51 protein-coding genes and 1 pseudogene (1 of these 52 only partly in view) are annotated in these 55,002 nt (G+C 73.8%); 27 read left to right on the top strand and 25 right to left on the bottom strand.

Annotated elements, in window-relative coordinates; translation table 11 throughout:
• The first annotated feature begins 290 nt into the window (after positions 1–290).
• On the top strand, positions 291–1,580 hold the full coding sequence (locus tag ACFWB8_RS00005) for a streptophobe family protein (RefSeq protein ID WP_385220013.1): 1,290 nt from the start codon (positions 291–293) through the stop codon (positions 1,578–1,580).
• Positions 1,581–1,616: 36 nt separating this feature from the next.
• Here the strand turns inward: ACFWB8_RS00005 and ACFWB8_RS00010 are convergent, their stop codons facing one another.
• Positions 1,617–1,991, bottom strand: a complete 375-nt coding sequence (locus tag ACFWB8_RS00010) for a DUF4180 domain-containing protein (protein ID WP_385220016.1) — start codon at positions 1,989–1,991, stop codon at positions 1,617–1,619.
• An 86-nt stretch (positions 1,992–2,077) separates the two neighbouring features.
• Between ACFWB8_RS00010 and ACFWB8_RS00015 the strand changes: the two genes are divergently transcribed.
• Positions 2,078–2,467 carry a hypothetical protein gene (locus ACFWB8_RS00015; RefSeq protein ID WP_385220018.1) on the top strand — a complete coding sequence of 130 codons (390 nt, stop codon included), beginning with the start codon at positions 2,078–2,080 and terminating at the stop codon, positions 2,465–2,467.
• 4 nt (positions 2,468–2,471) lie between these two features.
• On the opposite strand, the gene ACFWB8_RS00020 is transcribed toward ACFWB8_RS00015, so the two are convergent.
• Genes ACFWB8_RS00020 through ACFWB8_RS00030 form a run of 3 tightly spaced genes read right to left on the bottom strand, consistent with a single transcriptional unit; the run spans position 2,472 to position 6,514 of the window.
• Positions 2,472–3,455: a serine/threonine-protein kinase gene (locus tag ACFWB8_RS00020; RefSeq protein WP_385220021.1), complete on the bottom strand. Its 984-nt coding sequence runs from the start codon at positions 3,453–3,455 to the stop codon at positions 2,472–2,474.
• The gene (locus ACFWB8_RS00025) at positions 3,455–4,144 is read right to left on the bottom strand and encodes a hypothetical protein (RefSeq protein ID WP_385220024.1); all 690 of its coding nucleotides are present in this window, start codon (positions 4,142–4,144) and stop codon (positions 3,455–3,457) included. Before ACFWB8_RS00025 ends, ACFWB8_RS00020 begins: the two co-directional genes overlap by 1 nt.
• A 6-nt stretch (positions 4,145–4,150) precedes the next feature.
• A complete protein-coding gene (locus tag ACFWB8_RS00030) occupies positions 4,151–6,514 on the bottom strand; it encodes an FHA domain-containing protein (RefSeq protein WP_385220027.1) in 2,364 nt (787 codons plus the stop codon).
• A 162-nt stretch (positions 6,515–6,676) separates the two neighbouring features.
• On the opposite strand from ACFWB8_RS00030, the gene ACFWB8_RS00035 reads away from it, so the two are divergent.
• The 5 genes from ACFWB8_RS00035 to ACFWB8_RS00055 all read left to right on the top strand — a co-directional run bounded on the left by ACFWB8_RS00035 (position 6,677) and on the right by ACFWB8_RS00055 (position 11,866).
• Positions 6,677–7,759, top strand: a complete 1,083-nt coding sequence (locus ACFWB8_RS00035; RefSeq protein WP_385220030.1) for a cation diffusion facilitator family transporter — start codon at positions 6,677–6,679, stop codon at positions 7,757–7,759.
• A 58-nt stretch (positions 7,760–7,817) separates the two neighbouring features.
• The gene (locus ACFWB8_RS00040) at positions 7,818–8,306 is read left to right on the top strand and encodes an NUDIX domain-containing protein (protein ID WP_385220033.1); all 489 of its coding nucleotides are present in this window, start codon (positions 7,818–7,820) and stop codon (positions 8,304–8,306) included.
• Between the two features lie 47 nt (positions 8,307–8,353).
• Positions 8,354–9,610, top strand: a complete 1,257-nt coding sequence (locus ACFWB8_RS00045) for a Tm-1-like ATP-binding domain-containing protein (protein ID WP_385220036.1) — start codon at positions 8,354–8,356, stop codon at positions 9,608–9,610.
• 112 nt (positions 9,611–9,722) lie between these two features.
• Positions 9,723–11,291, top strand: coding sequence for a serine/threonine-protein kinase (locus ACFWB8_RS00050; protein WP_385220039.1), 1,569 nt, complete (start codon positions 9,723–9,725; stop codon positions 11,289–11,291).
• A complete protein-coding gene (locus tag ACFWB8_RS00055) occupies positions 11,288–11,866 on the top strand; it encodes a hypothetical protein (RefSeq protein WP_385220042.1) in 579 nt (192 codons plus the stop codon). The genes ACFWB8_RS00050 and ACFWB8_RS00055 overlap by 4 nt, the downstream gene beginning before the upstream one ends.
• A gap of 124 nt (positions 11,867–11,990) precedes the next feature.
• Here the strand turns inward: ACFWB8_RS00055 and ACFWB8_RS00060 are convergent, their stop codons facing one another.
• Positions 11,991–13,280 (bottom strand): ATP-binding protein, encoded by a 1,290-nt coding sequence (locus tag ACFWB8_RS00060; RefSeq protein ID WP_385220045.1) that lies wholly within the window; start codon positions 13,278–13,280, stop codon positions 11,991–11,993.
• Between the two features lie 160 nt (positions 13,281–13,440).
• On the opposite strand from ACFWB8_RS00060, the gene ACFWB8_RS00065 reads away from it, so the two are divergent.
• On the top strand, positions 13,441–14,910 hold the full coding sequence (locus ACFWB8_RS00065) for a hypothetical protein (RefSeq protein ID WP_385220048.1): 1,470 nt from the start codon (positions 13,441–13,443) through the stop codon (positions 14,908–14,910).
• A 120-nt stretch (positions 14,911–15,030) separates the two neighbouring features.
• A complete protein-coding gene (locus tag ACFWB8_RS00070) occupies positions 15,031–15,804 on the top strand; it encodes a trypsin-like serine peptidase (RefSeq protein ID WP_385220051.1) in 774 nt (257 codons plus the stop codon).
• A gap of 17 nt (positions 15,805–15,821) precedes the next feature.
• On the opposite strand, the gene ACFWB8_RS00075 is transcribed toward ACFWB8_RS00070, so the two are convergent.
• The 3 genes from ACFWB8_RS00075 to ACFWB8_RS00085 are packed head-to-tail and all read right to left on the bottom strand — an operon-like array spanning position 15,822 to position 18,562.
• The gene (locus tag ACFWB8_RS00075; protein ID WP_385220055.1) at positions 15,822–16,304 is read right to left on the bottom strand and encodes an NUDIX domain-containing protein; all 483 of its coding nucleotides are present in this window, start codon (positions 16,302–16,304) and stop codon (positions 15,822–15,824) included.
• Positions 16,305–16,335: 31 nt separating this feature from the next.
• A complete protein-coding gene (lnt, locus tag ACFWB8_RS00080; protein ID WP_385220057.1) occupies positions 16,336–17,994 on the bottom strand; it encodes an apolipoprotein N-acyltransferase in 1,659 nt (552 codons plus the stop codon).
• 52 nt (positions 17,995–18,046) lie between these two features.
• Positions 18,047–18,562 carry a hypothetical protein gene (locus ACFWB8_RS00085; RefSeq protein ID WP_385220060.1) on the bottom strand — a complete coding sequence of 172 codons (516 nt, stop codon included), beginning with the start codon at positions 18,560–18,562 and terminating at the stop codon, positions 18,047–18,049.
• 114 nt (positions 18,563–18,676) lie between these two features.
• Here ACFWB8_RS00085 and ACFWB8_RS00090 point away from each other — a divergent pair, with 114 nt between their 5' ends.
• Positions 18,677–19,150 (top strand): VOC family protein, encoded by a 474-nt coding sequence (locus tag ACFWB8_RS00090; RefSeq protein WP_385220063.1) that lies wholly within the window; start codon positions 18,677–18,679, stop codon positions 19,148–19,150.
• A gap of 94 nt (positions 19,151–19,244) precedes the next feature.
• Entirely contained in the window at positions 19,245–20,195 is a 951-nt protein-coding gene (locus ACFWB8_RS00095; protein WP_385220475.1) for an ADP-ribosylglycohydrolase family protein, read from the top strand.
• A gap of 37 nt (positions 20,196–20,232) precedes the next feature.
• Here ACFWB8_RS00095 and ACFWB8_RS00100 read toward each other — a convergent pair whose 3' ends face one another.
• The gene (locus ACFWB8_RS00100; RefSeq protein WP_385220066.1) at positions 20,233–21,027 is read right to left on the bottom strand and encodes a glutamate racemase; all 795 of its coding nucleotides are present in this window, start codon (positions 21,025–21,027) and stop codon (positions 20,233–20,235) included.
• Between the two features lie 249 nt (positions 21,028–21,276).
• Here ACFWB8_RS00100 and ACFWB8_RS00105 point away from each other — a divergent pair, with 249 nt between their 5' ends.
• From ACFWB8_RS00105 to ACFWB8_RS00125, 5 genes and pseudogenes are all read left to right on the top strand, one after another.
• Positions 21,277–22,449 carry a glycosyltransferase gene (locus tag ACFWB8_RS00105; protein ID WP_385220069.1) on the top strand — a complete coding sequence of 391 codons (1,173 nt, stop codon included), beginning with the start codon at positions 21,277–21,279 and terminating at the stop codon, positions 22,447–22,449.
• Positions 22,450–22,706: 257 nt separating this feature from the next.
• Complete coding sequence (locus tag ACFWB8_RS00110) at positions 22,707–23,222, top strand: DUF6643 family protein (RefSeq protein WP_385220072.1); 516 nt, start codon at positions 22,707–22,709, stop codon at positions 23,220–23,222.
• Positions 23,223–23,252: 30 nt separating this feature from the next.
• Positions 23,253–24,077, top strand: coding sequence for an MOSC domain-containing protein (locus ACFWB8_RS00115; protein ID WP_385220074.1), 825 nt, complete (start codon positions 23,253–23,255; stop codon positions 24,075–24,077).
• 283 nt (positions 24,078–24,360) lie between these two features.
• Positions 24,361–24,972 carry a hypothetical protein gene (locus tag ACFWB8_RS00120; RefSeq protein WP_385220077.1) on the top strand — a complete coding sequence of 204 codons (612 nt, stop codon included), beginning with the start codon at positions 24,361–24,363 and terminating at the stop codon, positions 24,970–24,972.
• A gap of 122 nt (positions 24,973–25,094) precedes the next feature.
• Positions 25,095–27,536: pseudogene (locus tag ACFWB8_RS00125) on the top strand (right-handed parallel beta-helix repeat-containing protein); the annotation flags it as partial.
• On the opposite strand, the gene ACFWB8_RS00130 reads toward ACFWB8_RS00125, so the two are convergent.
• The gene (locus ACFWB8_RS00130; RefSeq protein ID WP_385220080.1) at positions 27,499–29,847 is read right to left on the bottom strand and encodes a hypothetical protein; all 2,349 of its coding nucleotides are present in this window, start codon (positions 29,845–29,847) and stop codon (positions 27,499–27,501) included. The pseudogene ACFWB8_RS00125 and the gene ACFWB8_RS00130 sit on opposite strands and share 38 nt — an antisense overlap.
• Positions 29,848–30,085: 238 nt before the next feature.
• On the opposite strand from ACFWB8_RS00130, the gene ACFWB8_RS00135 reads away from it, so the two are divergent.
• Positions 30,086–30,580 carry an SRPBCC family protein gene (locus ACFWB8_RS00135; protein WP_385220083.1) on the top strand — a complete coding sequence of 165 codons (495 nt, stop codon included), beginning with the start codon at positions 30,086–30,088 and terminating at the stop codon, positions 30,578–30,580.
• 173 nt (positions 30,581–30,753) lie between these two features.
• Here the strand turns inward: ACFWB8_RS00135 and ACFWB8_RS00140 are convergent, their stop codons facing one another.
• Together ACFWB8_RS00140 and ACFWB8_RS00145 are read right to left on the bottom strand one after the other, a co-directional pair.
• On the bottom strand, positions 30,754–31,404 hold the full coding sequence (locus ACFWB8_RS00140) for a hypothetical protein (RefSeq protein ID WP_385220085.1): 651 nt from the start codon (positions 31,402–31,404) through the stop codon (positions 30,754–30,756).
• Positions 31,405–31,537: 133 nt separating this feature from the next.
• Entirely contained in the window at positions 31,538–32,665 is a 1,128-nt protein-coding gene (locus ACFWB8_RS00145; RefSeq protein WP_385220088.1) for a PLP-dependent cysteine synthase family protein, read from the bottom strand.
• A 207-nt stretch (positions 32,666–32,872) separates the two neighbouring features.
• Here ACFWB8_RS00145 and ACFWB8_RS00150 point away from each other — a divergent pair, with 207 nt between their 5' ends.
• On the top strand, positions 32,873–33,421 hold the full coding sequence (locus tag ACFWB8_RS00150; RefSeq protein ID WP_385220091.1) for an ATP-binding protein: 549 nt from the start codon (positions 32,873–32,875) through the stop codon (positions 33,419–33,421).
• A 104-nt stretch (positions 33,422–33,525) separates the two neighbouring features.
• On the opposite strand, the gene ACFWB8_RS00155 is transcribed toward ACFWB8_RS00150, so the two are convergent.
• Complete coding sequence (locus ACFWB8_RS00155) at positions 33,526–34,824, bottom strand: ROK family protein (protein WP_385220094.1); 1,299 nt, start codon at positions 34,822–34,824, stop codon at positions 33,526–33,528.
• A 43-nt stretch (positions 34,825–34,867) separates the two neighbouring features.
• Positions 34,868–35,563 (bottom strand): alpha-ketoglutarate-dependent dioxygenase AlkB family protein, encoded by a 696-nt coding sequence (locus tag ACFWB8_RS00160; RefSeq protein WP_385220097.1) that lies wholly within the window; start codon positions 35,561–35,563, stop codon positions 34,868–34,870.
• A gap of 37 nt (positions 35,564–35,600) precedes the next feature.
• Between ACFWB8_RS00160 and ACFWB8_RS00165 the strand changes: the two genes are divergently transcribed.
• Both ACFWB8_RS00165 and ACFWB8_RS00170 read left to right on the top strand, forming a co-directional pair.
• A complete protein-coding gene (locus tag ACFWB8_RS00165) occupies positions 35,601–36,359 on the top strand; it encodes a maleylpyruvate isomerase family mycothiol-dependent enzyme (protein WP_385220100.1) in 759 nt (252 codons plus the stop codon).
• Between the two features lie 100 nt (positions 36,360–36,459).
• Entirely contained in the window at positions 36,460–36,711 is a 252-nt protein-coding gene (locus tag ACFWB8_RS00170; protein WP_385220103.1) for a DUF6332 family protein, read from the top strand.
• A gap of 13 nt (positions 36,712–36,724) precedes the next feature.
• Here ACFWB8_RS00170 and ACFWB8_RS00175 read toward each other — a convergent pair whose 3' ends face one another.
• Positions 36,725–37,699, bottom strand: coding sequence for a spherulation-specific family 4 protein (locus tag ACFWB8_RS00175; RefSeq protein WP_385220106.1), 975 nt, complete (start codon positions 37,697–37,699; stop codon positions 36,725–36,727).
• Between the two features lie 646 nt (positions 37,700–38,345).
• Positions 38,346–39,047, bottom strand: a complete 702-nt coding sequence (locus ACFWB8_RS00180) for a TetR/AcrR family transcriptional regulator (RefSeq protein WP_385220109.1) — start codon at positions 39,045–39,047, stop codon at positions 38,346–38,348.
• A gap of 148 nt (positions 39,048–39,195) precedes the next feature.
• On the opposite strand from ACFWB8_RS00180, the gene ACFWB8_RS00185 reads away from it, so the two are divergent.
• Positions 39,196–39,657, top strand: coding sequence for a nitroreductase/quinone reductase family protein (locus ACFWB8_RS00185; protein WP_385220112.1), 462 nt, complete (start codon positions 39,196–39,198; stop codon positions 39,655–39,657).
• Between the two features lie 232 nt (positions 39,658–39,889).
• Here the strand turns inward: ACFWB8_RS00185 and ACFWB8_RS00190 are convergent, their stop codons facing one another.
• A complete protein-coding gene (locus tag ACFWB8_RS00190; protein WP_385220478.1) occupies positions 39,890–41,110 on the bottom strand; it encodes a geranylgeranyl reductase family protein in 1,221 nt (406 codons plus the stop codon).
• 245 nt (positions 41,111–41,355) lie between these two features.
• Here ACFWB8_RS00190 and ACFWB8_RS00195 point away from each other — a divergent pair, with 245 nt between their 5' ends.
• Both ACFWB8_RS00195 and ACFWB8_RS00200 read left to right on the top strand, forming a co-directional pair.
• Positions 41,356–42,720, top strand: a complete 1,365-nt coding sequence (locus tag ACFWB8_RS00195) for a dipeptidase (RefSeq protein WP_385220115.1) — start codon at positions 41,356–41,358, stop codon at positions 42,718–42,720.
• A 109-nt stretch (positions 42,721–42,829) separates the two neighbouring features.
• Complete coding sequence (locus ACFWB8_RS00200) at positions 42,830–43,522, top strand: MBL fold metallo-hydrolase (RefSeq protein WP_385220118.1); 693 nt, start codon at positions 42,830–42,832, stop codon at positions 43,520–43,522.
• Here the strand turns inward: ACFWB8_RS00200 and ACFWB8_RS00205 are convergent.
• Positions 43,519–44,574 (bottom strand): NUDIX domain-containing protein, encoded by a 1,056-nt coding sequence (locus ACFWB8_RS00205; RefSeq protein ID WP_385220120.1) that lies wholly within the window; start codon positions 44,572–44,574, stop codon positions 43,519–43,521. The genes ACFWB8_RS00200 and ACFWB8_RS00205 overlap by 4 nt on opposite strands.
• Positions 44,575–44,730: 156 nt before the next feature.
• On the opposite strand from ACFWB8_RS00205, the gene ACFWB8_RS00210 reads away from it, so the two are divergent.
• Both ACFWB8_RS00210 and ACFWB8_RS00215 read left to right on the top strand, forming a co-directional pair.
• Positions 44,731–45,771, top strand: coding sequence for a LacI family DNA-binding transcriptional regulator (locus tag ACFWB8_RS00210; protein WP_385220123.1), 1,041 nt, complete (start codon positions 44,731–44,733; stop codon positions 45,769–45,771).
• A 170-nt stretch (positions 45,772–45,941) separates the two neighbouring features.
• Positions 45,942–46,343 carry a WD40 repeat domain-containing protein gene (locus ACFWB8_RS00215; RefSeq protein WP_385220126.1) on the top strand — a complete coding sequence of 134 codons (402 nt, stop codon included), beginning with the start codon at positions 45,942–45,944 and terminating at the stop codon, positions 46,341–46,343.
• Between the two features lie 31 nt (positions 46,344–46,374).
• On the opposite strand, the gene ACFWB8_RS00220 is transcribed toward ACFWB8_RS00215, so the two are convergent.
• The 5 genes from ACFWB8_RS00220 to ACFWB8_RS00240 all read right to left on the bottom strand — a co-directional run bounded on the left by ACFWB8_RS00220 (position 46,375) and on the right by ACFWB8_RS00240 (position 50,882).
• Positions 46,375–47,673, bottom strand: coding sequence for a DUF6986 family protein (locus tag ACFWB8_RS00220; RefSeq protein ID WP_385220129.1), 1,299 nt, complete (start codon positions 47,671–47,673; stop codon positions 46,375–46,377).
• A 171-nt stretch (positions 47,674–47,844) separates the two neighbouring features.
• Positions 47,845–48,807 carry an electron transfer flavoprotein subunit alpha/FixB family protein gene (locus ACFWB8_RS00225; RefSeq protein WP_385220132.1) on the bottom strand — a complete coding sequence of 321 codons (963 nt, stop codon included), beginning with the start codon at positions 48,805–48,807 and terminating at the stop codon, positions 47,845–47,847.
• A 58-nt stretch (positions 48,808–48,865) separates the two neighbouring features.
• Positions 48,866–49,651 (bottom strand): electron transfer flavoprotein subunit beta/FixA family protein, encoded by a 786-nt coding sequence (locus ACFWB8_RS00230; protein WP_385220135.1) that lies wholly within the window; start codon positions 49,649–49,651, stop codon positions 48,866–48,868.
• A gap of 201 nt (positions 49,652–49,852) precedes the next feature.
• Positions 49,853–50,374: a flavin reductase family protein gene (locus ACFWB8_RS00235; RefSeq protein ID WP_385220138.1), complete on the bottom strand. Its 522-nt coding sequence runs from the start codon at positions 50,372–50,374 to the stop codon at positions 49,853–49,855.
• A 154-nt stretch (positions 50,375–50,528) separates the two neighbouring features.
• On the bottom strand, positions 50,529–50,882 hold the full coding sequence (locus ACFWB8_RS00240; protein ID WP_385220480.1) for a thioredoxin family protein: 354 nt from the start codon (positions 50,880–50,882) through the stop codon (positions 50,529–50,531).
• Between the two features lie 209 nt (positions 50,883–51,091).
• On the opposite strand from ACFWB8_RS00240, the gene ACFWB8_RS00245 reads away from it, so the two are divergent.
• Complete coding sequence (locus ACFWB8_RS00245) at positions 51,092–51,814, top strand: lysophospholipid acyltransferase family protein (RefSeq protein WP_385220140.1); 723 nt, start codon at positions 51,092–51,094, stop codon at positions 51,812–51,814.
• A gap of 62 nt (positions 51,815–51,876) precedes the next feature.
• Here ACFWB8_RS00245 and ACFWB8_RS00250 read toward each other — a convergent pair whose 3' ends face one another.
• The gene (locus tag ACFWB8_RS00250) at positions 51,877–53,112 is read right to left on the bottom strand and encodes an alginate lyase family protein (RefSeq protein ID WP_385220143.1); all 1,236 of its coding nucleotides are present in this window, start codon (positions 53,110–53,112) and stop codon (positions 51,877–51,879) included.
• Positions 53,113–53,285: 173 nt separating this feature from the next.
• On the opposite strand from ACFWB8_RS00250, the gene ACFWB8_RS00255 reads away from it, so the two are divergent.
• On the top strand, positions 53,286–54,536 hold the full coding sequence (locus ACFWB8_RS00255) for an MFS transporter (protein WP_385220146.1): 1,251 nt from the start codon (positions 53,286–53,288) through the stop codon (positions 54,534–54,536).
• Here ACFWB8_RS00255 and ACFWB8_RS00260 read toward each other — a convergent pair.
• On the bottom strand, positions 54,472–55,002 hold the 3' portion of the coding sequence (locus ACFWB8_RS00260) for a transglutaminase family protein (RefSeq protein ID WP_385220149.1). 75 nt of this gene lie beyond the right edge of the window; 531 of the gene's 606 nt are visible here — the last part of the coding sequence; its start codon lies beyond the right edge, outside the window — the gene reads right to left on this strand; the stop codon is at positions 54,472–54,474. The two genes, ACFWB8_RS00255 and ACFWB8_RS00260, sit on opposite strands and share 65 nt — an antisense overlap.

Here is a 55,002-nt window from a genome sequence, read left to right on the forward strand (position 1 = left end):
CCCCCGGCGGGGCGGGCGGAGGCGGCGGAGGCGGGGCAGGAGGCCCCTGCTGCCTCCCGGACAGCGGGCCGGAGGGCGGGCCCGTGGGACGCTCGGACGACGGCGGCGGCTGGCCGGACGGTTGCGTGGTCACAGGCGGGCTCTTCTTCCAGACGGAGGAGTTCCGGTCCCGGGTGGAGATCCGGAGATTCCGATGCCATTTGCACCGAAATCTCCGGATTCACTCCTGCCGACCATTGTGTGCGCCGTTCAGATGGTGCCCGCAAGCGGAGGGTGCCTACGGTTGCAGGGTGATCCGTACGCCCAGCACGTCCGGCAATGCGTCCGCCGCCGCAGGCTCCGCCAGGGCATGGCGTGACGCCCTCGTCGCGGTGGTCGCGGGCTTCGTGGTGATGGCCGTGGTCGCGGCCGCCGGGCTGGCCCTGGCGGGCGCGGGCGATCTGCCGGGCGGGGCCTTCCCCCATGTGGTGGCCGCGGTCGTCGTGATGGCGGTCGGCGGCTCGGTCGAGGTGACGGGCGGGGCCGGCTTCTTGGCGCAGGCCGATGCGAGCCTGTCCGTACTCCCCCTCTCCGTGAGCCTGGCGGGCGCGCTCACCGCCGGCTGGTGCTTCCTGCGCCCCCTGCACAACCGGGCCGTGGCCGGGCCGCGCGAACTGCTGTCCCGGGCGGGCCCGTTGGTCCTGCTGTGGCTGCTCGCACTGCTGGGCACCTCGCTCCTGGCCCGGCAGGACTTCTCCGTCTCCACCGGCGACTCCCCCGCCGGGGAGATCGCGGGGGAACTCGGTGAACTCCTCGACTCCGCCCCGAAGGTCGGGTTCAAGGCCGCGGTTCCCGCCACGCTCCTGTTCGGACTGCTGTGGATCCTGGGCGTGTTGCTGATCGCCCTGCTGATCTCGCGCCGCGCTCCGCTCCCGGCCGGGCTGATCCGCTTCCACTCGGCGGTGCGCCCGGCCGCGTTCGCCGTGGTCGCGCTGCTCCTCGCGTACGTCGCCATCGGCGTCGTGGCCGGTCTCGTGGTGGCGGCGACCCGGGGGCACGCGGCCCGCACCCTGGCGGTGGTCCTGCTCGGCCTGCCGAACCTCGCCTGGCTCGCCCTCACCCTGGGCATCGGCGGGGCCTGGGAGGGCCAGGTCGAGGGGCCGTTCGGGCTGCCGGTGCCGCAGCTGCTGGACCACGTGCTGCGCGGCTCCGACCTGTCCACGGTGGACGTGGGCTCGCTCGCGCGGCAGGACTCCCGGGCCTGGTGGCTCGTGGTGGTCGCGGCGGTCCTGCTGCTCGGCGCGGGCGTCCTCGCGGCCGTGCGCTCCCCGGCCGATGTGCGCCCCTGGCAGCACGCGCTCCACCTGGCGGTGGCGCTCGCCCTGGCCGCCCTGACGGTATGTCTGCTGGCCACGGTCCAGGCCGAGTTCGGCCTGTCCCTGCTGGGCATCGGCGACGTGGGCGGCCTCGGCGGCAAGGTCGAGCTCCGCCCCGTCCTGTGGCGCACCGTGGGCCTCGCCCTGCTCTGGGGCGCGGTGGCGGGCTTCCTGGGCGCCCTCCTGGCCCGCCCGCTGCGCCACCGCGGGCGGGTCGACCAGTAGACCTCGGGCAGTGGACCCGCGGGCCGCGGGCGGTCCTCAGTCCGTCAGCCGCGCCCGCAGCTCCTCGACGTCGGCGAGGAACCAGGTCTGCCGCCCGCGGTTGCACTCTCGGACGAAGTCGCGCAGCGCCGAACTGCTCTCCACGTGGCGGGAGACGTCCCCGAGGACGACGAGTCCCAGACGGTAGTTGGCGAACTTCTGGACGATGTCGCCGGCGACTCGGCTGCGCAGCCGGAAGAACGCGTCGTCGAACCGCTCGGCGGGGATGACGACCCACTCGGCGCCCTGGTAGCCGGCATCTCCGATCAGATCCAGGACGGCGCCCTCCCCGCGGATGGCCTCGCCTTCGGCGGCGCACATGAGGACGGGCACGTCGTTGATCGTCTGCAGGGTGCTCACGGGGATGCTCATGGGCACCGAGGTTAGCTGGGCCGTACGGGTGAACGAACGGATATCGGTTCATCGGGGGATCGTTTCCGCATGTCACGCTCGCCTCCGTGAACACGATCAAAGGCCTGTTCCGGCCGCTCCACGCCGTTGGCCTGCTTGCGGTCTCCGCGTTGGCCCTGACCCTCTCCACCGCCCTGCCCACCCAGGCGACGAGCACCGGCGCCCGGTACCTGGCCGGCGCCATGGGCCGGGCGGCCCCCGGCGCCGAAGCCGTGGCCGTCAGCCGGGTGTTCTGCCCGCGCGGCACGACCGTCCAGTCCGGCGGCTACTCCACCGCCCGCCCGGGCCGCGAGGCCGCGGGCGGGTTCAGACCCGTCGTCCTGGCCAGCCACCCCGTCTTCGACGACACGAACGGCCGTACGGGCTGGTACGTCTCCGCCTCGCACGCCGATGTGACGGCCCACGTGCTCTGCCGCCCCTCCGACACCGGCGACTGACCGCTCAGCCCCGGCGCCGGAACACCGGCATCGCCCACCCCGGTGGCGGGGGCGCCGGTCCGGGGTCCGGCCCCGGGCCGGCCGGCTGCCGTCCCTCCCCCGTCACGGCGGCCACCGCTGCCGCCCCCGCCCGTCGCAGCGCGTCGGTGAACTCCAGGCAGCTCGCCCACCGGTCATCCGGCGCCTTGGCCAACGCCTTCGCCAGCACCGCGTCCACCCCGGCCGGAAGTCCGTTCCGGCGCGAGCTCACCGGCGGCGGCGGGTCGTACTGGTGGGCCCAGAGCAGCGCCATGTCGTCGTCCCGCTGGAACGGCGGGCCGCCCGCGAGCGTCTCGTAGACCACGCACCCCAGGCTGTAGACGTCGCAGCGCCCGTCCACCGGTTTCCCGGAGATCTGCTCCGGCGCCACGTAGTCCAGGGTCCCCACGAACTGCCCGACGCTCGTGAATCCGGTCAGCGACAGCGACTTCTTCGTCAGCCCGAAGTCCGTGAGGTACACGTGCTCGGGGTGTTCGCTGTCCGTGCCCTCCGCGACGAGGATGTTGCCGGGCTTCACGTCCCGGTGCACCAGGTCGTGAGCGTGCGCCGCGTCCAGCGCCGAGGCCACCTGCCCGGCGATCCGCGCCGCCGTACCCACCGGGAGCGGCCCGGTACGGTCGAGCATGGCCCGCAGGTCCTGCCCGGCCACGTACCGCATGGCGATGTACAGCAGCCCGTCCGTCTCCCCCGCCTCGAAGACCGGCACGATGTGCGGGTGCTCGATGGCCGCCGCCACCTTCGACTCGTGCGCGAACCGCTGCCTGAAGGTGTCGTTGCGCGCCAGCTCGGGCGCCAGCAGCTTCAGCGCCACCGTCCGGTCCAGCCGCACGTCGTGCGCCCGGTAGACGGTTGCCATCCCGCCGCGCCCGATCTCGCTCTCCACCACGTACCCGGCGATCCGCCGCCCCCGGAGGTCGCCGGCGCGGCCGTCGAGCGGGTCCTCGGCCATCACGGCCCTCCGGTGCCGGTGCCGGTCCCGGTCCCGGGCTGATCCGCGATCCGCGTCGGCTCGTGCCGCCCGCCGGCGTCCGCCCCCGCACCGGCGCCTTGAGAATCACCGGAGTCACCGGAGCCCTGTACGTCGGCCACTGCCCCGGGAGCCACGTCCTGCGGCGGAGCCTCGGGCGCGGGCGGAGCACCCGGTCCGGCGACGACCGCGTACGCCGTCAGGCGGCTCCCGTCCGCGTACATCCACCGTCCCGCCGCCTCGTCGTAGAGCCACGCGGACTCCCCGTCGACGACGACCCCGGCGCGCAGTCCCCGGGTGACGCGCCGCAGGGTCTCGGCGTCCGCCCGGCCCGAGGCGAGGTCCCCCACCGCCCGCCGGTAGCGCTCCAGCGCCTCGGCGGTGTGGGTGAGCAGCGGCTGCGGGTCCTCGCTGCGCGAAAGGGGCCGGCCGCCGGTCGGTGGGGGCTGCGGTACGGCCACCAGCAGGCGGCCGTCCACCCAGGCGGACCAGCCGTTGGCGCACAGGACCTCCCCCCACTCCCCGCGCCGGGACAGCAGGCGCACGGGCAGGAAGGGGTCCAGGGGCGTGGTGGGCCGGGACAGGTCGGGTTCCTCCCAGGCAGGCAGCCCCTCCTGCGGCACGACATGGGTGGGGCGGAACTCCTCGCCGAGGCCGACCGTGCTGGTCATCGGTGCCTACTTCCGCATGATCGCGGGCTCGTGCCGCCGCAGCAGCCGCGCGACCAGCACCCCGAACAGCACGGACAGGACCACCAGCATCCCGAGGTTCAGCAGCCACACCCCGACGCTGTGCGCGAAGAGCGGGTCGTCGGTGAGTTCGCCGGGCACGATCGCGCCGAGGTCGATGGTGGCGGCCATCGCGCCGAGCGCCCACCGCGAGGGCACGAGCCAGGCCAGCTGTCCGATCACCGGCACCCCGTCGAGCTGGAGCAGCGCGCCGCAGAACACCACTTGGACGATGGCGAGCAGGACCAGCAGCGGCATCGTGACCTCCTCCTTGCGCACCAGGGCGGAGACGAGCAGGCCGAGCATCATGGCGGTGAACGACAACAGTGCGACGGCCAGGGTGATTTCGACCAGGGGCGGCAGCAGCACTCCCTTGCCGTCCGGGGCGCCCTGTTTCACGCCGAAGAGTCCGACGAGTGTCAGCACCACCGCCTGGGCCACGGTGATGGCGCCGAGCACCACCACCTTGGACATCAGGTAGGCGGACCTGGACAGCCCGACGGCGCGCTCGCGCTGGTAGATGGTGCGTTCCTTGACCAGTTCGCGCACCGCGTTGGCGGCGCCCGTCAGCACGCCGCCCACGCACAGGATGAGCAGGGCGTTGATCGCCGTCTCCCGGGTCAGGGTGCTGCCGGCGAGCGCGCGGGCCATCGCTCCCATCACGAACGGCAGCGCGATCATGATGGCGAGGAAGGTGCGGTCCGCGCCGAGCGCGGCCGCGTACCGCCGGATCAGGGTGGACAGCTGGGAGCCCCAGCTCTGCGCCTTCGGCGGCGCGGCGACGAAACCCGCGGCGGCGGAACCGGTGCCCCCGTCGGGCCGGGGCTGGCGGGCGGCGCCCGTGACGTAGCGGTGGTGCTGGGCCGAAGCCGCGTATTCCCCGTACCAGTCGCGTTCCCGCTGGTTCTCGAAGGCCTCGAAGGCCTCGGGCCACTGCGCGAAGCCGAAGAAGCCGAGGGTCTGCTCGGGCGGCCCGAAGTAGGCCGTGCGCCCGCCCGGGGCGAGGACCAGGAGCCGGTCGCAGACGTCCAGGCTGAGCACGCTGTGGGTGACGACGATGACGGTGCGGCCGTCGTCGGCGAGGCCGCGCAGCATGTGCATCACGGAGCGGTCCATCCCCGGGTCGAGCCCGGAGGTGGGCTCGTCGAGGAAGAGCAGCGACGGCTTGGTGAGCAGCTCCAGTGCGACGGAGACCCGCTTGCGCTGGCCGCCGGAGAGGCTGTGGATGGGCTGGTCGGCGCGCTGCTGGAGGCCGAGTTCCCCGATGACTTCGTCCACCCGGGCCTGGCGTTCGGCCTTGGCGGTGTCCTGCGGGAAGCGCAGCTCGGCGGCGTAGGTGAGGGCGCGGCGGACGGTGAGCTGCGCGTGCAGGATGTCGTCCTGCGGGACGAGCCCGATGCGGCTGCGCAGTTCGGCGTAGTCCCGGTACAGGTCGCGGCCGTCGTAGAGGACGGTGCCGTGGTCGGCGGGGCGCAGGCCGGTCAGGGCGCCGAGGAGGGTGGACTTGCCGGCGCCGCTGGGGCCGACGACGGCGAGCAGGCATTTGGCGCCGACGGGGAAGGAGACGTCGTCGAGGAGGGTCTTGCGGCCGTGGTCGACGGCGACGGTGAGGTCCTGGACGTCGAGCGAGACCTCGCCGGTGTCCACGTATTCCTGGAGCTGGTCCCCGACGAGGCAGAAGGCGCTGTGGCCGATGCCGACCATGTCGCCCTCGGCGACGCGGGCGGCGCCCTCGACGGGTGATCCGTTGAGGTAGGTGCCGTTGTGGCTGCCGAGGTCGGCGATCTCGTACGAGCCGTCGGCGCGGGAGCGCAGTTCGGCGTGGCGGCGGGAGACCACGAGGTCGTCGATGACGAGGTCGTTGTCGGCGGCGCGGCCGATCCGCAGGGCGGTGCGGGCGGGCAGCGGCCGGATGCTGGTCGGCTGGCGGAAGGTGCCGGTCATCGCCGGGTTGGCCACGGAGGAGAGGCGGGCGTCGGCCGGGGCGGGTGGCGGGGAGCTGACCAGCAGGGCGCGGGGGCCGTCGGCGACGCTGCCGAAGCGCAGTTCGCTGCCGAGTCCGACGGCCCATTCGTGAACGCGGTGGCCGTCGGCCCAGGTGCCGTTGGTGCTGTTCTCGTCCTCCAGCGTCCAGTGGTCGCCGTCGGGGCGCAGGACGGCGTGGTGCCAGGAGACGCGTGCGTCCTCCAGACAGATCTCGCAGAGGGGGTCCCGGCCGACGTGGTACGTCCGGGCCGGGCTCATCGCGGTGGAGCCCCCGTCGGTTTCCAGAACGAGCTCGGGCGCGGTCGGCACACCGTGTCGCTGGGACATGGTCAGATCTTCCCACGATCCGACCCACCCAGCAGTTGCCGGGCATAACCGCAGGTCAGAGCGGTGTTATAGGTAATGACAACGGTCCCCGTTGCAGCCTTTGCCCATCTCCGCGAGGTGCGCTTCACTTCACGCGTCAGATCCGAACAAATGAGGGACGCCATGAGTGCGCACGACCACGCGCCGCACGAGTACGACGACCCGGCACACGACCGAGGAGGCCCCGGCCGCGAGCGCGGACACGACCACGGCCACGGCGATCACGGCCACGGCGGCCACAGCCACGGTGTCGCCGCCGACGCCGACCGACGCTGGCTGGGGCTGGCCCTGGGCCTGATCGCCGGCTTCATGGCGATCGAGGTCGTCATCGGCGTGGTGGCGCAGTCCCTGGCGCTGATCTCGGACGCCGCGCACATGCTGACCGACGCCGTCTCGATCGTCCTGGCACTGATCGCGATGCGGCTCGCCGCCCGCCCGGCGCGCGGCGGTTTCACGTACGGCCTCAAGCGCGCCGAGATACTTTCCGCCCAGGCCAACGGTCTGACGCTGCTCCTGCTGGCGGCCTGGCTGGCGTACGAGGCGGTGCGACGGCTGTTCGACCCGCCGCCGGTGGAGGGCGGTCTGGTCCTGGTCACGGCGCTGGCGGGGATCGCCGTCAATATCGTCGCGGCCTGGTTCATCTCCAAGGCCAACCGGACCTCGCTCGCCGTCGAGGGCGCCTACCAGCACGTCCTCAACGACCTGTTCGCCTTCATCGGCACCGCCGTGGCCGGCCTGATCGTGCTCACCACCGGATTCCGGCAGGCCGACTCGATCGCCACCCTCGTGGTGGTCGCGCTGATGGTCAAGGCGGGCTACGGACTGGTCCGGGATTCCGGCCGGATCTTCCTGGAGGCTGCCCCGGCGCATGTGGACCCGGACGCCGTGGGCGACCGGCTCGTGGGGCATCCGCCCGTCACCGAAGTGCACGACCTGCACATCTGGACCATCACCTCCGGGCAGGCGGCGCTCTCCGCCCACGTGCTGGTGGCGCCGGAGGGCGACTGCCACGCGGTACGCCGCAACCTGGAGGGGCTGCTGGCCAAGGAGTACGGGATCACGCACACCACCCTCCAGGTGGACCACGCCCAGGACGCCCTGCTCACGGTCGGCCGCGCGGGGGAGATCACCGGCTCGCACGCGTCCGATCCGCACTGCGCGGACGCGCACGGCCCGGTGCACCGGCAGGGCCCGCACGAGCACTGAACCGTTTCGGCGCGCGGCGGGGTGCTGAGCCCCGCCCGCGCTGGGCATACATGTACCCATGACGCCGAAGCGCAGCGCCGGGCTGCTCCTGTTCCGCGAGGCCGGCCATGGAACGACGGGCGGCCCGGAGGACGTCGAGGTACTGCTCGGCCACATGGGCGGCCCGTTCTGGGAGCGGCGCGATGCGGGCGCCTGGTCGATCCCGAAGGGCGAGTACGGCCCGGAGGAGACCCCGCGCGACGCCGCGCGCCGGGAGTTCACCGAGGAGATCGGGCTGCCGCCGCCGGAGGGCCCGTACCTGCCGCTGGGCGAGGTACGGGTGCCGGGCGGGAAGCTGGTGACGGTCTGGGCGGTACGGGCGGACCTGGATCCGCAGTTGATGGTGCCCGGGACGTTCAGCATGGAGTGGCCCACGGGCTCGGGCCGCACGGAGGAGTTCCCGGAGCTGGACCGGGTGGGCTGGTTCACTCCCCCGGCGGCCAGGACCAAACTGGTGGTTTCCCAACTGCCCTTCCTGGAACGATTGTTGGGGCTTGTGCAGGGTTGACCCGACCTTTACTTGCCAACAAACCCCACTGCATGGACATTGCACGTATGACGAACGTCGTGCTGGTGGGAACCCTGGACACCAAGGGTGGGGAGTACGGCTGGTTGCGCGAGCGGCTGTCGCGCGCCGGCGTCGAAGTGGTGCTGGTCGACACGGGGATCATGGGCGAACCCCGAGTGACCGCCGATGTGCCGCGCGAAGCGGTGGCACGGGCGGCCGGAACCGAACTGTCGGAACTACGCGCGGCCGCCGACCGGGGCGCGGCCGTGACCACGATGGCCCAGGGCGCGGAAGCGACCCTCTTACGCCTGCACGCCGAGGGCCGGCTGCACGGAGTGCTCGCGATCGGCGGCAGCGGCGGCACCTCCATCGCCACCCGGGCGATGCGCGCGCTCCCGCTGGGCGTGCCGAAGCTGATGGTGTCCTCGATGGCGTCCGGGGACGTGGGCCCGTACGTCGGGTCGGCGGACATCACGATGATGTACAGCGTGGTGGACATCGCCGGGATCAACAGCGTCTCCGCCCCGATCATGGCGAACGCGGTCGAGGCCATCGCGGGCATGGCCAAGGGCTTCGAGCGGCTCTCCCTGGAGCTGCGCCGGCCGGCCCGGCTGGGCGCGGGCAGCCGTCCGCTGATCGCGGCGAGCATGGCGGGCGTGACCACGCCCGGCGTGGACGCGGCCCGCGAACGACTGACCGAACTCGGCTACGAGGTGCTGGTCTTCCACGTCAGCGGCAGCGGCGGGCGCACCCTGGAGAAACTGGCCGGCCAGGGGATCTTCGCCGGAGTCCTCGACCTCACCCTCAGCGAGCTGGCCGACGACCTGTGCGGCGGGATCCTCACCGCCGGCCCCGACCGGCTCAGCGCGGCCGGGCGGGCCGGGATACCGCAGGTGGTGAGCCTGGGCGCGCTGGACCTGGTGAAGTTCGGCCCGCTGGAGACCCTGCCCGAACGGGCCCGCTACCGGCGGGTCCGCGTCCACAACCCCTCGATCACGGTGATCCGTACGACCGAGGCCGAATGCGCGGAGCTGGGCCGCAGGGTCGCCGCCAAACTCCGTGCGGCCACCGGCCCCACGGAGGTGTGCGTCCCATTGCGCGGACTGTCCACGCTCGGCGCGCCGGGCGGCCCCTACCATGACCCCGGCGCGGACCGGGCCCTGTTCTCGGCGCTGCGCGACGGACTGCGGGGCAGCGCCGCCCGGCTCTACGACTACGACACCCACATCAACGACCCCGACTTCGGACGGGCGGCGGCCGACCGGCTGCACGCCATGATCGGCGCGGTATCGGCCGCCGCCTGAGACGCCCCCGTACGGCGGGAACCAGCCGTGGCGGATTCCGTGTCCCAGCAGGTGGCCGGTCACCGGACGACCGGCCGCGGGACACGGGTCGCCATGGCAGGGGGCGGGAACGATGAACAACGCGTGGACGGTCCCCGGTTACACCCACACCCGGGAGCTCGGTTCGGGCGGCAGCGGCCGCGTGGTCCTCGCCGTCCACGACGGCACGGGCACCGCGGTCGCCGTGAAGTACCTCAGCGACCGGATGCTCCAGGACCCCGCCTTCGTACGGGAGTTCCGGGCCGAGGCGCGACTGCTCGGTGGGCTGCGCTCCCCGTACGTGGTGGGCCTGTACGAGTACGTGGAGGCCCCCGGCGGCGCCGCGATCGTGATGGAACTGGTCGACGGGATATCCCTGCGGGCGCTGCTCAAGCAGTCCGGGCAGACCGCTCCGGAGGCCGCGCTGGTGCTCCTGAAGGGCTCCCTGCTCGGCCTCGCCGCGGCGCACCGGGAGGGCGTGGTCCACCGGGACTACAAGCCGGAGAACGTGCTGGTCGCGGCGGACGGCTCGTCGAAACTGGTGGACTTCGGCATCGCGGCGGGCCGCGGCACCACCCCTGGCGTGGCCGGAACGCCCGCGTACATGGCGCCGGAACAGTGGCAGGGCCGGCCGGCCTCCCCCGCGGCGGACGTGTACGCGGCGACGGCGACCTTCTTCGAGTGCCTGACCGGGCGCAAGCCCTACGACGGGGAGAACTTCGCGGAGCTCGCGGTCCAGCACATCGAGGCGCCCGTCCCGGAGACCGAGGCTCCCGAGCCCGTGCGCCCGCTGATCCGGCGGGGGCTCGCGAAGGCGCCGGAGCAGCGGCCGGAGAACGCGGACGCGTTCGTGGCGGAGCTGGAGCAGGTGGCGCTGGCCGCGTACGGGCCCCGGTGGGAGGAGCGCGGACAGCGCAAGCTGGCGGCGCTGGCCGCACTGCTGCCGCTGCTGTTCCCCTCGGCGGGGGCGCCCGCCGAGGGCACCACCGCGCTGGCCACGACCACGCTGGACAGCGGCTCCTCCGGCTGGAGCCCCGGGCGGCGGGGCTGGCTCGCGGCGGGCGTGTCGCTTGTCCTGGGCGCGGTGCTGGTGCTGACGACGGACGCGATCGGCGACACCCCGGGCGGGGCGTCGGCGCTGAGCGCGTTCGCGACGACGAGCCCCGCCCCGGGCTCGCCTCCCCGGCCACCGAGCCCGTCGGCGTCCCCGAGCCCTTCACCGTCACCGTCGCCGTCACCGTCACCGTCGCCGTCACCGTCGCCGTCGGTCACCCCCACGCCCACCCCCAAGCCGACGGTGAGCTGGTCTCCCACGGCCACGCCGACCCCCAGTGCGACGCCGACCGTCAAGGTCCTGGCGGTCGGTGTGAACCTCACCCAGTCGGCGCTGACCAGCGGCCAGGCAGCGGTCACCGTCAAGGCCACGGGATCCGGCACGGTGAAGGTCACCGTCCAGTGGTTCACGGGCGACGCCAAGAATCCGTTCGCGACGCCCGACGGCTCCGGGACCTACGAGTACACCGGCGCCGCGCTCCCCGCGATCCCGCACACCTTCAGCGGCGCGGGCTGCTTCTGGGGTGTCAGGGTCACCACCGCTCCGGCGGCCGGGGACGGTCCGGCTCAGGACAGCATGCAGGCCAAGCGGAGGTGCGTTCCCGCATGAGCGACGACGACTACAGCGCCACGGTCCTCGGCAGCCACTGGTTCAGCGGCCCCCCGCAGCCGGACGACGTGGTCCCCGACCGGGTCGAGGGGTCCGTGCTGCGGTTCGGGCCCGGGGTCACCGCGGCCATGCCCGCGCCGTTCCCGTTGACCGGCCCCGCCGCCCCGCGGCCCCGGCGGGGCGGCGGCCTGCGGCGGTACGCCCTCGCGGCGGCGGTCCTGCTCGCGGTGCTCGCGTACCTGGGCTGGCAGCGGTACGGGCCCTCGATCGGCGTCCGGGACGTGGCCGTGAGCACCGACCCCCGGGGCCCCTCCTGCGACGCGGCGGCCGACGTGGTGGCCGTCGTACGGACGAACGGGCGCCCGGGGGTCCTCACGTACCGCTGGGTGCGCAGCGACGGCACCCGGTCCGCGCAGCTCACCGAGCGGGTGCCGAGCGGGCAGCACGAGGCGCGGCTGCACCTGCTGTGGACCTTCCAGGGAACGGGCACCTACCCCGCCCGGGCGGAGCTCCAGCTGATCTCCCCCGAGCCCCGCACCGCGGCGGTGGAGTTCACGTACCGCTGCCGGCCGTAGCCGCGACCCGTCCTTCTTCCGGCCAGGGTGGCCGTGGCCGTCCGGCCGAAGCCCGCCGGCCCCTTGCGCGTCACGCTCCAGCCGGCGAACACCCCAACCGGAGCGTGGCCGTCCCGCACGGAGCTCAGAACCGCGCGTGCGCCGTGATGTCCGCCGCGAACTCGCCCGTCATCGCGGGAGTCACCGTCGGACGGCACTGCGCGACCGCCGCCAGGTAGTCCTCGGTCGTCGCACCCAGCTGCGCGGCCGCCGCGCCGCGCGCGCCCACCGCCTCCAGGTCCCGTTCGAAGGACACCTGCGCGGCGGTCCGCGCCGCGTGCTCGATGTCGGCGGGGGTGAACAGCTCGCTCGCCGCCACCAGCGCCGCTACGTCGACGTCCGCGCGGCCGGCCGTGTACCGCGCCCAGATCGCGGCGCGGGCGCCCGCGTCCGGGGTGCCGATCGGGATCAGGTAGTCGAAGCGGCCCGGCCGCAGGAAGGCCGGGTCCAGAGAGCGGATCGAGTTGGTGGCGCACACCAGCAGCCGCTCGTCGCCCTCCCGGAAGCCCGGAATCAGCTTGAGCAGCTCGTTGGTCACCCCGTGGATCCCGCCGGGCTGCGCGGGCTCGGTGCGCACGGGCGCGATCTCCTCGACCTCGTCGATGAAGACGAGCACCCGCTCCAGCTCGCCGATCCGGGCGAAGGCGCCGCGCAGCGCGGTGGACAGATTGCCCTGGTCGGCGAGGCGGGAGGGCAGCAGTTCCACGAAGGGCCAGCCGAGCCGGGAGGCGATGGCGCGGGCGAAGGTGGTCTTGCCGGTGCCGGGCGGGCCGAAGAGGGTGATGGCGCGCGGCGGGCGCACCCCGTGCGCGGCGGCCCGCTCGGGTTCGGCGAGCGGCAGCACCACGCGGCGCTCGATGAGGTCCTTCTCCTTCTCCATGCCGGCGACCTCGGTCCACAGGTCGTTCGGCAGGAAGCGGCCGCCGAGGTCGTCGAGGAGGCCCGCGGCCGGGCCGTGCAGCGGCTCGGTCTTCTCGAAGTAGGCGACGGCGGGCTGCCGCGTGTAGCCGGCGTTGAGCAGGCCCTCGCCGAGCAGGTCCTCCTCGGGCAGGACGTAGGCGATGCGGCCGACGCGGGCGGCGACGAGCCGCCGCTCCAGCTCGACGAGCAGGGCGCTGGCCAGGCCCCGGCCGCGCCAGCCGGCGGCGATGGCGATGCGCATCACCCAGGCCCGCTCCCCGGTGACGCAGGCGAGTGCCGCGCCGATCGGGACGCCTTGGTGGACGGCGACGACGCAGGGCTGCCGGTCCGTGAGGGCGCCGATGCACTCGGCGAGGGAGAAGACGGACTCCTGGCCGAGTTCGGCCGTGGTGTCGATCAGATGGACCACAGCGGCGAGATCGCTCTCGCGGTAGTCGTGGATGAGCCAGTTCACCGGGTACCGCCCCTCGTTCGTGCTCCTGTGGCGAGGCTAGGGGCGGGCGGGCCGGGCCATCACGCTCCGCGGCGCACAACAGCGTGTGCGCGATCCCGCCGTCGCGTCCATAGACTGGTGGCTTCCGCCCAAGCCCCCCACCGAGGATCCGCGCACCTTCATGCCTTCCGACATATCCCACATACCAGCCGGCCGGCGCCGCCACCTCGCATGGCTGGTTCCGGTCCTGTGGACCCTCGCCCTCGGTCTGTGGGGGCTCTCCCGGCAGGACAGCGTGTGGCGGGACGAGGCGGCCACCTGGCAGGTGGCCGGGCGGTCGGCGGGCGAGATCTGGCACATGCTCGGGAACGTCGATGCCGTGCACGGGCTGTACTACCTGCTGATGCACGTGCTCTTCGAGGTGTTCGGGGCGAGCACGACGACCCTGCGGCTGCCGTCCGTGCTGGCGGTCGCGGCCGCCGCGGCGTGTGCGGCGCTGATCGGGCGCCGGCTGGCGGGCTTCTGGGCGGGGCTCGGCGGCGGACTGGCACTGGGGCTGCTGCCGGCGGTGCAGTTCTACCTCCAGGAGGGCAGGCCGTACGCCCTGGTCGCGGCCGGGGCCGGGCTGTCGAGCCTGCTGCTGGTGTCGCTGCTGGAGAGCCGGCCCGGGCGGCGGACGTGGCCGCGCTGGACGGCGTACGGGATCACCGTGCTGGTGTGCGCCCTGCTGAACTGGCTGTCCCTGCTGGTGCTGCCCGCCCATGCGGCGACCCTGTGGTGGGCGCGGGCCGGGCGCGGTGTGTACGGGCGCTGGCTCCTCGCCTCGGGGGCGGCGGTCCTGGGGGCACTGCCGCTGATCCTGTTCAGCCGGGGCCAGTCCGACCAGGTGTCGTGGATACCGCCGCTGACCTGGCACATGCTGATCGGGCCGGGGATCCTGCTGGCGATCGGCGGGTTCGGCGCGTGGGCCGACCGGTGGAACCGGCCGCGTGGGCAGCGGCTGTCGGTGGCGGCCGTCGGGCTGCCGCTGCTGGCGGTTCCGCAGCTGGGCCTGATCGGGCTGTCCCTGGGGCAGCCGCTGTTCCTGGACCGGTACGTGCTGTTCAGCATGGTCGGTCTGGCGCTGCTGACCGGCGCCGCGCTGGGCGCCGCCGTAAGCGTCACCGCGCCCCGGTTCCCCCGGGTGGCGGGTCTGCTCGTGCCGGGCGTGGTCGGGGTCGCGGCGCTGGCCCTGCTGCCGGTGGAGCTGGGCAAGCGGGCCCCCGCCAGCCGGGTCGACGACGTGCTGGCAGTCGCCGGGGAAGTGACCCGGCTGAAGCAGGACGGGGACGCGGTGCTGTTCGTACCGGCGGCGCGGCGGGACACCGCGCTGGTGTCACCGCAGGCCTTCACGGGGCTGGCGGACATCGCGCTGGCCCGGACCCCGGTCGCCTCCGGCACGCTCAAGGGCGAGGAGGCGGAGCCGGCACGGATCCGGGCGGCGCTGCTCGCACAGCGGCGGGTGCTGCTGGTGACGGACTCGGCGAAGGTGGCCAAGCCGTCCGGGGCGGAGCGGGACAAGGCGAAGGCGGCGGTCCTCAAGGAGCACTTCCGGGTGGTGGCGGACCAGCAGGTCCGGGGCCGCCGGCTGACGGTGTACGAGCGCCGCTAGCGCGCGCCCCCGGGCGGTGGCGGGGCCCGGTCGGGGTCGCAGCGGTCCGCGCCGGGATTCACAGCGGATTCATATGGAATTTCGGGCTCCGGACATGGGTTCGCCGGGGAGGCTCGGTGCATGATCCAGCGCATCCTCCCCCGACCCGACCGCCGCTCCCGCGCTCGTGCCCGGCGGACGTCCCGGATCCTGGTCGCCCTGGCCGCGATGGCCGCGCTGCTCAGCGTGGACCTGCCCGACGCCCTGGCCGAACCGCCGCTCGGGGTCACCGCACGGGCCGTCCCCGACACGACCGCCGACCGGGTGGGCGCGCTCTTCGCGGCCGGGCTCGACGGCGGCCACTCCTGCACCGCCGCGGTGGTGCGCAGCGACGACCGCAATGTGATCGCGACCGCCGCGCACTGCCTGGTCGACCTGGACGGCACCGTCTTCGCGCCGGGCTACCGGGACGGCAAGACCCCGTACGGCGTCTGGCAGGTCACCGACGCGTACGTGGCCCCGGACTGGACGGACGGCGGGAACCCGGACGACGACATCGCCTTCGCGACGGTCGCCGAGGTGGACGGACGGCAGATCGAGGACGTCGTGGGCGGTTTCCCGGTGGCCGCCCAACAGCCGGCCGACGCCACGGTCACGATCATCGGCTACCCGAGCAGTGACGAGGTCCCGCTGCGCTGCGCCAACAGCACGACGCTGTTCTCCGAGACCCAGCGCCGGATCGAGTGCCCGGACCTCAGCGGCGGCACGAGCGGCAGCCCCTGGCTGGTCGACGGCGCCCTGGCGGGCGTCCTGGGCGGGTACGAAGGCGGCGGAACCGTCCCGGAGGTCTCCTACAGCGCGGTGATGGGCGACCAGGCGGTGGAGCTCTACCGGGAGGCGGCCGTCACCGACTGACCTGCCGGGACACCGGCCTAGGAGATTTCGGCGGGTACCTCGAACCAGGTCGGCTCGTCCCGCAGGGCCCGGTGGATGCGGTCCAGGGCGAACGGCTCCAGCGGCGGCAGGTCGTCCACCTCGAACCAGGCCACCTCCAGCGACTCGTGGTCGTTGGCCCGCGCCTCGCCGCCGGTGGCCCGGCAGCGGAAGGTGATGTCCTGGAACTGGCAGACGTCCCCGTTGGGGTAGGTGATCGGCTCCAGCATCTGCACGAGGACCACCCGCTCCGGCACGCACGTCACAGCGGTCTCCTCGTACACCTCGCGCACCGCCGTCTCGGCGGGCTGCTCCCCCGGCTCGGCGATGCCGCCGACGACGGACCACCGGCCGGTGTCGGACCGCCGGCCGAGCAGCACTCGGCCCAGGTCGTCGATGACGATGGCCGTGACGCCGGGCAGCAGGAGCAGCTGCTGCCCGGCGGTGGCCCGGAGCTCGCGGATGAAGTCAGGTGTGGTCATCCCTCGACCCTAAGCGGCGCCGCGACGCGTCTCAGCCGCGGCGGGCGCGGATCCGACGGGCGAGGACCAGGCCGAGTCCGCCGGCGGCGAGGGCCAGCAGCGCGTACTCCGGGAGCGGCCCGAACCGCGTCGCCGGGGTCTCGGTGGAGCGCAGCGGGATCTCGTCGACCAGTGCGTCGGCGGTGAACATCTCGGTCTGCTTGACGATCGTCCCGTCGGGGCGGATGACCGCGCTGACCCCGCTGGTGACCGGGACGAGGACGGTCCGGCCGTGCTCCACGGCCCGCACCCGGTCCATCGCGAGCTGCTGGTACGTCATTTCGGTCCGGCCGAAGGTGGCGTTGTTGCTCGGCACGGCGATCACCTGGGCGCCGGCCTTGACGGTGGAGCGGACGGCGTCGTCGAAGGCGGCCTCGAAGCAGGTGACCATGCCGACGCCGGTGCCCGCCATGTCGAAGACGCCGGGCTCCTTGCCGGGGCCGAAGTCGCGGCGCACCCGGTCCACGTCGGAGCTGAAGAGCCGTACGAAGGAGCGCATGGGGATGCGTTCGCCGAACGGCTGGATCTTTCGCTTGTCGTACGTCTCGGTGGGGCCGTTGACCGGGTCCCAGAGGATCATCGTGTTGCGCAGCGGGCCGCTCTCCGGGACCAGCACGGAGCCGATCGCCACGGGCACGCCGATGGCCTTGACCGCTTGGTCGATGACGGCGTAGGCGTCGGGCTCGCTGTACGGGTCGATGTCGGAGGAGTTCTCCGGCCAGACGACGAAGTCGGGCTGCTTGGCGCGGCCGGCCTTGACGTCCTCGGCGAGCTGGATGGTCCGCCTGGCGTGGTTGTCGAGGACCGCGCGGCGCTGGGCGTTGAAGTCGAAGCCGGCGCGGGGCACGTTGCCCTGGATGACGGCGGCCACCGCGGTGCCGTCCTCGGCCGCGTCGGAGACCAGCGGTTTCGCGGCGAGGGCGCCGGCCAGCGGGGCGGCCACGCTCACGGCCGCGAGCAGGGCGGCGCCCGCCCTGCGGGTGTCGGTGCCGACGCGCAGGGCCTCGTAGAGGCCGAATCCGCACAGGGCGACCCCGAAGGAGAGCAGCGGGGTGCCGCCGAGCGCGGCGAGCGGGAGGAAGATCCCGTCGGGCTGGCCGAAGGCGAGCTTGCCCCAGGGGAAGCCGCCGAAGGGGGCGCGGGCGCGCAGCGCCTCCCCGGCGATCCAGACGGCCGCGCCCCAGAGCGGCCAGGCGGGCAGCCGGGTGACGAGGCAGATGCCGAGGGCGGTGAGGCCGACGAGCAGGGACTCGACGGTGGCCAGGGCGATCCAGGGGACGGGCCCGACGCCCTCCCCGGTCCAGACGAGCAGGGGCAGCAGGAAGCCGAGCCCGTGCAGGACGCCGAGGCCGAAGCCGGCCCGCGCGCGGCGGCCGTACAGGCACCAGGCGAGCAGCGCGAGGGCGGCGGGGGCCAGCCACCAGAGGGGACGGGGCGGGAAGCTGAGGTAGAGCAGGACCCCGGAGAGGGCGGCGAGCGCGGGGCGCACCAGCCGCGCGGCCTTCCGCGCGGCCGGGCTGCGGGGAGCGGGGCTGCCCGGAGCGGGGCTGCCGGGGGCGCGGGCGGTCAGCCCGGATTGCGGTTCCGCTTCGTCTCGGACGGCGGGGTTCGGCGGCTCGTTCCCGGCCGCGCGGGTCGCGCTGCTGCTCATCTGGCGGAGTGTACGTCCCCGCGCCGCTCGGCCCCGTACGGACGTCACCGGCTCAGCGGGTGAGAGCACGCAGATGGGTCCGGATGACGCGCACGGCGTTCTCCGCGTCGTCCACGGTGACGGTGAAGAGCTTTCCGTCGCCGAGGCGCAGTTCCATGCCCTCGCCGCGCCTGACGATGATCGCGGTGCCCTTCTCGGGGCGCCAGCGGTAGCCCCAGCCGCCCCACTGCTGGGGGGTGATCCGGGGGAGGAATTCGGCGGAGGCCACCTCCGCGAGCAGGATCTTCCGGCGCGGCAGGCCGATGTGGCCGCAGCGCACCACCATGGCCTCGGCGTCGACGTCGACGGTGACGTGGACGAAGGCGAGGGTGCCGTAGAGGATGAGCAGTCCCACGGCGAGGCAGCCGATCACGGCCATGAGAAGCGGAACGATGCCGGCGTCCCAGGCGTAGTCGACGGCGAGTTCGATGCCGAGCGCCAGACAGGCCGCTCCGGCTGCGGCGAGCAGCCACTGCGCGCGGTTTGAGGCCCGGCCCGTCCAGAGCGGACCCGGGGGGTGACCCGTCATGTGTAGCAGCGTACTCACGTTCCGCATGGATGCCACTGCCTCTCGCCCACTCGGTCCAGAGCGCGGCTGCCCGGCCTTGACCCGAACCAAACTTGAGGTTCTACGGTCCTGCGCATGACCACTCACGAGGCAGTACAGATCGTTCCCGAGCGCTACCGCACGGCGGTGGTGCCGCACATCATGGTGGCCGACGCGGCCGCCGCCATCGACTTCTACGGGCGGGCCTTCGGCGCGGTGGAGGAGTTCCGGCTCGACCGCCCGGGCGGCGGCGGGGTGCTGCACGCCGAGATACGCATCGCCGACGCCGTCCTGATGCTCGGCGACACCTCCGACGGCCCCTTCACCGCTCCGCCGGAGCTGGGCGGGACCTCGGTGGCGCTGCACGTGTTCGTCCCGGACGTCGACGCTCTCGTACGCGGGGCCGTGGCGGCGGGCGCGGAGCTGCTCCAGGAGCCGGCCGACCAGTTCCACGGTGACCGGACCGCCATCCTCCGGGACCCGTCGGGGCATCTGTGGGTGTTCCTGACGCACCTGGAGGACCTGTCCGGGGAGCAGTTGGAGGGACGGCTCTCCCGGGGGCGGGGCTGACGCCCCCGGGTCCCCCTGTCGCCGGACCGGCTCTCGGCCCGCGCTAGTTTGGCGACAGGGGACCCGACAGGGGACGTGACCGGGAGGCACTGTGATCACCCGACTGGACCGCGCCGTGGGAGCCGTACTGGGCTCGGCGGCCGGCGACGCGCTCGGCGCGCCCTACGAGTTCGGCCCCGCCGGGCAGTTGACGGCGCGCGGCCAGGAGATGCGCGGGGGCGGCGGCTGGGAACCGGGCGAGGCCACCGACGACACGCAGATGGCGGTGCTGGTCGGCGAGTCCCTGCTGGAGCACGGCGGGCTCGAACTCCCCGACGTCTTCGCGCGGTTCCAGCGCTGGGCGGCGGGGCGGCCCAAGGACATCGGGCTCCAGACCGAGGACGTGCTGACCAACGGCGAGCCCTGGGACCTGGCCGCCGCCCTGCACTTCCAGGTCAACGCCCGGGCGGCGGGCAACGGTTCCCTGATGCGGGCCTCGGCCTCCGCGGTGTACTTCGCCCCCGCGGGCCGGGCGGGCACCATGGCCGCCGCCCGGCGGATCGCGGCGCTCACGCACGGCGACCGGGCCGCCTGGGAGGGTACGGCCGTCCTGCACGAACTCGTACGAGTGGCACTGGAGGGAGCCGATCCGCTCGCCGCGCTGCCCGGGGCCCTGGAGGCGGTGCACCCCGGCCACCGCGAGCGGTACGCGCGCGTGCTCGCCCCCGACTGGCACCCGGACCTCGCCACCGAGTTCAACGGGGCGGTCTGGCCCTGCCTGGGCTCGGCGGTGTGGGCGCTGCGCACCACGGGCGGGTTCGCGGCCGCCGTACGGGCAGCCGTCGACCTGGGCGGGGACACCGACACGGTGGCGGCGGTGACCGGCATCCTGGCGGGCGCCCGCTACGGCCAAGCGGCGGTCCCGGAGGCCTGGACGGCCTCCCTGCACGTCCCGCTGCCGGGCTTCGGGGACCGGGTCCTGGACGCGGCCGCGCTGCGGGACCTGGCCGTACGCCTGGCGGCGCAGGGCCCGGGCCGGGGCCCTCAGCCGGAACAGGACCGCTGATCGGCGGCGGCTGCGACCCGGGTGCGGCCCTCGGGGGTCATCGCCCCACGGTGGCGTTCCGGCCCGCGAGCAGCCTGCCCTCGGCGTATCCGAGGGCGGCCTCGGGGAGCGCGCCGGGACGCCCGCTCAGGAGCACGGTCAGGCTGCCGGTCGGCGGCAGGTCCGGCTCGGGCCGGGCGCCGAGGCGGCGCAGCGCCTGCAGGGCCACGGGCTCGGCCGAACCGTGGAAGAGGAGCTCGACGCCCCCGGTGCGCTCGGCGAGGGCGGCGCGGATGGCCGCCTCGACCAGTTCGTAGTGCGTGCAGCCGAGCACCACGTCGGTCACGTCGGGCGGGGTCAGCGCGGCCGCGGCCGCGACGGCCCGGACGACCGCGGTGCCGTCCCCGTACTCGACGGCGTCGGCGAGTCCGGGGCAGGGCACCTCGGTGACGCGGGCCCCGGCGGCGAAGTCGCGGATCAGTCCGCGCTGGTAGGGGCTGCCGGTGGTGGCCGGGGTGGCCCAGATCGCGACCCGCCCCCCGGCGGCCGCGGCGGGCTTGATGGCGGGCACCGTCCCGATGACCGGGATCGCGGGCTCCAGCTCGACGCGCACGGTCGGCAGGGCGTGCACGGAGGCGGTGTTGCAGGCGATGATCAGCGCGTCCGGCCCCTCCCCGCGGGCGGCGCGGGCGACGGCGAGGGCCCGCTCGGTGAGGTCGGCGGGGGTCCGCGGCCCCCAGGGCATTCCGTCGGGGTCGGACGACAGCACGAGATCCGCGTCCGGGCGCAGCCGACGCATCGCGGCGGCCGCCGCGATGAGGCCGATCCCGGAGTCCATGAGGGCGATCTTCACTTGGTCACCTTAATCGACCGGGCCGCCCCTGGCCGAGAATCCCGCCTCCAGCGCGCAAATCCGGCCACGCCGAACAAATCCAGCACCGGCGGGCGAAACCAGCCCCGCGGGCGTTCGAGGCGCGGGGCCCGAGGCGGAGGCGCGGGGGCGCGGGGTCCAGGGGCGGAGGCGCGGGGTCCGGGGCCTCGGCAGCGGCGCCACGCCGCCCGCATCCGCCCCGAGCCCCGCAGGGCCCGGCACACTGCCGACATGGGCCTCCTCACCGCCGCCGCCTTCGTCTCGCTCGCCGTCTGGCTCTGGCTCGCCCTCGGGCAGGGCATGTTCTGGCGGACGGACGTACGGCTCCCGCCGCGCACCGCCCCCGCCCGCTGGCCGTCCGTCGCGATCGTGGTCCCGGCCCGGGACGAGGCCGAGGTGCTTCCCCTCAGCCTGCCCTCGCTGATCGCCCAGGACTATCCAGGCGAGGCCGAGGTCATCCTGGTCGACGACGGGAGTACGGACGGCACCGCCGACCTCGCCCGCCGGCTCTCCCGCGAGCACCCCGGCCTCCCCCTCACCGTCGTCTCCCCCGGTGATCCCGACCCCGGCTGGACCGGCAAGCTCTGGGCGCTGCGCCGCGGCATCGCGCTCGCCCGCGGAGCGCACGCGGACGAGCCCGACTACCTGCTCCTCACCGACGCCGACATCGCGCACGAGCCCGACAGCCTGCGCGAGCTGGTCGCCGCCGCGACGGCCGCCGACCTCGACCTCGTCTCCCAGATGGCGCGGCTGCGCGTGGTCAGCCCGTGGGAGCGGCTCGTGGTTCCGGCCTTCGTGTACTTCTTCGCCCAGCTCTACCCCTTCCGCTGGATCAACCGCCCCACCGCCCGGACCGCGGCGGCCGCCGGTGGCTGCGTGCTCCTGCGCACGGAGGCGGCGGTGCGCGCAGGCGTGCCGGACTCGATCCGTCAGGCCGTCATCGACGACGTCTCGCTCGCCCGCGCGGTGCACCGGTCCGGCGGCCGGATCTGGCTCGGACTCGCGGAGCGGGTGGACAGCGTGCGCCCGTACCCCGCGCTCGGGGACCTGTGGCGGATGGTCTCGCGCAGCGCCTACGCCCAACTGCGCCACCAGCCGCCGGTACTGGCCGGCGCGGTGGCCGGGCTGGTCCTCGTCTACCTGGTTCCGCCGGCGGCCCTCCTCGCGGGCCTCGGGGCCGGCCGGCCGGCGACCGCCTGGGCGGGCGCCCTGGCGTGGCTGCTGATGACCGGCACGTACCTGCCGATGCTGCGCTACTACCGGCAGCCGGCCGCGCTCGCTCCGCTGCTTCCGTTCACGGCGCTGCTGTACCTCCTGATGACCGTCGACTCGGCCGTGCAGCACTACCGCGGGCGGGGTGCGGCCTGGAAGGGCCGTACCTATGCCCGGCCCAGTGACGCCTGAAACCGTCGCGCGCCGGAGGATCACCACCGAAAGTGGAGTCATCCGAGGTCACCCGCTTGTGACGCTGTGTCAGCACGAAGTCGGTGCAACACCCAACCAGTGAGGACGAGTAGAGACAAGCCGGGGTGGAAGTGACGAATCGTGCACGTGAACGTCAAGTGAAAGCTGTGGCCCTGACCTGCGAAGATGCAGGTCAGGGCGGTGTTGACGACACCTCGCTATGGACCCGGTGAAGTCGTGGGCTTAACTTAGGTCCCATGACCTCCCCCCGCTCCACTTATGGCGGCGGTTACTACTCCGCGCCCTCCTTCCCGGACACCCCCATCTACGACTCCCTCGTCGCCGAACGGGGCACCCCGCAGATCGCCCCGATCCGCGTCCCGGCCGCCTACGACTCCCCGAGTTCCGGTTACTCGAGCGGTGGGTACCTCCCGGCCCTCGCCTCGTCGCTGCCCGCGCTGCCCCCGGCGATGCCCCAGCAGCAGCACGCCCCGGCGTACGGGTACCCGTACCAGCAGCAGGCCGCGCCGCAGCCGATGCCGCTGCAGCAGGCACCCGCCCCGTACATCCCTCAGCAGCAGCCGCTCGCGGCCCGCACGGGATACATGCCGCAGCCGCAGCACCAGCAGCCCCGCCCGGTCGCCACGGGCACCGGGTACGAGGCGATGCGTCCGGCCGCGCCGCGCCCGATGCAGGCGCAGCCCGCGCCCGTGCCGGCCGCCACGTACGAGGACCCGTACGGCCGCCAGTACCAGCAGGGACGAGGTTACTGACCGACCGGAGGCGGCTGGCAGTATGCCTCCATGTCGAACTTGTACGTCCAGGCGCTCCACGTCCATCCCGTCAAGTCGGTGGCGGGGACAGCTCCCGACGAGGTGACCGTGGAGCCCTGGGGCCTGTCCGGCGACCGCCGGTGGGCGGTGGTGGACTTCGAGGGCACGGTCATCACCCAACGCCAGCAGGCGCGGCTGGCCTTGGCCACGGCCCGTCCGCTGGGGAGCGGCGGGGTGGCGCTGTCGGCGCCGGGCATGGCGGACCTCCTCGTGGAGGTGCCCGAGCCGGGGCCGCTGGAGCCGGTCGTCCTGTTCGGGAAGAAGATCGAGACCGTGGTCGCGGCGCGCGCCGCGGCCGACTGGTTCAGCGCGTACCTCGGGGTTCCCGCGCGACTGGTGCACATGGACGACCCGGCCGTACGACGGCCCGTGGATCCGCAGTACGCGCTGCCCGGCGAGACCGTGAGCCTGGCCGACGGCTATCCGCTGCTGATCACCACCCTCGCGTCGCTGGACGCGCTCAACTCGCTGATCGCGCAGGGCGAGCACGCCGATGAGGGTCCGCTCCCGATGAACCGTTTCCGCCCCAATGTGGTGGTCGCCGGGGCCGAGGCGTGGGCCGAGGACGGCTGGCAGCGCATCGCGATCGGCGACGCCGTCTTCCGCGGGGCCCGGGAGTGCGGGCGGTGCATCGTCACGACCACCGACCAGGCGACGGCGCAGCGGGGCAAGGAGCCGCTGAAGACCCTGGGCAGGCACCGGCGGATCGGCAAGTCCCTCGCCTTCGGGCGGCAGCTGGTACCGGTGCGGCTGGGCACCGTACGGGTCGGCGACGAGGTCCGCGTCCTGCAATAGCCGACCGGCCAGACACGGCCCTGCGACGGCCTCCCTCGGAATGACACATTCGAGGGGCTCTCGAAGAATGCTGGAACCGCACACCACTACACGGCCGTTGGACCATTCAATACGTGTGAGGAAGAGACGCCGAGGACAGACACATCCAAAGCGTCTCCTCCTCAGGCATGTACCGGATTGGGTGACACAGGTCTCGCGAGTCCCGGAATGCGCGTCACCGGGGGGTGCGGGAGGCTTGTACGGCAGGCAGACGGAGACTGGCACAAGTAGGGGGAGCCGGACCGTGCGGACAGCAATGGGTGTGTGGCGATGGCGGCGCAATCCGCTGCGCCGCCAGACCGATCTCTTCGAGGCGTGGGTGGCGTTCGCCGCGCTGGTGTGCGTCCTGCTGGTGGCTCCGGCCGTCGGCTGGGTGGCCGGCGTCCAGGTGGACGACACGCTTCAGCGGGCCGTGCGCGAGCAGCGGCAGGAGCGGTACCTCGTACCGGCGGTGGTGGTCCGGCCGACCCCGGATCCGCCCGCGGGCGCGGCCGCCGATCCGGGGGCGCAGCGGCAGACCCCGCAGCGTACGCAGATCATGGCCGCGTGGACCGCGCCCGACGGCAGCAGCCACCTGGGCCGGGTGCCGGCCGCGGAGGAGCCCCCGCGCCCCGGCGACAAGTTCCGGATCTGGACCGACACCGAGGGGCGGGTGGTGGGCCGCCCGCTCGACCCGACCGCCGCCGACTTCCATGCGGGGATGGCCGGCCTCGCGGCCGCGCTCGCCGCCGCCGCACTGGTGGAGACCGTCCGGCGGCTGGTCGTACGCCGGCTCATGCATCGGCGGTACATACGACTGGACCGCGCGTGGGCCGCGGTGGGCCCCGACTGGGGCCGTGCGGGCGCGGGCAGCTGACCTGGCAACTCCGCGGCCCCGCGCGCGCTACGGTGGAGCGGCCGGATCAGTCGCTCCAGTCGCTCTGACCGGCTCCGGTCTCATCGGCAGCGCGAGTACGAGGTTGGGGGCACGACAGCACCATGGCTCAGAGCACGGTCCAGGTGACGCACGGCGGCTCTTCGCGGTGGCGTCGCCGCTCCGGTGAGTATCCGACGCTGTCCGCCGCACTGGCCGTGGCGGGCGACGGGGACGTGCTGTCCATCGCCCCCGGCACCTACCGGGAGAACCTGGTGCTCAACCACGCCGTGACCCTGCGCGGGCCGGAGGGCGCGGTGGGTTCGGTGCGGATCGCCCCGCCCGACGGGGTCGCGCTGACCGTGCGCGCCTCGGCCGTGGTGCAGGACCTGTACCTGGAGGGCCAGGACCGGGCGGCGCCCGCGCTGCTCGTCGAGGACGGCTCACCCGAGCTCACCGACCTGCGGGTCAGCACCCGGTCCGCGGCCGGCATCGAGGTCCGCGGCGCGGCCAGGCCGCTCGTGCGCCGGTGCACCGTCGAGAACCCGACCGGGGTCGGGATCTCCGTACTGGACGGCGGCGGCGGGGTGTTCGAGGAGTGCGAGGTGGTGGCCGCCGGGCAGACCGGCGTCTCGGTGCGCGGCGGCGGCCGCCCCCGGCTGGAGCGCTGCCGGATCCACCACGCCACGGGCGCGGGCATCGGGGTCACCGGCGAGGGCTCGGGCCTGGAGGCGCTGGGCTGCGAGGTGTACGAGATCAATGGCGCGGGCGTACAGGTCGCCGCGCGGGCCACGGCGGTGCTCACCGACTGCTCGGTGCACCGGACCTCCGCCGACGGCGTCACCCTGGACACCGACGCGGTGCTCACCCTGGCCGGCTGCGACATCCACGACATCCCCGAGAACGCGGTGGACCTGCGCTCGCGTTCGGTGCTCAGCCTCAGCCGCACGACCGTGCGCCGCTTCGGCCGCAACGGCCTGTCGGTGTGGGATCCGGGCACCCGGGTGGTCGCCGAGTCCTGCGAGATCCACGACAGCACGGGCGACTATCCGGCGGTGTGGATCAGCGACGGCGCCAGTGCCTCGCTGGACTCCTGCCGGGTGCACGACGTGCCGGACGCGCTGTTCGTGCTGGACCGGGGTTCGCGCGCGGACGTCGTCGACAGCGATCTGTCGCAGGTGCGCAACACGGCCGTCTCGGTGAGCGACGGCGCGACCGTACAGCTCGACGACTGCCGCATCCGGGAGGCCGCGACGGGTGCCTGGTTCCGCGACCACGGAAGCGGCGGCACCCTCGCCAACTGCACCGTCGACGCCGTCCAGACGGGCGTGATCGTGACCAAGGGCGCCGATCCGGTCCTGGAGCGGTGCACGGTCAGCTCCCCCGCCGAGGCCGGTTTCTACGTGTCGGCGGGCGGCCGCGGCCGTTTCACGGCCTGCCGGGTGACGGGCAGCGCCGGTTTCGGCTTCCACGTCCTCGACGGCTGCCGGACCGCGCTGCACCACTGCCACACCGAGCGCTGCGCGCGCGGGGGGTACGAGTTCGCGGAGGACGGCCCGACCGCCGAGGAGTGCACCAGCGACGAGCCGGGCCCGAGGCTCGCCGCCCAGTCGGCCGCGGCCGGCGGGCAGGCCGGGGCCCAGCCGGGGATCCGTACCGTGTCCGCGGCCTCCGCACAGGACCCGGTGGGCCGGGCCGCGGCGGATGTGCCGGCTCCGCGGCCGGCCGACGAGGCGGGCCCCGCCGCGTCGGCGGCGGCGCGCGGCTCCGGCGAGGTACTGGGCCAGCTCGACGCGCTGGTGGGGCTGGACAGCGTCAAGCGCGAGGTCCGCGCGCTCACCGACATGATCGAGGTGGGACGGCGGCGGCAACAGGCGGGCCTCAAGGCGGCGTCGGTGCGCCGGCACCTCGTCTTCACCGGCTCCCCCGGCACCGGCAAGACCACGGTGGCCCGGCTGTACGGGGAGATCCTGGCCTCCCTCGGGGTGCTGGAGCGCGGCCACCTGGTCGAGGTGTCCCGCGTGGACCTGGTCGGCGAGCACATCGGCTCCACCGCGATCCGTACCCAGGAGGCCTTCGACCGGGCGCGCGGCGGAGTGCTGTTCATCGACGAGGCGTACGCGCTGGCGCCCGAGGACTCGGGCCGGGACTTCGGGCGCGAGGCGATCGACACGCTGGTGAAGCTGATGGAGGACCACCGGGACGCGGTGGTGGTGATCGTCGCCGGGTACACGGCGGAGATGGACCGGTTCCTCACCGTCAATCCGGGTGTGGCCTCGCGGTTCTCGCGGACCATCACCTTCGGGGACTACGGGCCCGAGGAGCTGCTGCGGATCGTGGAACAGCAGGCCGAGGAGCACGAGTACCGGCTCGGCGAGGGCACCGGCAAGGCCTTGCTGGAGTACTTCACGGAGCTGCCCAAGGGCCCGGCCTTCGGCAACGGCCGCACCGCGCGCCAGACCTTCGAGTCGATGGTCGAGCGGCACGCGGGGCGGGTGGCGCAGCTGTCGGATCCGAGTACCGACGAGCTCACCCTGCTGTTCCCGGCGGATCTGCCGGAGCTGCCGGCCCTGCCCGTGCTGCCCGTGCTGCCGGATCTGCCCGATCTGCCCGTGCTGCCGGGGCTGCCGGAGCTGCCGGCTTCGCGCTGAGCCTCGGGAGCGGTACGCCGGCCCGCGCGGCCGCCGCCAACCGCGCGAGCAGCGCTTCGCGTTCGGCGGCGAAGGCGGGGTCGGCCTGGTAGTCGCCGTGCCCGAGGATCGGCGCGGGCAGCGGGTGCCGCGCGCTGCGCCCGTAGGCGACCGGGTCGGGGAGCGGTCCACGGTCCACGGCCTGGTCGGTGCCGGGGAGGACCGGGCCGCCGATGGGGTCGGTGGCGCGCCACAGGTTGCGCCAGCAGTCGACCTCCCGGTGCAGCGCGGTGAGCGGCCCGGGGCCGAAGTAGGCCGGGAACCAGCGCCCGTAGAGCCGGCCCAGCGGGGACCCGTACGTCAGCAGGGCCACCCGGCGCCGGACGTGCGCGGGCAGCTGCCAGACGGCGGCGGCCGCGAGCACGCTGCCCTGGGAGTGGCCGGAGATCACCAGGCGGCCCCCGGTGCGCCCGGTCCAGCCGGCCATCCGCCAGGTCAGGTCGGGCACGGCACGCTCGGCGTAGCAGGGCGGGGCGAAGGGGTGGGCGGCGCGCGGCCAGAAGGTGCCGACGTCCCACAGGATGCCGATGGTGCGCCGCGCGGCGGGATCCCGGTAGGCGCGCCGGCCCCAGGTCACGAAGAGCAGGAAGCCGAATCCTATGAGCCAGGACCCGGCGTCCTGGGCGGCGCGGGCGGCGCTCTCCAGAACCGGGCCGGCGCCGCGGGCCGCCTCGCCCGGGACCTGCCCTCCGATCCAGGCTCCGGCGAGTGCGCCCGCGCCGAGCAGCAGGGTGATCCCGGAGACGGCGCCCACGAACCAGGGCGCGGAGTCGGTGAGCGCGGCGGCGGCCCGCACCCCGGCGATCCGGCGGCTGCGCGCCGGGTCGGGGGTCTCCCCCGGGTACTCGGCGGCCACGGCCCCGGCGACCCGGCGCCGCTCGCGGGCTCCGCGCACCGCGAACCAGGCGGCGAGCAGAGCGAGCACGAGGAGCAGCGGCGGCAGTACGGCGGCCTGCCAGGACAGCAGTACGGGCGGTCCCGGCGCGGCCGGCGCGTCGAGCGAGTCGGCGACCCGCTGGGCGACCCCGCCGGACATGACTCCGCCGAGGGCGCAGCCGAGCATGGCGACGGCCGGGCCGCCGAGCCCGTACAGGACGGCGGGGTCGTGGTCGGGGGCGCGGCGGTGCAGGTAGGAGGCGACGGCGGCGAGGGCGAGCACACAGCCGCCCTGACCCAGCATGAGCACTCCGAAGGTGAAGTCCCCGGGCAACCGCCCGGCCGAGGTCCAGCCGGGGCGCGACCAGCAGGCATAGAGGAGAACGGCGGCCAGCAGGGCGAGGGCGGCGCCGGGCAGCAGGGTGATGGCGGCCCGGTCGAGGCGGTGGTCGGGCCGCGCCTCGGTGCGGCCGCGCCGGCAGACGACCCAGAGCACGACGGCGGCGCCGGTGGCGAGCAGCGCCTGCACCGTCCAGCCGAGGGCTTCGAGCGCCGGGGCGGCCGCCCGGCGGTCGTGGCGGGCGGTGGGCGCGGCGACGGCCGCCGCGACGGTGAGCAGCCCGGCGGCGGTGTGCGCCGCGCGCAGCCGGGCCACGAGCCGGCGCCCGTACCAGAATCCGGGCCGGCCGAGCGCGGGCGTGCCGTCCCGGGCGGGGCCCGGGCCCGCGGGGTCGGGGCCGCCGGCGTGGGCGGGCGGCGGCTGGGACTCGTACGCGCTCCACGTGCGGCTCGACAGGAACCAGAGCAGTCCCGTCAGCGCGGCCGGCACCAGTGCGCAGACCGCGAGGCGGCGGCCGGGCTGGCCCCACCAGCTGCCGGGCGGCGGGAACCCGAGGCCGAAGGGGGCTCCGGTGGACTGCCAGGCGACGAGATCGAGCGCGACCTCGCAGGCGGCCGCGATGAGCAGCACGGTGAGGCTGAGCGCGAGGACCCGTACGAGCACCCCGTACGTCCGCACCGCGCGCGGCGCCCCGATGCCGGCGGGGCGGGCCCAGTGGGCGAGGTTGACCACCATGAACGGCAGGAGCAGCAGCCACAGTGCGCGGGCGCCGTTGCCGGAGGTGAGCCGGGACCAGCAGTAGGCCTCGGGCACGGGCCGGCCGGCGTACCGCTCGGGGTGGGTCTCGGCGTCGGCGTCGTCGGTACGCCGGAAGACCGCGGCGGTGGAGTCGCCGGTGACGCGCACGGTACGCGGATCCCCGAGCAACTCCCCGGGCCCGGCCCCGGCCACGCCGTGCACGAGCAGCTCCAACGCGAGCGGGGGAACAGGGAGAGGCAGCGGGACAGGGGCTGGGGCTGGGGGGTCAAGGGATTCCGGCACTGCGGCCTCCGGTCGCGAGGCGTGATCAACGCAGGTCCAGCATCCCGCGCACGGTCGCTCCTGCCCAGGTCCCACACCGTGGGAATCCACCCCCCGGGCGCACATCTGACGGCCCGCCAGCTAATGTGACCGCACGCTCGTTCCCTTCCTCACCCCAGGGAGTACCGCCATGGCTCGCCGACTCCGCCCGGTGGGGCTGGACTTCGTCCAGAACGCCCCCGTACGCCACGCGTTCACGGCCACGGCCGCGGCACCGCCCGCGGACCTCTACCGGGCGCTGGCCGAGGAAGTCGCGGGCTGGCCGCGCTGGTTCAGGGCCGTCACCCTCGCCCGCCCGACGAACGGCGGGGCTGGCCGCGAGATCAAGCTGGTGGGCGGGGCCCGGTTCCAGGAGACGATCATGGCGGCGGATCCGGAGGAGCGCTACGCGTACCGGGTCGACGAGACCAACGTCCCCGGAGTGCGCGCCCTGTTGGAGGAGTGGCGGCTCACCCCCGCCGGCGCGGGCTCGGGCACCGACGTCCGCTGGACCTTCGCGGCCGACGGCTCGGCCCCCTTCCGCCTCGCCCTCACCGCCGCCCGCCCCGGCCTGGGCCACTCCTTCCGTACGGCGGTCCGCGCCCTGGACCTCAGGCTCGCGGACGAGCGCGCCACGGGGCATTGACCGCATCCCGCCGAGCCGCCGGTGAAGGTACCGGCCGATACCAGCACCAGCAGCACTCCCAGGGCCGTTCGGCCCGCGTTCGGTCCGCCGGCCGTCGCCGTGGCCGACCCGGCCCTCGCCCCAGAGCGTCACGGCCGCGCCTCGGTGCGCGGCCCTCGTGCGACGCGACGTCGTCACAGCGCCGGGTGCTCGCGGGCCAGGTCGCCGTAGTCGCCCGCCGACCAGACGCGCGTGCGGAACTGCTGCAGGGTGAGGGCCGGTTCGCCGGTGAAGTGGACCGTGCCGCAGCGGTCGCAGTACCACCCGGCCGACCAGACGGCGTCGGCGGCGCCTCGGCCGGGCAGCGTCCGCCTGCGCCACTTGGCGGTGATCCTGGCCTCGACCACGAACAGCAGGACGGCCAGGGCGAGCGCGGCCCCGGAGATCCAGGCCAGGTGGAGCAGCGGCGGGTCGACCACGACGTGGCCGTCGCCGTTCGGCCCGGGGATCCAGCGCTCCGCCGAGTCGCGGCTGAGCCATTTCCCGGCGACGGCGCCCCAGATGAAGGTGCCGACCGACCCCAGGAGCAGCAGCGTCGCCGCACAGGACCGGGCGGTGCCGGCGGGCTCGGGCGGCGCGGGGGCCAGGGCCTGGGCCAGTGCCGAGTTCTCCTCGCGGGTGGTGACCTTCGAGTCCTCGCCGGTGCCGGTCTCTTCGCGGAGCTTGGCCTTCGCCGCCAGGTAGGCGGCGCCGACTCCCGTCACCCGGTCCTCGCGGCCGCACCGCGGGCAGGTCAACGGCCCGGCTGTCGCGGTCCGTGGCGGCTGGTCGACCGGCTCCGGCATGGCTCCCCCGAGACTGCACTCCGGTCCGAACGGCGCTGCGCACGCTCGAAGTCCGCACAGCGTAGCCAGCCGGCCGCCCGCCCGACAGGCCCCGGTCCCAGCCGGCCCCCGGCTCAACCCCGGCCCCCGGCCGTCAGGCTGCGGGCTCGCGCCACACGCCGGTCGTCAGGAGGGTCTCGATCGTCTTCGCGTACGGCGCGATGTCGAGCCCCTGCGCCGCCAGCCAGGAGTCGGAGTAGTACTTGTCGAGGTAGCGGTCGCCCGGGTCGCAGAGCAGGGTGACGACGCTGCCCGTCCGGCCCTCCGCCACCATCTCCGAGATGATCTTCAGGGAGCTCCACAGGCCGGTGCCCGTCGAACCGCCCGCCTTGCGGCCTATGGCTTGTTCCAGGGCGCGGCAGGCGGCGACGCTCGCCGCGTCCGGGACCTTCATCATCCGGTCGATGGCGCCGGGCACGAAGCTCGGCTCCATGCGGGGGCGCCCGATGCCCTCGATGCGCGAACCGCAGTCGCTGCTCGCGTCCGGGTCGTGGTTGGTCCAGCCCTCGAAGAAACAGGAGTTCTCCGGGTCCGGGACACAGATCCGGGTGTCGTGCTGCATGTAGTGCACGTAGCGGGCGATGGTCGCGGAGGTGCCGCCGGTGCCCGCGGTCGCCACGATCCACGCGGGTTCGGGGAAACGTTCCAGCTGCAGCTGCTGGAACATCGATTCCGCGATGTTGTTGTTGCCGCGCCAGTCGGTGGCCCGCTCCGCGTACGTGAACTGGTCCATGTAGTGCCCGCCGGTGCGGGCCGCGAGCCGCGCCGACTCCTCGTACATCTTCATCGAGTCCTCGACGAAGTGGCATTCGCCGCCGTGGAACTCGATGAGCCGGCACTTCTCGGGGCTGGTGGTCCGCGGCATGACCGCGATGAACGGTACGCCGATCAGCTTGGCGAAGTACGCCTCCGAGACCGCCGTGGAGCCGGACGAGGCCTCGATGACCGGGCGCCCGGGGCGGATCCAGCCGTTGCACAGGGCGTACAGGAAAAGGGACCGGGCGAGGCGGTGCTTGAGGGAGCCGGTCGGGTGCGTGGACTCGTCCTTGAGGTACAGGTCGATGCCCCAGGCCTCGGGGAGCGGGAAGCGCAGCAGGTGGGTGTCGGCGGAGCGGTTGGCGTCCGCCTGCACCTTGCGGACGGCTTCCTTCAGCCAGGCGCGGTACTCCGCGTCGCTGCGGTCGACATCGACGGTGGTGGCAGTCGTACCGGTGGTGCTCATGGCGCCGTGCTCCTTCGTGCGTTTCCTTGAACCGTGCGGCCTTGCTTTCGCAATGTACCCCCCTCACCTGCACAAACAGTCACTTTGGGTATCTATGCGGATTGCTTTCGATCGCTTTCGGTTGCACGGAGGCGCACGGTGGGTGACCCTGGTGGGGCATGACCGAGGGTGCCGCACCCGTAACACTGATGTCGGGGAGTCGCAGCCGTGATAAGTCATTCCCGCAGGCACTGCGTCGTCGAACTGCAGGCCCTGCCCTTGCGGATCGGCCAGATCCGCCGAATCATCTCGGCGCAACTGCGCCACTGGCAGCTGGACCCGCTCATCGACCGGGCCGCACTCGGCGTGACGGAGCTGCTCAGCAACGTCCACCGCCACGCCCAGCCGGACAAGACCTGCACGGTCGAGATCGAACTGCGCCTCGGGCGCCTCACCGTCTCGGTCTGCGACAGCGACCCGCGGCTGCCCGTGCGGCGCGAGATCGAGGTCGACGCCCTGGAGACCTCGGGGCGCGGCCTCGCGCTCGTGGAGGCCGTCAGCGAGGCGTGGGGAGCCCGCAAGCACGCCGACGGGACGGGCAAGGCCGTGTGGTTCTCCCTGCGCGCCGCACCCGCCCCGGTGGCGCCGACAGCGCCGGTGGGCATCGGTGCGAAGCCCGTACGAGATCCCGCCCGGACCGCACTCGCCGCCGTGGACCCCGGGGCGGCGGCGCCCGCCCTGCCGGTGGCGGTCCCGGTCGGCGCCAGGCCCGGGTAGCGCACCCCCGCGGGACCCCCCGGGACGGGGGCCGGCCGAAAAGGCCGCCGTCCCGGGCCGCGGCCCCGCGGCCCGGCTTCCTCAGGGGCCGGGGGCCGCGCCCGTCAGGCAGCCGCGCCCAGGGCCCCGAGGGGGTCGTCCAGCACCGGCTGCCAGGCCAGCTCCGCGGCTCCGACCAGGCTGTTGTGGTCCAGCGTGCACGGCAGGATCGGCACGCCCCCGCTGCGCCCCCACAGGCTGCGGTCGGCGACCACCGCGCGCAGCCGCTCCGGGTCGGCGTGCAGGAGCTCCCGGTGCAGACCCCCCAGGATGATCCGGTCCGGGTTCAGGATGTTGACCAGGCCGGCCAGGCCCAGGCCGAGCCGGTCGATGAGCTCCTCGACGGCCGCCCGTACCGAAGGCTCCGCGGCCTCCTCCCGCAGCAGGTCCCGGGCCTGCTGGAGCAGCGACACCTCCGGGCCCGGCGTGCGTCCCGCCGCGGTGAGGAAGGCCAGTGGGTCCGCCTCCACGTCCAGACAGCCGCGGCCGCCGCAGTGGCAGGCCCGCCCCTCCGGGTTCACCGTGAGGTGGCCGACCTCCAGGGCGAGGCCCGAACTCCCGGTATGCAGGCGGCCGTCCAGCACCAGCGCCCCGCCGACCCCGCGGTGCCCGGTGGCCACGCACAGCAGGTGCTGCGCGCTGCGGCCCGCGCCGTGCCGGTGCTCGGCCAGCGCGGCGAGGTTGACGTCGTTGCCCGACAGGGCGGGGCCGTCGATCCCGGCGGCCTTCACGCACTCGGCGAAGATGGCCCGCACCGGGGCGCCGGCCGGCCAGGCGAGGTGCAGCGGGTTGAGCGCCGTGCCCTCCGGCTCCGCGACCGCCGAGGGCACGGCCAGACCCGCGCCGATGCAGCGCCGCCCGGACTCGGCGAGCAGGGCGGCGCCCGCCTCGACGACCGCGCCGAGCACCTGCGCCGGGTCGGCGGAGACGGTGACCTTGCCGGGGGCAGTGGCGACGATCCGGCCGCCGAGGCCGACCAGGGCGGCCCGGAAGCCGTCCGAGTGCACCTGCGCGGCCAAGGCCACCGGGCCGCTCTCGTCCACGGAAAGGCGGTGCGAGGGCCGGCCCTGGGTGCCGCCCGCGCCGCCGGGGCGGGAGTCGACGCGGATCAGGCCGAGAGCCTCCAGCTCGGCGGCGACGGCTCCGGCGGTGGCGCGGGTGACGCCGAGCTCGGCCGTCAGGACGGCCCGGGTCGGGGCCCGGCCGGTGTGGACGAGCTCCAGCGCCGGACCGAGCGCACCGCGGCCCCGCTCCAGCTTGGCCCTCGTGGAAGCGCTGGCGGACGCACTGGCAGACGCACTGGTGGAGGCGGTGGACACCGTGGTCACGTCCCCCACCCGCGGCGGGGCCCCGTTGCCGTTCATGACAGCGATCCTCGCATGATCGGGAGGCCCCGGACGCCGCCGGCTAATCGAGCCCGCCGACGCGGAGCGTGATGTTCAGCCGCCCGGTCAGCCCGAGCCCGGGCGGAGCGGTGCCGGGCAGGACCTTCGGCACCCCGTGATAGGCCAGTCTGCTCGGTCCGCCGAAGACGAACAGATCCCCGCTGCGCAGCTCGACGTCCCGGTACGGGCGCCCGCGCGAGGCGGTGTTGCCGAAGCGGAAGAGGCAGGAATCACCCAGGCTGAACGAGACCACCGGAGCCGCAGACCTCTCCTCCGCGTCACGGTGCATGCCCATGCGGGAGTCGCCGGTGTAGAAGTTGATCAGCGCGATGTCGTACGCCTCCGGCGCCCCGGGGTCCGGCCCGTCGCCGTACGCGGCGGCGACACCCCGCGCGGCGGCGTCACCGTACGCGGCGGCGACGGCGGCCCGGCCCAGGTCGGCCAGCCACCCGGGCATCGGCTTGACCGGCGCCCCGTCCCCGTCGACGGCCGTGTGCGCGTAGCCGTACGGGTACCAGTGCCGGCCCAGGCACACCTGCCGGGCGGTCATCGTCCCGCCGCCCGGGGTGTGGACCGTGCGCAGCCCCGCGGGCGGTCGGGCCCACTCCCGGCAGGCGTGCAGCAACTCCCCTTGCCGTCGCGGCCCGAGCCAGTCGGGCACGTGCACGGCGCCGGGGGCGATCTCGGTGCGCTCGCGCGGGAAGAGTTCGCCGTCCATGCCTCCCATTGTCAGTGCCTGCTGCCAGACTCCCGGCATGGAGATCAACGAGTACGTGAAGACGCTCGCCCGCGAGGGAGAACTGCTCGCCGACGCCGCCGAACAGGCCGGTACGGAAGCCCTGGTGCCCACGTGTCCGCAGTGGCGGGTGGCCGATCTGCTGAAGCACACCGGCTCGGTGCACCGCTGGGCCGCCGGGTACGTCGGCAACGCACAGGTGGAGCCGGGGCCGATCCCGGAGGCGCCGGAGCTCGTGGGCGCCGAGCTGCTGGCCTGGTTCCGCGAGGGGCACGCGGCGCTGGTGCGGACCTTGACCGAGGCTCCGGCCGACGTCCAGTGCTGGACCTTCCTGCCGACGGCTCCGCCCTCGCCGCTGGCGTTCTGGGCGCGGCGCCAGGCGCACGAGACCACCGTGCACCGGATGGACGCCGAGGCGGCCCTCGGCGCGGTCTTCGGGCCGGTGGAGCCCGGGTTCGCGGAGGACGGGGTGGACGAGCTGCTGACCGGCTTCCATGCGCGGCCGCGCAGCCAGGTGCGTACCCCGCAGCCGCGGGTGGTGCGGGTCCGCGCCGCCGACACGGGCGCGGTGTGGACCGTACACCTGTCGCAGGAGCCGGCCCACACGGTGCGGGGAGACGCGCACACCGGCGGGGATCCGGCCGGTGTGGACTGCGAGCTGACCGGCGAGGCGGCCTGGTTGTACGCCGCGCTGTGGAACCGTCTGCCGCTGGCCGGTCCCGGTGTCACGGGCGATCTGGAGCTGGCGCGGCTGTGGAGCGAGACCGCCGGCATTTGAGCGGCCGGCGAGAGCCCGGAGAGCGGTCGGCGAGCGGTCAGGGAGGGTTCGGCGAGCGGGCGCCCTTGTGACGGTGCGCCACGCGCCGGACACTGCACGCATGGGGCGGCGTACGCAGGCGGACCGGGATGCGATCACCACCGAGATCGGCTACGCGTTCGTCAGCGGATGCTTCGCGGCCGCCCTCGTCTTCGGGGCGGTGTACGGCCCGGCGGCGGCGTTCGACCTCTCCCCCGCCGCCGGCCGGGTCCTGTCCGTGGCGGGCGGGATCCTGGCCGCGGCCGCGTTCCTCTTACGCGTCACCCTCCTGCTGTGGCGCTTCCCCCGCCGCCCGGAGAGCGACGGGCGCTGACGCCGGCGACGCGTCAGCCGAAGGTGGCGGCGTACGCGGTCTGGGTCCGGTACTTCCACGCCGGGCCCTCGTTCCACGGGTTGGGCATGTCCGCGCTGGTGGCGTAGGCGTAGCCGGCGCCCCGCTCGAAGGCGGTGCGGAGGGTGGCGCGCATCGCGGCGGCGTCCGGAACGTCGTGGACGAGGTGCCAGAACGCGGTGCCGGTCGGGTCGAGTTCCGTGCCGCCGCGGTAGCCGGTGAGGTCGTTGAAGACGTTGCCGCCGAGCCAACCGCCGCCGCCCGTGTAGGCCGCGTACGTGTCCTCGTACGTCACGAAGACGTCGGCGGTGCGGTGGCCGGGTTCCAGGTAACAGTCGGCGATGGCGGTGCCGGGGTTGTCGACGACCAGGCCGGGCACGGCGGGGTCGACGGCGTGCATGGTGTCCTCGACGTAGCGGCGCAGCTCCGCGTAGTGGTCGCGGGTGGCGTTGCCGGGGCCGCAGTCGCGGCTGACGACGTCGAAGAAGATCCCGTCGACGTGCAGGCGGCCGTCGCGGGTCTTCAGGTAGTTGTCGACGGAGACCTTGACGGCGGCGGGGTCGCGGTTGCCGTGGTCGGTGTGGACGTAGCCCAGCACCTTGGTCTTCTCGCCGGTGGCGGTGGTCCCGCCGCGCAGGGCGTCGGCGCGGGCCCGCCAGGGGGCGCCGAAGGCGGCGTCGCCGTTACCGGGGTTGAGGACCACCACGGAGACGGCCGGGCCGGTCGCGACGAGGTCGCCGAGCATGGGGTCGTCGGCCCACACGTACGCGGGGACGCCGATCTCCAGGCCACGCACCCCGGGTATCCGGGGTCTCGGCGTCACGGACGGCGCGGGCGCCGGTGCGGGCGCCGTGACAGCCGCCGCGCCACCGGCCCGGCCCCCGCTCGCCGACGCGGTCACGGCGGGGGCGGGGGCGGCGAGTAAGAGCGTGACGACAACGGCGTACAGAGCCTTCGCGGCGCGAGCCATGGCGGTTCCTCCGACGGCGCAGGGGCGCGACCCGAGGAACACTAGACGCACGCCCCGCCGCGCACGGCAGAACCGTTCCCTTTGGTGTGAGGAACAGACAATCGAACCGTCGCCCACCACACCCGGCCCCGGACGGGTCCGGCGCGTGCGCGGCCGGCAGCCCGCGGCGGACCAGATGCGGGAAGGTCCGGCGGACGCCAGCCGGTTACTCCTCGAAGGAGGGGGCGAAGCTTGTCGGGCGCGGGCGCGGGCGCGGGGTCGGGGTCGGGGTCGGGGTCGGGACGTCGGGACGTCGGGCAGGGTCCGCCTCGCCGCGACCCGATTCCGCCACTCTCGTGGTGACCGCCACCAAGTCGGCCACCCCACCGGGGCGTTCCTGCTGGTGCGGCCCGGCGGCCGGCTCCCGCGCCGCCCGTTCCTCGTCCACCCTGCTCGCCGCGGGCTGCGCGCGCTCTGACTGGGCCCTGCTGGGCGGGCGCCCTGCGGCGTACTGCCGGCCCGCACCTTCAACGGGCGCTCGGAGGGCGGCCGGCCCGAACCTGGGCCTGTACCGGGCAGCGGTCTTCGCTGAATTCTCGGCCGGGCGGAGGCGCGCATGGTGGCGCTGCTCGGCGCACTCGCCCTGGCCCGGTACGTGACGGGACGGTCAGCCGGTGGTGGACAGGCCGACACCGTGCGCCAGTTGGCCGGCGGCGTACGCGAAGAAGGTGGCGCGGTCCTCGACGACACGGTTGAACTGGCCGAACAGCTCGAAGGAGACGAGCCCCACGAGCTGCGCCCAGGCGGCGACGAGGGCCGCGGTGACCTCCGGGGGCAGACCCGGGGCGAAGTCCGCGGTCATGCGGACGGCTTCGGGCCGCAGTTCGGCGGGGAGCGGGGGCAGGGCCAGGCCTCGGCCCTCGTAGGCGGCGCGGACGATGCCGATGAAGGTGTTGGCGACGCGGGAGGCGGGGCCGATGGTGTCCTGGGGGGCGGTGTATCCGGGAACCGGCGAACCGTAGATCAGCGCGTACTCGTGCGGGTGCTCCAGCGCCCAGGCGCGTACGGCCCCGCAGACGGCCATCCAGCGCGCGCGGGGGCCGCCGTCGGCGGCGAGGGTACGGGCGTCGGCCTGCTCGGCCGCGGCGCCGACGCTGTCGTAGGCGTCGACGATGAGCGCGGTGAGCAGATCGTCGCGGCTGGGGAAGTAGCGGTAGAGGGCGGAGGAGACCATGCCCAGCTCCCGGGCGACGGCGCGCAGTGACAGCTTGGCGGCGCCTTCGGCCGCGAGCATGCGGCGGGCCTCGTCCTTGATGGCGGCGGTTACCTCGATGCGGGCCCGTTCCCTGGCCCCTCGCGTGGTGCTCATGTGAGCCAGTGTGTCACGCGGACAGAGCACTGCACAAAAACGGGATCGGTGCACTGTTTCGAGAGCACCGCTCTTGCTTTGGTGCACCGATCCGTGCACACTGATCTCAAGCGAGAGCAGTGCTCTCCCCATCGCCTCGGAGGCCACCATGAACGCGCCCACCCCGTACTACGTACAGGCCAGCCCGCTCGCCACCCGCTTCAACTCGCTCCTCGGAAAGCTGGCCCGCATCGGCGTCAGCCTGGCCGGTTCGGCGGAACTCTCGGTCCGCGGCCGCACGTCCGGCCAGATGCAGCGGATCCCGGTCAACCCGTTCACCCACGGTGGAACCCAGTACCTGGTCTCCGCCCGCGGCCATTCCCAGTGGGTCCGCAACATGCGGGTCGCCGGCGGCGGCGAACTGCGCGTGGGCCGCAAGGTGAGCGCCTTCACCGTCACGGAGGTCACCGACCCCGCCGAGAAGGCCCTCGTCCTGCGCGGATACCTGGAGAAGTGGGGCTGGGAGGTCAACCGGTTCTTCCAGGGCATCACCGCCAAGTCCTCCGATGCCGAGCTCCAGAAGGCCTCCGCCGACCACCCGGTCTTCCGGATCGCCGTCGTCGCCGGGTGATCCGGCCAAAACCGGCCCGACGGCCCCCGCCCCCGCAGCCACTGGCCGCCTCCCAGCACCCGGCACCCAGCACCCGCCTCCCTGCCTCCCCGGCCCAAGAGCGGCACCCGCCCCATGCCCCGCCGTGGCGAACCACCACGCGGCGCCCGGGTACGCGGCGGCGGCCCTGCCATCGAGCCCGGCAAGACCGCCACCTCCGTACGTACGACGCCCCCTCCCGCGGGGGCCCGCCTCAGCCCTGGCCGCGGCTCCGCGCCTGGCGGGCGTCGAGCAGGTGGAGCGCCCTGCGCACCAGCGGGTACGCCCGCACCATGTCGGCCAGCGTCATCGAACCGCGGGTGAGCCGGGCGAAGGCCCGCCAGGCCGGCCGCAAACCGGTGATCGCGGCGTGCAGGAGCCCCGGCTTGGCCTCGAAGGCGTTCAGCAACCGCTTGCCGACGCCCATCTCCACGCCCAGCCCGGCCTTGACGGCGAAGGCGTAGTTCAGCGCCTGCCGACGCGCGTCGACCGCGTCCTGCGCCTCGGAGATCTTCACGGCCCACTCCCCCGCGAGCCGCCCCGAGCGCAGCGCGAAGGAGATGCCCTCCCGGGTCCACGGCTCCAGCAGTCCTGCCGCGTCGCCCGCCACCAGTACCCGGCCGCGCGAGAGCGGCGAATCGGGCTTGCGGCAGCGGGTCAGGTGACCCGAGGAGACGGCCGGTTCGAAGCCGGCCAGCCCCAGCCGGGCGATGAAGTCGTCCAGGTACCGCTTGGTCGCGGCGCCTTCGCCCTTCGCCGAGATGACCCCCACGGTGAGGGTGTCGCCCTTGGGGAAGACCCAGCCGTAACTGCCGGGCAGCGGGCCCCAGTCGATGAGCACCCGGCCCTTCCAGTCCGCGGCGACCGTCTCCGGCACGGGGATCTCCGCCTCCAGGCCGAGGTCCACGGTGTCCATCTCGACCCCGACGTGCGCGCCGATCCGGCTCGCGCTGCCGTCCGCTCCGACCACCGCCCGCGCCAGGACGGTCTCGCCGTCCGCGAGCACGACGGCGACGGTGCGCCGGTCCGGCACGGCCGCGCCGTGCTGCTCGACCCGCGAGACCGCCGTACCCGTGCGCACGGTCGCGCCGGCCTTCTCTGCCTCCGCGACCAGGGCGGCGTCGAACTCGGGCCGGTTGACGAGCCCGAACAGCGTCTTCTTCGAGCGCCTGGTGCGGGCGAGCTTCCCGTTCAGGGAGAAGGTGACCGCGTGGATCCGGTCCTTGAGCGGCAGGACGAAGCCCGGCGGAAGGGCGTCCCGCGAGGGGCCGATGATGCCGCCGCCACAGGTCTTGTACCGGGGCAGCTCGGCCTTCTCCAGCAGCAGGACGCGCCGCCCCGCCGTGGCCGCCGCGTGCGCGGCCGAGGACCCGGCCGGTCCGGCCCCGACCACGACCACGTCCCACACCTCGCCCAGCCCGCCCACCGCGTCCACCTCGCCGGTGGCTTCCGCGGACGTGTCCCCTGCCGCTACGTCGCGTACGTCGTCGTCGCTGCTCACGATGTGCTGATGCTCCTGATCATGCGTTGCCCGATGCCGGGGAGATCCTACGGCGAGAGAGCGCCTCGCTCCGCTGTGCGAGGATCGAGGCTGCCTTTCGCCGTACCCGCCATGCGCACACCCCGCGGATGCGGGAGGCGTACACAGACAACAACGTCGCACCCAAGAGGAGCGTGCCCATGTCGCCCAATCCGATCGCCGAGACCATCGCCTCGCTGATGCCCCGCGCCAAGCAGGAGCTGGCGGAACTGGTGGCCTTCCAGTCGGTGGCGGACTGGGCGCAGTTCCCCAAGAGCGAGAGCGAGGCCGCGGCGAACTGGGTGGCCGACGCCCTGCGCGCCGAGGGCTTCCAGGACGTGGCGCTGCTCGACACCCCCGACGGCACGCAGTCGGTGTACGGCTTCCTGCCCGGCCCCGAGGGCGCCCCGACCGTTCTGCTGTACGCGCACTACGACGTGCAGCCGCCGCTGGACGACGCCGCCTGGATCTCCCCCGCCTTCGAGCTGACCGAGCGCGACGGCCGCTGGTACGGGCGCGGCTCGGCGGACTGCAAGGGCGGGTTCATCATGCACCTGCTCGCGCTGCGCGCCCTGAAGGCCAACGGCGGTGTGCCGGTGAGCGTGAAGGTGATCGTGGAGGGTTCGGAGGAGCAGGGCACCGGCGGCCTCCAGCAGTACGCGCAGGCGCACCCCGAGCTGCTCACGGCGGACACCATCGTGATCGGCGACGCGGGCAACTTCCGGCTGGGCCTGCCGACGGTGACGGCCACCCTGCGCGGCATGACCCTGATCAAGGTGAAGATCGACACGCTGGGCGGCAACCTGCACTCGGGCATGTTCGGCGGAGCCGCGCCCGACGCGCTGGCGGCGCTGATCCGGCTGCTGGACTCGCTGCGCGCGGCGGACGGCTCGACCACGGTCGACGGTCTGGCCTCGGACGCGGTGTGGGAGGGCCTGCAGTACCCGGAGGCGGACTTCCGCGCCGACGCGAAGGTGCTGGACGGGGTCGAGCTGATCGGCGAGGGCACGATCGCGGACCGGCTGTGGGCGCGTCCGGCGGTCACCGTGCTGGGCATCGACTGCCCGCCGGTGGTCGGGGCGACGCCGTCGGTGCACGCGAGTGCGGGTGCGCTGATCAGCCTGCGCGTGCCGCCGGGCGTGGACACCACGGAGGCCATCAAGCTGCTGGAGGCGCACCTGGTGGCGAACACCCCGTGGAAGGCGCGCCTGGAGCTCGAGGTCGTGGGTCAGGGCCAGCCGTTCCAGGCGGACACGAGCAGCCCGGCGTACGCCTCGATGGCGCAGGCGCTGGAGGCGGCGTACCCCGGTCAGGAGATGCAGGTCAGCGGCATGGGCGGGTCGATCCCGCTGTGCAACACGCTGACCTCGCTGTACCCGGAGGCGGAGATGCTGCTGATCGGCCTGAGCGAGCCGGAGGCCCAGATCCACGCGGTGAACGAGAGCGTCTCGCCCGAGGAGCTGGAACGGCTGTCGGTCGCGGAGGCGCTGTTCCTGGTCAACTACGCGGATTCCAAGCGCGCCTGACCGCCCGGGGCGCGCCTGACCGTCCGGCGCCCGGGTCTGCGCTGTCGGCGTACTCCGCTCCCGGCGAATCGTCCGCCGGGAGCGGAGGCGTCGGGCGTACGTTCGGGGAATGGATCTCGTCGAAGTACTCCCCGGGCGGCTGCACATGCTCCGCTTCCCCATCGGCCAGGCGTACCTGTGGTGCGACGGTGAAGCCCTCACGCTGATCGACGCGGGCCACGTCGACTCCGCGCCCGCGATCGAAGGGGCGATCCGCTCCCTGGGGCTGCGGCCGGAGCGGCTGGAGCGGGTCGTGCTGACCCACTGCCACCGCGACCACGTCGGCGCGGCGGGCGAACTCGCCGCCCGCTGGGGCGCGGAGATACTGGCGCACCGGCTGGACGCACCCGTGATCCGAGGTGAGCTCCCGGTCCCGGAGCCGGACCTGCTGGACTGGGAACTCCCGCTCTACGCACACGGGTTGACGGTGCCCGAGGCCCCGCCGACGCGGGTGGACCGGGAGTTGGAGGACGGCGACGCACTCGGCTTCGGCGACGGCGCGGTGGCCGTCCACGCCCCGGGGCACACGCCGGGCAGCATCGGCGTCCATCTGCCCGCGCACGGCGTGCTGTTCACGGGTGACTGCATCGCCGCCGTGGGCCAGGTGATGCTGGGCGTCTTCAACGTGGACCGCGCCGAGGCCGTCAGGTCCTTCCACCGGCTGGCGGCCCTGTCCCCGTCGGTGGCCTGCTTCGGCCACGGCGACCCTGTGGCCGCGGACACCGCCGCCGCCCTGGCCGCGGCGGCGGCGCCCCTCGCCTAGGGCGTCGGGCGGCCCGCCTCCAGGTACAGCGGCCGGCCCCGCTCCCGCGCGCGCAGCGCCCAGCGCAGCCGCTCGTACCGCTGCCGCGGGAGCAGCCCCGCGGCCTCCGCCTCCGTCACGAACCGCCAGGCCCTCAGCTCCGGCCCGGGCAGGCGCAGCCCGGCGGCGTCCGCCTCCGAGAGCCGGCCGCCGTCGAACAGCAGCCGCAGCCCCCCGTACCCCGGGGGCACGGGCGGCTCCCAGTCCACCAGCAGCAGGTCGGGCGGCCCCGCCAGGGCGAGGCCCAGTTCCTCCTCGACCTCGCGCACCCCCGCGCGCGCCGGGGCCTCGCCGGCCTCGACGATGCCGCCCGGGAACTCCCAGCCCGCCTTGTACGTCGGATCCACCAGCAGCACCCGGCCCTCGGCGTCGAAGAGCAGCACCCCGGCCGCCACCGTCTCGGCCGTCGGATGCGGGGTCTGGACTATGTCGCAGGCCCGCGCCTTGTCGGTCCGTACGGCTTCGGCGATCCGCTCCGCGGTCTCGCGCACGCTCAGCGCGCCGTTGTCGATGACGTACGCGTCGGCGGTGAGCCAGCCCAGCGCCTGCTGGTAGGCGGGGATGTGGTCGTACGCCCATTGCCGCACCCGGAGCTCCACGTCGTGCGCGGCCCCGGGCTCCTCGCGGGTCGCGATCCGGTGCCGCAGGATCGTTTCCCCCGGGGCGAGCAGGACATGGCGTACGGGGATCCGGCGCGCCGCCAGCCCGCCGAAGATCTCGTCCCGGTACTCCTGCCTGAGCAACGTCATCGGCACCACCAGCACCCCGCCGAGCTCCGCGAGCATCGCGGCCGCCGTGTCCACGACGAGCCGGCGCCAGCTGGGCAGGTCCTGGTAGTCCGAGACCTCCGCGAGGCGCTTGCGCGGCAGGAGCACGCGGAGCGCGTCGCCGATGAACTCCGGGTCGAACAGCGTGCTGTCCGGCAGGATCCCGGCGAGTTCGCGGGCCGTGCTGCTCTTGCCGGCGCTGAAGGTGCCGTTGATCCAGACGATCACGTCTGCCCCTCTCCCCATGTGGCCCCCATGGCCCGTCCAGAGCCCCCAGTGGCTTGCCCGCACCACCCTGCCACGGAAACCCGGTTATCGGCCGAGTGCTTATCCTCGTGGTCAGAGCCTTGACCAGCCCCGCATCACACACCGCCGCACATCGCCTCCGGAGGTTTCCGTCCCGTGCCGCACACCCGCCGCCCGTCCGAGCCCCGCTACGGCAACCGGCCGACCATGAAGGACGTGGCGGCCCGGGCAGGCGTCGGCCTGAAGACGGTGTCCCGCGTGGTCAACGGGGAACCCGGCGTCACCCCCGACACCGAGAAGCGGGTGCAGGAGGCCATCGAGGCCCTGGGATTCCGCCGCAACGACAGTGCGCGCGTGCTCCGCAAGGGCCGTACGGCCACGGTCGGCTTGGTCCTGGAGGACCTCGCCGACCCCTTCTACGGGCCGCTCAACAGGGCCGTGGAGGAGGTGGCCCGCGCGCACGGGGCGCTGCTCATCAACGGCTCCAGCGCCGAGGATGCCGACCGTGAGCGGGAGTTGGCGCTCGCGCTGTGCGCCCGCCGGGTGGACGGACTGATCGTGATCCCGGCCGGGGACGACCACCGTTACCTGGAGCCGGAGATCCGGGCGGGTGTGGCGACGGTGTTCGTGGACCGCCCGGCGGGCCGGATCGACGCGGACGTGGTGCTGTCGGACAATTTCGGCGGCGCCCGGGACGGGGTCGCCCACCTGATCGCGGGCGGCCACCGCCGGATCGGGTTCATCGGCGACCAGCCCCGCATCCACACGGCCACCGAGCGACTGCGGGGCTACCGCGAGGCGATGGCGGCGGCGCGGCTGCCGGTGGCCGAATCCTGGGTCTCGCTGGGCTCGACGAACCCGGAGCGCGTCGCCGCCGCGGCCCGGTCGATGCTGGCGGGCACCGATCCCGTCACCGCGCTCTTCGCGGGCAACAACCGGGTGACGGTCACGGTGGTACGGGTCCTGGCGGCCGGGTCCCGTCCGGTGGCGCTGGTCGGCTTCGACGACTTCGAACTGGCCGACCTGCTGCGCCCGGGCGTGACGGTGGTCGCCCAGGACGCGGCGGCCCTGGGCCGGGTGGCCACGGACCGCCTCTTCCAACGCCTCGCGGGCTCCGAACTCCCCCCGTCACGCATCGAACTCCCGACCCGCCTGATCCGGCGCGGCTCGGGCGAACTCCCGCCGGTCAGCGGATGAGGCCGCGCAGCACGGCGTTCGCCGCCGGTCGGCGCCGTTCCTTCCAGCCTGGTCCCCACACATCTCCCAGGGGGACGCGGGTGGAGTTGCGCACGCTGCGCATCAACCGCGGCAATCCCTCCTACCGGAGACCCGAAGCCCGGGCGGTGGATTGCCGGACGGACGTCCCATTGCCAGTCGCCACCCGGAGCGATGCGTTCAGGGGCAAGCGGCTGCTCGGACTGGACTCGCTGATGGCGCTGGTGCGGATCCTCCACTCGTACGACGGGTTCGGCCGGGAGACCGCGCTCCCGCCGCACGACTCCGGGGAGTTGGAGACCCGGCGGCCTCACCGCCGACCGCCGGCCGGCCAGCGAAGGCGGGTACGGGCGCCGGCCTTCGCACCGGACGGCCGGCTGCTCGCCGTCGCGGGCAACGACTGCCAGGGACTCGCCGGTGACCGGCATCCCTCGGCCGTCCACGGGGTCGCCTTCTCCGCCGACGGCAGCCTTCTCGCCGCCTCGTGCGCGGACGGCACCGTACACCTCCGGTTGCCGCCCGTCCCGGAACGGACGACGGCCCGGCCCCTGTAGATCCCGGGGCGGGCCGCACGCGCCGTCACTGTCAGGCGCTGGCCGTCAGGGTCGCCGAGCGGCGCGGGATCGCGAAGGCGTCCAGCTCCGCGCGGGTCAGGCCGGTCAGGGCGGCGACCTCCTCGGCGCCGACCGCGCCGCAGTCGAGGCCGCGGACCAGGTAGCCGGCCAGCGCCTTGGCGGTGGCGGGCTCGTCCATGACGTCGCCCTCGATCTTCGCGACGTACGCCTTCAGGCGCGCGGCGGCCGCGTCGAGGCCCTCGCGGTAGAAGGTGAAGACGGCCGCGTAGCGGGTCGGCAGGTGCGCGGGGTGCATGTCCCAGCCCTGGTAGTACGCACGGGCCAGGGCGCGGCGGGTGAGGCCGTAGTGGAGCTTCCAGGCTTCGTGGACGTGCTCGGTGGTGCCGATGGGCAGGACGTTCGTCGAGCCGTCGGAGACGCGTACGCCGGTGCCGGCGGCCGCGACCTGCATGATCGCCTTGGCGTGGTCGGCGGCGGGGTGGTCGCTCGACTGGTACGCGGCGGAGACGCCGACGCAGGCGCTGTAGTCGAAGGTGCCGTAGTGCAGGCCGGTCGCCCGGCCCTTGGCGGCCTCGATCATGCGGGCCACGGTTGCGGTGCCGTCGGAGGCCAGGATGGACTGGCTGGTCTCGATCTGGATCTCGAAGCCGATCCGGCCCGGGCGCAGGCCGCGGGCGGTCTCGAAGGCCTCCAGCAGCTTGACGAAGGCGCTGACCTGCTCGGCGTAGGTGACCTTCGGGAGGGTCAGGACGAGGCCCTCGGGCAGGCCGCCGTTGGCGAGCAGGCCGGAGAGGAAGACGTCGGTGGTGCGGATGCCGCGGTCGCGGACGTTGGACTCCATGCACTTCATGCGGATGCCCATGTACGGGGCGTTCGTGCCGTTGGAGAAGGCTTCGGCGACGAGGCGTGCGGCGCGGGCCGCGGCCTGGTCCTCCTCCTCGTCGGAGCGGACGCCGAAGCCGTCCTCGAAGTCGACGCGGAGGTCCTCGATCGGCTCGGAGGCGAGCTTGGCGCGGACGCGGTCGTAGACCGGTACCGCCAGCTCGTCGGAGATGCCCAGCACCTTGGCGAAGGTCGCGGCGTCCGGGGCGTGCTCGTCGAGGGCCGCGAGGGCCTGGTCGCCCCAGGAGCGGATGGTGTCGGCGGCGAAGACGTCACCCGGCACGTAGACGGTGTGGATGGGCTGGCGGGTGCCGGGGTCGCCCGGGTAGTGGCGCGCGAGTTCCGCGTCCACCGGGGCGAGGGAGGCGCTGATGCCCTCGCTGACCGCGCCTGCGAGGCTCGTCGCCACCTTCTCCTGCTGACCCATCGTGCACTCTCCTCTTTTCCGCTTCACGGAATCTTAGATCCGCATTACAGAATTTAGTCACGGGGTGCCACTCAGTCAATGGTCCCCCCGCCCCTGCGGGCAAACGACTCGGGGCCGTGCGGTGAGAATCACCACACGGCCCCGGAGGCGGAGAGATACGCAGGTCAGGGACTAACCCTTGCGCGCCTTGATCTCCTCGGTGAGCTGCGGAACGACCGCGAAGAGGTCGCCGACCACGCCGTAGTCGACGAGGTCGAAGATCGGGGCCTCGGCGTCCTTGTTGACGGCCACGATGGTCTTCGAGGTCTGCATGCCGGCCCGGTGCTGGATCGCGCCCGAGATGCCCGAGGCGATGTACAGCTGCGGGGAGACCGACTTGCCGGTCTGGCCGACCTGGTTGGAGTGCGGGTACCAGCCGGCGTCGACGGCGGCGCGCGAGGCGCCGACGGCGGCACCGAGGGAGTCCGCGAGCTCCTCGATGATGTGGAAGTTCTCGGCACCGTTGACGCCGCGGCCGCCGGAGACCACGATCGCGGCCTCGGTCAGCTCGGGGCGGCCGGTCGACTCGCGCGGGGTGCGCGCGGTGACCTTGGTGCCGGTGGCCAGGGCGCCGAAGGTGACGGCGAGCGCCTCGACGGCGCCGGCGGCCGGGGCGGCCTCGACCGGGGCCGAGTTCGGCTTCACGGTGATGACCGGGGTGCCCTTGGAGACGCGGGACTTGGTGGTGAAGGACGCGGCGAACGCGGACTGCGTCGCGACCGGACCCTCGTCACCCGCCTCCAGGTCGATGGCGTCGGTGATGATGCCGGAGCCGATGCGGACCGCGAGGCGCGCGGCGATCTCCTTGCCCTCGGCGGAGGACGGGACGAGCACGGCGGCCGGGGAGACGGCCTCGTACGCGGCCTGCAGCGCGTCCACCTTCGGTACGACGAGGTACTCGGTGAACTCGGGGGCGTCGGCGGTGAGGACCTTGACGGCGCCGTGCTCGGCGAGCACCGCGGCGGTGGCCTCGGCACCGGCGCCCAGGGCGACGGCGACGGGCTCGCCGATGCGGCGGGCCAGCGTCAGCAGCTCGAGGGTGGGCTTGCGGACGGCGCCGTCCACGTGGTCGACGTAGACGAGAACTTCAGCCATGGGACTGCTCTCCTGCGATTGCGAAGTGTCTGGGGGCTAAGAGGGGTGGCCGAGGTTCTTAGATGAACTTCTGGCCGGCCAGGAACTCGGCCAGCTGCTTGCCGCCCTCGCCCTCGTCCTTGACGATCGTGCCGGCGGTACGGGCCGGGCGCTGCGCCGCGGAGTCGACCGCGGTCCAGGAACCCTCGAGGCCGACCTCGTCGGACTCCAGGTCCAGGTCGGACAGGTCCCAGGACTCGACCGGCTTCTTCTTGGCGGCCATGATGCCCTTGAAGGACGGGTAGCGGGCCTCGCCCGACTGGTCCGTCACCGAGACGAGCGCGGGGAGGGAGGCCTCCAGCTGCTCGCTCGCGGAGTCGCCGTCGCGGCGGCCGGTGACGGTGCCGTCCTCGACCTTGACCTCGGAGAGCAGGGTGACCTGCGGGACGCCCAGGCGCTCGGCCAGGATCGCCGGGAGGACGGCCATGGTGCCGTCGGTCGAGGCCATGCCGGTGATGACCAGGTCGTAGCCGGCCTTCTCGATCGCCTTGGCGAGCACCAGCGAGGTGCCCATGACGTCGCTGCCGTGCAGGTCGTCGTCCTCGACGTGGATGGCCTTGTCGGCACCCATCGACAGCGCCTTGCGCAGCGCGTCCTTCGCGTCCTCGGGGCCCACCGTCAGGACGGTGATCTCCGCGTCGTCGGCCTCGTCGGCGATCTGCAGCGCCTGCTCGACGGCGTACTCGTCGAGCTCGGACAGCAGGCCGTCGACGTCGTCACGGTTGACGGTCAGGTCCTCGGTGAACTGCCGGTCGCCAGTGGCGTCGGGCACGTACTTCACACAGACAACGATCCTCAGGCTCACGCCGGCTCTCCTACCGCATCGTCATTTCTGGTACCGCCTTGTGCAGGCAGCATAGGCGCCATGTTAGGCGGATCCCGGTCGGGGCGGCCCGCGCTCCGAAGGGAATGTTACTCGTCAGTACAGCGTGGGTGGAGCCGGGTTGCAAGGCCGGTGAACTGTGACCTTGCCAACGCCACCCGAACCCGCCCGAGCAGGGACGATTCAGTCGCGCAACGCGTTGAAGCGTCCCTGGTGGTACAGCAGGGGACGGCCTTCCCCCGCCGGGTCCCCGGCAACCGCCTCCGCGATGATCACCCGGTGCGCACCGGCCGGCACCCGCGCCACGACGCGGCACGCGAGCCAAGCCAGGACGCCGTCCAGCACCGGGACCCCGTGCGGCCCCGGAGCCCACTCGGTGGCCGGGCCGAAGCGGTCGGCTCCGCTCCGGGCGAACAGGCCGGCCAGATCCTTCTGGCCCTCACCGAGTATGTGGACGCCGAGGTGCTCGGAGTCGCGTATCGCGGGCCAGCTGGAAGACCCGGTGCCGATGGTGAAAGACAGCAGCGGAGGGTCGGCGGAGACGGAGTTGAGCGAGGTCGCGGTGAATCCCACCGGACCCGCGCCGCCCGCCGCGGTGATCACGGCCACTCCCGCGGCATGGCGGCGGAACACCGAGCGCAACAGCTCGGGCGAGCCGGGCAGGCCGACGCCCGAGCGGGGCGACGGAACTGTCGGAGCCGTCATGAGGGGGTTCCCCGTCCGTAAAGCAGGAGTTCGTACCGCATGGCGTCAGACTGGCGATCACCCGTGTACACAGTCAAGCCGCAACAGGCAGATGTAGGGCGCGTCACGCTGCGTGCGGGCGCGCGCACCGGCGCGGCGGCCGGAACCCCGGCGGTCATACCGCGGCGCCCAGGGCCGCGATCACGTCCGCCTTGCGGGGCATCCCGGCCGCCCGCCGGACGATCCGGCCGCCGGCGTCCAGGACCAGCACGGTCGGGGTCTTCTCTATGCCGAGGGCCCGTACGAGATCGAGGTTCCGCTCGGCGTCGACCTCTATGTGGGCGACGCCCTCGACCATGTCGGCGACCTCCGCGAGGATCCGCCGGGTGGCCCGGCAGGGCTGGCAGAAGGCGCTCGAGAACTGCACGAGGCTGGCTCGCTCCCCCGGCTCCGCACCCAGTTCGGCGGCGCCCAGCCGGCCGCCGCCCTCGTCCCCGCGCACCCGTCGCTCCCGTCGCCGCAGTCGTATCGGTACATCATCGCCGTACGCTCGTACGCACCATCGAGCGCCCGGCAGGTGCGCCGCATTCCCGGCGTGACGAGAATCTCGCCGGGCACGAGCGTCTGGGCTGGCCAGCAGGCCGCGTATGGGGCACGATCCCCATGGCCGCGTAACCTACGCAGCCGTAACTTCCGGCCGGGAGCACCTCCCCAGGCAGAAAGCGGGGTCTCCCCACCATGGCTGAGCTCGTCTACCCTCCCGTGATCGGCGCCGCACACGGGCTGTTCCGCGCGCTGGACATCCGAATCGACATGAAGGGCACCGAGAACATCCCGCGTACGGGCGGAGCGGTGCTGGTGTCCAACCACATCGGCTACCTCGACTTCATCTTCGCGGGGCTGACGGCGCGCCCGCAGAAGCGCCTGGTGCGCTTCATGGCGAAGGAGTCGGTGTTCCGGCACAAGGTGTCCGGTCCGCTGATGCGCGCGATGAAGCACATCCCGGTGGACCGCAAGCAGGGTGAGACGGCGTACCAGCACGCCCTGGACTCGCTGCGGGCGGGCGAGATCATCGGGGTGTTCCCGGAGGCCACGATCTCCCAGTCCTTCACGCTCAAGAGCTTCAAGTCGGGTGCCGCGCGCATGGCGCAGGAGGCCGGCGTCCCGCTGATCCCGGTGGCGCTGTGGGGCACCCAGCGGCTGTGGACCAAGGGCCGTCCGAAGAACCTCAAGCGCAGCCACATCCCGGTGACGATGCGGGTGGGCGAGCCGATGGACGCCCCCGCCGACCAGTACGCCGGCGCCATCACCCGCCGGGTGCGCGAGCGCGTGCAGGAGTTGCTGGACGCGGCGCAGCGCGCCTACCCCGCCCAGCCGAAGGGCACCGAGGACTCCTGGTGGCTGCCGGCCCACCTGGGCGGCACCGCGCCGACCCCGGCCCAGGTCAAGGAAGCGGGCTGACCCGTCCGACCGCACGTGCAACGGCCCCGCGGTGCGGGGCCGTTGCTTCGCCGTGTCCGGGCTCAGTTGGGATTGTCGGCGTGGGTCAGCGTCTCCCACGCCTCGAAGTGGTTCTCGGTGCCCGCCGGGCGCCGGCCCTCGGTGAGCCTCCGCGTGCTCTCCATGCTGACGCCCAGCCGCGTGTGCAGCGCGTTGTAGCCCACCTCGGTCGCCGGGCCGATGCCCTTGGCGAGACTCCCGCCGCACAGCCAGGACGGCACCGCCTGGCCGAGTTCGTAGGCGGCGTGGAAGCCCAGCAGGTGCCGGAAGCGGTCCTTGAACTGCGGGTAGAGGTCACGGCCCTGGATGCGTGAGGTCTCGGCGACGTGCATGGTCGCCGCGATCCCCATGCCGGTGTGGCCGAAGTCCCGGCAGGTCTCCTGGGCGAGGCCGTCCACGAAGGTGCTCTGGCCGTGCCAGTAGTCGATCAGCTCGCTCTTCGTGTCGATGCTCGAACGCGGCGGGTAGAGCGGCTGCGCGCCGTCGGAGGCCAGGTAGGAGTAGGCGGGGACCCGGCCGAGGTAGATGTTCATCGCCTTGTCGTAGCTCGCGCGGTCGTCGAGGTGGACCGAGATGCCGACGGCGGCGTCCATCATGATCAGTTCCCAGTTGCCGTTGCTGTTCTGCTTCCCGCCGATCACCTCGGGGAGGTAGACCTCGCGCAGCATGGTGGCGAAGCGCCCCTGGTTCGGCCAGCCGCCGGTGTACGCGTGCTTGATGATCTCGGCGGCGCGCGGCCAGGTGGAGCCGGCCCAGCCGCTCTGCAGCGGCGCGTTGCTGTTGGTGTGGTCCTTGATCTTCGCGGACCAGGCGTCCATCAGCTCGATCGACTTCTTCGCGTACCTGGTGTCGCCGGAGACGTACCAGGCGAGCGCGTCGGTGTACGCGGCGATGGCGTCCTCACGCTCGTCGGAGCAGCCGATGTCCGGGTTGGAGTACGAGCCGCACTCCACGACGGCCCTCGGCCTGGGCGTGCGCGACAGCGAGGCGTACCTGCTCGCGGCCATGGCGTCGTACGCGCCCTTCCAGGGCTGGCGGCCCGCCTGCACCTGCGTGCGTACGAAGTCCAGCTGGGCGCGGCTGTTGAGGACTCCGGGGTGGGCGAACCCGGCGGAGGCGGCGGAGGCGGCGGCGGCCTGCCGGTCGGCGCCCGGGGCCCCGTGGGGAGGGCCGGCGTGGGCGGTGGGGGCGAGGGGGGCGAGGGCCGCTACCAGGCCCAGGCCGAGGGTTGCGAGCGCGGCGGTGACTCCGTGGCGCATGGAGAGCCTTCCGGTCGGAGGTGGGGGGAACGGGGACTTCCTGCCGCGAAAATACTCATGGGCATGCCAAGTTGACAACGATGTCCGACAGGAAACTTTCCTATTGACGAAGTCCGCCATGCCGCGACCTTTTCGCCTTACTGTTCGATGCATACGTCGGGAGGGGGACGGGGATGCAGGGGTTCGGACGGTATCTGGCGGCCGCGCTGGCCGCGCGGTTCGCCTCCGAGGGGATGGGCATGGCCGTCGTGCTGCTCGCCCTGGAGCGCACCGGCAACCCGGCCCACGGGGCCTTCGTGCTGACCGCCTGGCTGGCCCCGCACGTACTGGCGGCCCCGCTCGCGGGAGCGGCCGCGGCCCGGGCGCGGCGGCCCCGGCTGTTCCACGTCGGCTCGCTCGTCGGGTTCACGGCCGCCGCGGGGACGTTGACCCTGCTGCTGGGCCGGGCCCCGGTGCCGCTGGTGCTCGCGGTGGCGGTGGCCGGGGGCAGTTGCGGGCCGATGGTGACGGGCGGCATGTCCAGCCTGGTCGCGGGACTGGTGCCGGCCGGGGCCGGGCGCGACCGCGCGTACAGCTGGGACGCGTCCACCTACAACGCCGCCGCGGTCACCGCCCCGGCGGCGGTCAGCCTGATCGCGGCGCTGCTCTCGGCCGGACCCGCGATGGCGCTGCTCGTCCTGGCGGGAGCCGCGGCCGCGGTACTGGCCGCGACCCTCCCGTACGGGAACCCGGGCGCGGGTCCGCGCCCCGGCGCCCCCCGCGCCGGGCTCGGGGCGGGGCTCGCGGCCCTGTGGCGGATCCACGAGCTGCGGGCGATCACTTCGGCGACGACCCTGGCCTTCGTCGGCATCGGCTCGCTCACCACCACCTCGGTCCTGCTGGCCACCCGGCTCGGCAGTCCGGGCGCCGGGGGCGTGCTCATGACGGCCTTCGCGGTGGGCGCGCTGGCCGGCACCCTGACGCTGGGCCGGATCACGGCCGTGCCGCCGGGCCGCCTCGCACGCTGGGCCATGGCCGGGACCGGAGTGGCGCTGGCCGGGGCCGCGTTCACCCCGTCGCTGCCGGTCGGCGCCGCGCTGTTCGCCGCCGCGGGGGTGTGCGACGGGCCGATCCTGACGGCCACCCTGCGCATCCGGTCGCAGTACGCCCCGGACGCGGTACGGACCCAGGTGTTCACCCTCGGCGCGGGGCTCAAGGTCACGGCCGCCTCGCTCGGGGCGGCCCTCGTGGGGCTCGCGGCCGACGTGCCGCCGCGGGCGCTGCTGATCGGGATCTCCGTGACCCTGCTGGCGGCGGCCCTGCTGCACGCGCTGGTGGCGGCGCGGGGACCGGCGGCGGCCACGACAGCGGCCCCGGCCGCTACAGGGCCGTCGGGAGACTGCGCCACAGCTCCGGTCGGTCCGCGGACTCCCGCAGGGCCTTGAGCGTGGCGGGGTGCGCGGCCGCGTACACCTCGGGATAGTCGATCTCGCCCTGCTCCGGCCGCACGGGGAAGGCGAGCTGCTCCTGCTCCAGGTCGAACCGGGCGTCCACGCCGGGCTTGTTGCCCCGCGGGTCCACGCGGGACCAGCGCTCGCGGCCGGGCAGGCGGACCGCGACGAGGCCGTGCACCACGTGGCCGGTGCTCTGGTCGTCGCCGAGGGTCAGGCGCTGGTAGCACAGGCCCGCCGGGATGCCCTGGGCGCGCAGCAGGGCGACGAGGGCGTGGGACTTGGCGAGGCAGATGCCGTTGCGGGTGCTCAGCACGTCCGAGGCGCGCCAGGCGATGCGCGGGTCGCCCGAGTCCGCGGAGTGCGGGATGACGTCGCGGACGAACTCGAAGGCCGCTTTGGCGAATGAATATGCGTCGCCGGCGGCGGCCCACAGGCCGTCAGCGGTGTCCTGGACCAG

The organism is Streptomyces sp. NPDC060031 (assembly GCF_042736805.1).
Taxonomy (GTDB): domain Bacteria; phylum Actinomycetota; class Actinomycetes; order Streptomycetales; family Streptomycetaceae; genus Streptomyces.

Excerpts from the sequence above, each read along its gene's own strand:
- ACFWB8_RS00010 (WP_385220016.1), bottom strand. The coding sequence starts at position 1,991 with ATGAGCATCCCCGTGAGCACCCTGCAGACGATCAACGACGTGCCCGTC.
- ACFWB8_RS00020 (WP_385220021.1), bottom strand. The coding sequence starts at position 3,455 with ATGGCCGAGGACCCGCTCGACGGCCGCGCCGGCGACCTCCGGGGGCGG.
- ACFWB8_RS00025 (WP_385220024.1), bottom strand. The coding sequence starts at position 4,144 with ATGACCAGCACGGTCGGCCTCGGCGAGGAGTTCCGCCCCACCCATGTC.
- ACFWB8_RS00030 (WP_385220027.1), bottom strand. The coding sequence starts at position 6,514 with ATGTCCCAGCGACACGGTGTGCCGACCGCGCCCGAGCTCGTTCTGGAA.
- ACFWB8_RS00035 (WP_385220030.1), top strand. The coding sequence starts at position 6,677 with ATGAGTGCGCACGACCACGCGCCGCACGAGTACGACGACCCGGCACAC.
- ACFWB8_RS00040 (WP_385220033.1), top strand. The coding sequence starts at position 7,818 with ATGACGCCGAAGCGCAGCGCCGGGCTGCTCCTGTTCCGCGAGGCCGGC.
- ACFWB8_RS00045 (WP_385220036.1), top strand. The coding sequence starts at position 8,354 with ATGACGAACGTCGTGCTGGTGGGAACCCTGGACACCAAGGGTGGGGAG.
- ACFWB8_RS00050 (WP_385220039.1), top strand. The coding sequence starts at position 9,723 with ATGAACAACGCGTGGACGGTCCCCGGTTACACCCACACCCGGGAGCTC.
- ACFWB8_RS00055 (WP_385220042.1), top strand. The coding sequence starts at position 11,288 with ATGAGCGACGACGACTACAGCGCCACGGTCCTCGGCAGCCACTGGTTC.
- ACFWB8_RS00065 (WP_385220048.1), top strand. The coding sequence starts at position 13,441 with ATGCCTTCCGACATATCCCACATACCAGCCGGCCGGCGCCGCCACCTC.
- ACFWB8_RS00070 (WP_385220051.1), top strand. The coding sequence starts at position 15,031 with ATGATCCAGCGCATCCTCCCCCGACCCGACCGCCGCTCCCGCGCTCGT.
- ACFWB8_RS00075 (WP_385220055.1), bottom strand. The coding sequence starts at position 16,304 with ATGACCACACCTGACTTCATCCGCGAGCTCCGGGCCACCGCCGGGCAG.
- lnt (WP_385220057.1), bottom strand. The coding sequence starts at position 17,994 with ATGAGCAGCAGCGCGACCCGCGCGGCCGGGAACGAGCCGCCGAACCCC.
- ACFWB8_RS00085 (WP_385220060.1), bottom strand. The coding sequence starts at position 18,562 with ATGACGGGTCACCCCCCGGGTCCGCTCTGGACGGGCCGGGCCTCAAAC.
- ACFWB8_RS00090 (WP_385220063.1), top strand. The coding sequence starts at position 18,677 with ATGACCACTCACGAGGCAGTACAGATCGTTCCCGAGCGCTACCGCACG.
- ACFWB8_RS00105 (WP_385220069.1), top strand. The coding sequence starts at position 21,277 with ATGGGCCTCCTCACCGCCGCCGCCTTCGTCTCGCTCGCCGTCTGGCTC.
- ACFWB8_RS00110 (WP_385220072.1), top strand. The coding sequence starts at position 22,707 with ATGACCTCCCCCCGCTCCACTTATGGCGGCGGTTACTACTCCGCGCCC.
- ACFWB8_RS00115 (WP_385220074.1), top strand. The coding sequence starts at position 23,253 with ATGTCGAACTTGTACGTCCAGGCGCTCCACGTCCATCCCGTCAAGTCG.
- ACFWB8_RS00135 (WP_385220083.1), top strand. The coding sequence starts at position 30,086 with ATGGCTCGCCGACTCCGCCCGGTGGGGCTGGACTTCGTCCAGAACGCC.
- ACFWB8_RS00140 (WP_385220085.1), bottom strand. The coding sequence starts at position 31,404 with ATGCCGGAGCCGGTCGACCAGCCGCCACGGACCGCGACAGCCGGGCCG.
- ACFWB8_RS00145 (WP_385220088.1), bottom strand. The coding sequence starts at position 32,665 with ATGAGCACCACCGGTACGACTGCCACCACCGTCGATGTCGACCGCAGC.
- ACFWB8_RS00155 (WP_385220094.1), bottom strand. The coding sequence starts at position 34,824 with ATGAACGGCAACGGGGCCCCGCCGCGGGTGGGGGACGTGACCACGGTG.
- ACFWB8_RS00160 (WP_385220097.1), bottom strand. The coding sequence starts at position 35,563 with ATGGACGGCGAACTCTTCCCGCGCGAGCGCACCGAGATCGCCCCCGGC.
- ACFWB8_RS00165 (WP_385220100.1), top strand. The coding sequence starts at position 35,601 with ATGGAGATCAACGAGTACGTGAAGACGCTCGCCCGCGAGGGAGAACTG.
- ACFWB8_RS00170 (WP_385220103.1), top strand. The coding sequence starts at position 36,460 with ATGGGGCGGCGTACGCAGGCGGACCGGGATGCGATCACCACCGAGATC.
- ACFWB8_RS00175 (WP_385220106.1), bottom strand. The coding sequence starts at position 37,699 with ATGGCTCGCGCCGCGAAGGCTCTGTACGCCGTTGTCGTCACGCTCTTA.
- ACFWB8_RS00180 (WP_385220109.1), bottom strand. The coding sequence starts at position 39,047 with ATGAGCACCACGCGAGGGGCCAGGGAACGGGCCCGCATCGAGGTAACC.
- ACFWB8_RS00185 (WP_385220112.1), top strand. The coding sequence starts at position 39,196 with ATGAACGCGCCCACCCCGTACTACGTACAGGCCAGCCCGCTCGCCACC.
- ACFWB8_RS00195 (WP_385220115.1), top strand. The coding sequence starts at position 41,356 with ATGTCGCCCAATCCGATCGCCGAGACCATCGCCTCGCTGATGCCCCGC.
- ACFWB8_RS00200 (WP_385220118.1), top strand. The coding sequence starts at position 42,830 with ATGGATCTCGTCGAAGTACTCCCCGGGCGGCTGCACATGCTCCGCTTC.
- ACFWB8_RS00205 (WP_385220120.1), bottom strand. The coding sequence starts at position 44,574 with ATGGGGAGAGGGGCAGACGTGATCGTCTGGATCAACGGCACCTTCAGC.
- ACFWB8_RS00220 (WP_385220129.1), bottom strand. The coding sequence starts at position 47,673 with ATGGGTCAGCAGGAGAAGGTGGCGACGAGCCTCGCAGGCGCGGTCAGC.
- ACFWB8_RS00225 (WP_385220132.1), bottom strand. The coding sequence starts at position 48,807 with ATGGCTGAAGTTCTCGTCTACGTCGACCACGTGGACGGCGCCGTCCGC.
- ACFWB8_RS00235 (WP_385220138.1), bottom strand. The coding sequence starts at position 50,374 with ATGACGGCTCCGACAGTTCCGTCGCCCCGCTCGGGCGTCGGCCTGCCC.
- ACFWB8_RS00245 (WP_385220140.1), top strand. The coding sequence starts at position 51,092 with ATGGCTGAGCTCGTCTACCCTCCCGTGATCGGCGCCGCACACGGGCTG.
- ACFWB8_RS00250 (WP_385220143.1), bottom strand. The coding sequence starts at position 53,112 with ATGCGCCACGGAGTCACCGCCGCGCTCGCAACCCTCGGCCTGGGCCTG.
- ACFWB8_RS00255 (WP_385220146.1), top strand. The coding sequence starts at position 53,286 with ATGCAGGGGTTCGGACGGTATCTGGCGGCCGCGCTGGCCGCGCGGTTC.